Raw genomic sequence first — 46,936 nt, 5'->3', positions numbered from 1 at the left:
AGCCAGTTAAGGCTATAGCTGGTCAGCTACCTGAAAGGGGGGCACGAAGCCCCTGTGCTTCAGCCGGGGGTGCTGACCAAACATCATCTATACACCAGACAAATACAGGACAATCAATCAGGAAAGCGACAGACAGGCGTTCCTTGCGTCGCTTTCCTTAGCAACAGAAAACTATCCGTCTCTATGAATTGGTCCCCTAGGGGTAGATGGACGAGTTGGGCGGCTGGTACGTTTCGGAGACGGACGGTTTGCTGAAGCCCGAGGCGGACGACCTGGGGTAGGACTGTCTTCGTAAATATCTAAATACACCGATTCCCCCGCCACTCTAGCGATCGCAGATAGAACATTACGAATCGCCTGGATATTATGTCCCGAACGACCATAAACACGGCCCTTATCTTCCGCCTCAAAAGCCAATCTCACCCAAATTTTGCGGTGAGCTGGCGATCGCTCACAATCAACCCGCAGCGCCTCTGGCGACCCCAAAAACGGGCTAATTAAGAATCGTGCCAACTCCCCATAATTAGGATTGGCTGACAGGTTCTGGGATACTGGGTTCAGCGATGACTCCGGACTTGAGTTGTTCAAATACATTGGCTTTTTGCAGGATGTTACGCACAGTTCTAGTAGGTTGAGCCCCTTGTTTCAGCCGTCGAATAATAGCCGGGGTATCCAATCTAGTTTCATCCGTTCTGGGGTTATAAAAACCCAACTCTTCCAGAGGACGACCTTCACGACGCGACAGACTATCCATCGCCACAATCCGATAACTAGCTTCTCGTTTCTTACCGTAACGTTTCAATCTCAGTTTGATCATTTGGTTTTAATCAACTCTCCTTATGAATTTTAAGCTATTGTAGCAGTCTAGGACAGACTGACCAGCAAATCCGCCTCTCAATGGGGTAACTTAGTATTATAGCATTCCCAGAACCCGACAAAAGTCAACTCCCACAGTTAAAGCTGACCGAAACCCTTTTTCTTTTTGGCTTTCTTTTTCTTCTTCTTGCCGCCAGCCATACCCGGCATTCCCATACCCGGCATTCCCATACCCGGCATTCCCATACCCGGAAACTGACCCTTACCCATTTGTTGCATCAAGCTCCGCATCCGCTGAAAATCGCTCACCAAACGCATCACATCCTTTTCCGCATATCCAGCCCCTTTAGCCACCCGCTTACGTCTTGAGGGCGAATTTGACAGCAACTCAGGATTCTTCCGCTCCTCAATGGTCATAGAATTAATCATAGCCTCCGAGCGTTTAAGCTGGCTTTCCCCCGCGTCCAACTGCTCCTGAGAGATTTTATTCATCCCGGGAATGAGTTTAACCAACCCCCCCAAAGACCCCATATTTTTCATCAACCGGGTCTGCTTGAGAAAATCCGTGAAGTCAAACTTAGCCTCTAAAATCTTCTCCTGCATCTTCTCAGCATCGGCGATATCAAACTCTTCCTGAGCCTTTTCCACCAATGTGAGGATGTCACCCATACCCAAAATTCTGGATGCCATACGTTCCGGGTAAAAAGGTTGTAGGGCTTCTACCTTTTCCCCGACCCCGACAAACTTAATCGGAGCGCCGGAAACTCGCCGAATTGACAGAGCCGCGCCGCCGCGACTATCCCCGTCCATTTTAGTGAGGATAGCACCAGTAATGCCAATTCGGTCATTAAAGGTCTGAGTCAGGGTAGCTGCTTCCTGACCCGTCATGGCATCAACTACTAACAAGGTCTCGTGAGGTTGAACCGTCTCCTTTATTTGAGCCAGTTCCGCCATCATATTCTGGTCAATTTGTAACCGACCAGCCGTATCAATGATAATTGTATCAATACCCTGGGCTTTGCCGTACTCAATACCCTGGCGAGCAATTTCTACCGGGTCGGCATCTTTCCCTAACTCGAATACGGGAACATTTATCTGTTTCCCCAGAGTCATTAACTGGTCAATAGCTGCTGGTCGGTAAACGTCCGTAGCTACTAACAGGCTGCTGCGATTCTCTTTTTGTAGGTGCAAGGCTAACTTAGCGGAAGCTGTGGTTTTACCAGTACCCTGCAAACCTGCCATTAACACGATGGTTGGTGGTTGTTGGGCTTCAGCCAGGGGAACATTGCTTTCCCCCATGACTTTCACTAACTCATCGTGAACAATTTTGATAAACTGTTGACCGGGTTTCACGCCGGATACTACTTGCGAACCCTGGGCTTGAACGCCAACCTCTTTGATAAAATCTTTAACTACCATCAGGTTAACGTCGGCTTCCAATAGGGCGCGACGAACTTCTTTCAGAGCTTCCTGGATATTGGATTCTGTAATTTTGTCCTGACCCCGGAGTTTTTTCCAGGCGGACTCTAAACGTTCAGAAAGGGCATCGAACATAAATAATAATGCTTTAGTGAAAGGTTCTGGCTGCTATAATTTTGGCCATGGGGCGATCGCATTTTACCACAGCAACCTAACGAAAAATGTCTCCCTCCCCGAACGCACCTCCAATCAGGCGAGTAATTGGGCAGGATATCCGGTTAAGGCTATGGCGGGCGATCGCATTTAATGCCGTATTTTTGGCAAAAACTCCCCGGGTAGGATTCGAACCTACGACCAATCGGTTAACAGCCGACCGCTCTACCACTGAGCTACCGAGGAAAGTGGGTTGTGGTTGTCTTAGCCACAGTTAACTATAGTAACCCAGTGGTAAAATTTTGTCAAGCATTTTGCTCAAATTTATTTTAGCCCCATCCGTAACTGATCCAAACGCCTTTGAGACTCAGGATCTAGGGAACTGTCAAGAAAGCGACTCCTCGATCGCTTAGGAGTTTGGTGGCGACGTTGGCGCTGTCGATTAGAAGCCTCAACCGCTTCGGATAACTGCATTGCAGACATCCATTCTGCACCGTAGCCCATCACAGTTAACTGTTGTGCGCGGTCTGAGGTAGCCACCAGCAACCGTCGCCGTGATAGTCGCAACTTATGACACAGGGAGGCACACATTTTTTCTATATAAGTGTCAGCAGTTTGACCATAACCTGTATAGTGAATCAACAGATTACGACTGATCTTTTCACTGACACCGGGAGTATTCTGATAGTGAGCATCGAAGACAATGCGAGCATCGAGACCTTCAAAAGCACTGTAGTTAATCAGAGTTTCGATCAGATGTCGCCGGGCTGACTCCATGCTTTCCCCGTCGCGCTTTTGTTGTAAACGGGGCCAGATTCCGATGATGTTATAACCGTCTACAAACAGGACGGCATTGGTTAAAGGGCGTGACATGATTTATTACTGCAAAGCTCATATTGAACAGTGGACAATTTTTGCTTAGTTTCAATAATGGCATTTTTTTCGTTAGGTAGGATGAAAAAATCAAGGTCCAAAATCTAGGTTTGATGATTTTGCATCAATCGCCGTTTCAGGGGTTCAGGGTTTCCCTGAGCCACCACACGGCCGTTTTCCAACAAAAAAGCACCATCGCTGTAGTCAAGTTCATCGAGGCGGTGTGTCACCCAGAGGGCGGTAATGCCGCGATTTTTGACTAAATGGCGAACTTGAATAACCAGGTCTCGCTGACTGTCTGGGTCTAGTAGGGCGGTGGGTTCATCGAAAAGTAGGACTTCACAATGTCTAGCGATCGCACCGGCGATCGCAATCCGTTGTTTTTGTCCTCCGCTGAGGGCATAAATAGGGCGGCGCTGCAATTCCAGCAATTTCACCGCCGCCAAAGCATCCTCAACCCGTCGCCTAACTTCCACTAGGGGGAGGCGATCTTCCACCAAACCAAAGGCCACATCTGCCCCCACAGTAGGCATAACCAATTGGTGATCAGGATTTTGGAAGACAAACCCCACCCGTCCCTTAATGTTAATCTCACCGGACTGGGACTCCAGCAGTCCAGTTAGTAGCCGCAACAGGGTTGATTTCCCGCTGCCATTCGTACCAAGTAACATCCAAAATTCCCCGGCGGGGACGGCTAGGGAACAAGAAGTCAGGACTCTAGCACCTCCCGACCATTGAAAGTTCAGGTTTTTGACTTCAATAGCCGGTAGGGGTGTTTGGGGTTGGGCAGATTGGCTCATTGTGTTAAGGCTACAAATCCCGGAGATCTACCTGTAGCTGTGGTCCCCGATTTTTCGGAAATCTGCACAGCCGAAATTTCGCTGCTGAGGACAGCTACTTTTTTATCGGTCATTTTCTCGCAGGTTAACTCCAACAGTTGCCCATGGTCCGAACGCATCATGTCTAGTACCTGGTTATAGACCCCCATAGCGTCCTCTTGGGTCTTTCTTTGTACCGATAGGGGAACCGGGACATATTTCACGATGATGTCAATGGTGAACATAGAAAAGTCTTAAAAAAAGGTTAAGTTTAACACCGACTCTCACCAGTATGTCAGATATCGGCACTGTCTGGTTAACATCGCAGCCCTTAAATCCCAATCTCTGAGGCGATCGCATCACTTCTGGGGCTTCCGGCTGACCCCCACTAGGACCCTCGCGATTAATTTTATTCTGAGACTTGCCAATCTGAGAATTTATGTTTATACTGTTAAGATAGGTAAAGAAAAGTTAACGGCATCGATCATATCCCTAACTTTCTGTTAAGAACGGGAAGCTAGATTTTAAAATAGAGTGCAGTTGGCTGATTTACTGGAAATCATAATTTATTCGGAGATTTGGGTTTATGACAATAGCAGTCGAACGCCCTCAAGTCACCAGAGGATGGTTTGATGTCCTCGATGACTGGCTGAAGCGTGATCGCTTTGTATTCGTAGGATGGTCTGGTATCCTGCTTTTCCCCTGTGCCTATCTATCTATCGGCGGATGGCTCACCGGAACTACCTTTGTTACCTCTTGGTACACTCACGGACTCGCCAGTTCCTACCTCGAAGGCTGCAACTTCCTGACCGCTGCAGTCAGCACCCCCGCCAACAGTTTGGGTCACTCCCTGCTGTTCCTGTGGGGTCCCGAAGCTCAGTGGGACTTTACCCGCTGGTGTCAATTAGGGGGTTTATGGGCTTTTGTAGCTCTACACGGAGCTTTCGCGCTAATTGGGTTCTGCCTGCGTCAGTTAGAAATCGCCCGCTTAGTTGGCATTCGTCCTTATAATGCGATCGCTTTCACCGGTCCTATTGCCGTGTTCGTGAGCGTATTCTTAATGTACCCCTTGGGTCAATCTGGATGGTTCTTTGCTCCCAGCTTTGGTGTAGCAGGCATCTTCCGGTTTATCCTATTCTTCCAAGGATTCCACAACTGGACGCTCAACCCCTTCCACATGATGGGAGTTGCCGGCATCCTGGGTGGTGCGCTACTCTGTGCTATTCACGGTGCTACAGTAGAAAACACCCTGTTTGAAGACGGAGAAGGATCTAACACCTTCCGTGCTTTTGAACCCACCCAAGCCGAAGAAACCTACTCCATGGTGACAGCTAACCGCTTCTGGTCCCAGATTTTCGGTATTGCTTTTTCCAACAAACGCTGGTTACACTTCTTCATGCTGTTTGTTCCTGTAACAGGGCTGTGGATGTGTTCCATCGGTGTAGTAGGTCTAGCTTTGAACCTGCGTGCTTATGACTTCGTGTCACAAGAATTGCGCGCGGCAGAAGATCCTGAGTTTGAAACCTTCTATACTAAGAACATTCTACTTAACGAAGGTATTCGCGCTTGGATGGCTCCAGCCGATCAACCTCACCAAAACTTTGTATTCCCCGAAGAAGTTCTACCTCGCGGTAACGCTCTGTAATCTGGGACTACTCACATAACCACCAATTAACCCCCTTTCCTCAACGGATTGGGGGTTTTGGTTTGATTTTGATTTTATGGGTTCAAAAGGCTTCTGATGGTTTCGATCCGATCGCGATTAACTCCCAAATCTGACTCTCCGAGTCGGGATGCCGATCGCACTTGAATCACCCCCGCCTCATCATCCAAATAAAATTCTACATCATCCACAAAGCCCATAATCGCCGAGGTAAATTCGGCATTAAGATAATGGTCATCCGCCGTCACGATTTTGGCGTTGTCCATACTCTCCACCACTTGTTTGATTTGAGCGAATGCTTCCTCCCCAGAGGTGGAATAGGTGAAAGGTTCGATATAGTGAACCCCGTCCTGGCTTTGGGTGGAAACGCAGTTAGGGGAAGCAGGACAATCGGAAAGATAGCCGTCGTGTACTCCTAGGTTATCGGGTCGCTTTCCTGAGAAGGAAAACAGACTCCCTAGGACGCTGGGATGGGTAGGCGCAGCCACCGCCACGGTTTCCCCCCCAAAATATCCAACCAGTCCCAACCATAAGGCGATCGCCATCGGTAGTAATTTCTTGTGCAAGAATCTTAGGGGCGAAATCTGCATATATATAACTCTCCCGTTCAATTGATTGATATCGATACTTCCCCGATTCTATCCCAGGAGGCGATCGCCCTGTAGCGCGACGGGGGAGGAATAGGTAATCATAGAAGCCGGGAGTTTCAACCTCATCCTGCCGGAACTAACCGAGTCACTTTTAGGCGAAAATTTCCGCCTCTTCTTTCCCCAAAGGCGCGAACTCTCACAATATAATCCCCTCCCTCCATAATGCGAGCAAACAGGAGAGAGTTGGTTGTCCCGTCCGGGCCGTCGTCATTTTCTGCGATCGCTATACCATCATCCGATAACAACACCACCACAGTATCAAATTCATCCGACATCAGCTCAATCATCACTTGTTCATTGCTTGGGAGACGGACGCGATAATCCCGTAAAAAGCCGCCATCTCCTATGGGAATATCTCGTTCCGAGAGGATGTCCTCTACCACCTCACCCGGAACGATGGAAATGGGTTGATACATGACCTGTTGCGCTTGTAGCGGACCTGTTGCCAGTGCTAATGTACAAGCCGTGAGACTCGCCAGTAAACTTGAAGACCAAGAGGAAATAGACAGGTTTTTCATAGAGTTTAGAGTTACCGTGAAAATGAAACCCTTTTATGAGAATCTGTGCCTGGCGCGCTGAAAACCTTTCCCGTAGCGACAAACCTCGCCCTATGACTCCCTGACCGAAAACTAGAAACCAACCATTAACCCGGTTTTTGCCTCGCCCGGAATATATATATGGCGGCACACTTTCCCATGGTGTTATATTACGTCAAATTTCCCCGGAAGTCAAGCCCCCATCCCCAAAAATTTCCGCACCCGTCAACGCCATCTCTAGCCTGCATAAAAAACCCCTGCCAGAATCGATAGAACATTGTTAGCATAATTAGTGAGATAAGATATCTGGGAGGCATTGGGAAGATGGCAACAACCTTAGCACAGGTGGCGGGTTTTCTGGATAACCGCCGATGGCACTACCACAGCGACACCGACCGAAATCGCATCATTACTGGGGTACAGTCCGAACAGGTCGAGAATTTCACGATTGTCATTCAACTACAGGAAGACGGGGAATATTTAGCCCTGTTTGCGCCGCAACTCTTGAACCTGAAAAACCATGTATATAAAGGCGTGGCATTTCAGACAAGCCTTCCTGTTGAGCCATCTTCTCAAAATATTCGATGACCTCAATTCCCAGAGAAATAGTGACTTGTTTTTTTAAGGGTTCCGCAAAAGGATTGGGTCTCCTTTTCATTTGGGAAAGCGGATATTCCGGTTCCATGAGTTTATCTCCGATATTCTTGGCTATGCGGTGCGTCAGGTGACGCACCCTACGAGGGTGATAATTATTAATTATTAATTGTAGGGGCGGGTTCTGCGGTCAAATTTCCCTCCCAACGAGGATATTAATAAACCCGCCCCCAAACCCGTCGCCGTCAACGGTTGATAAACCGCGTTTTCAACAGGACTATGCGGTGCGTCAGATGACACACCCTACGGTTGCTGAGAAACCGGGTTTCTTGATTTCGGCGGTTAAACCCCGGTTTTTTGAACAGGACTATGCGGTGCGTCAGGTGACACACCCTACGGCTACTGAGAAACCGGGTTTCTTGATTTCGGCGGTTAAACCCCGGTTTTTAATTAGCCGTTTACCCGATGGGTTATCCCCCACAGGCATATATATGCGCCCACCTTTTCCCATGCTATTATGATATGTCAAGTCCTCCTCAAAGTCAACCCCTAATTAGGAGAAATTTTGGGGGGATTAAGAAGATTATGGAAAGTGCGATCGCACTGGGGGAAATGTGGGATAATCTCAGGAGGTCTACCGAGTTGATAAATCTGGCAATGACACGAGATTCTAAATGTCCCGATAAGGAAGTAAAAGAGATTTTGCGCCGATCGCTAAAAACCTAATCGGTGAAAGAACGTAAACGCCTACGACGGGAGGCGATGCGAATGATGATAGCTGCACCGGAACACTGTTTTTGGAAGGGAGAACCGCCACAATATCGCGATGATTTGATATATATTGAAGCGACGGCGGCGGCTTGGGATTATATCGATCGCAAAATTCATGGAAATGTCCGGGGTGGCGAAGTTTATGACCCCGATATTGACAACGCTGCTAGTCCCTTCACTCTCTGGAATATTCGCTGCAAATGGGCATATCAAGACATCCTGAAAAAACGCAGACAGTTAATCGATGATCATCCCCCCACACCAGACCCGGAAACACCTTACAATATTGAAAATGAACCGCAGCCGTCGGTAGATATTCCTCGGTTACAACGCATTCGCCGAGAAATTGAAAATGACCCAACGGGGGAGTTAAGGAGTTCTTTTGTACGCCAAACCCCACCGCCGCCGATTACGGTTCAAGATGCTTTATTGTTCATTTATGATTGCGTGTCTCGCGGGGAAAAATACACCCTAAAATTGGTGGCGGAACATTTTAAGATCCCGCCGGGTGTCGTCAACTCTGCTTGGAGTCGCACCATCAGTCCCCTGTTGAAAAAAATGGGCGATCGCCTATCTCAGGAACTAGATTTATATGATGGGGATATTTACCCTGAAACAAGCTGTTAACCAGAGGATTATTTAAGCATCATGAACACTCAAGAATTATTCGGTCAACTGATTCCGATACCCCCGCAAATCACCGATTATTTACAAAGGATTTCCGGTGACATTGAACCCTCCCAATTTCCAGAGATTGCGGAAAGAGCGATCGCTGTTTGGGTGGTGCATCGATATCTAAAAAGGTTCGATTATCAATCGGATTTCCGCAGCAGTAGCGCCTGGAATATCGCCGCCCAGGTTTTGACGGATTGGGGGGATTTGGAAATCTGGGAAGAAGGGGAAAGTTTGGGCATTGTGGAATGTATCCCCCTCCCAGCGAATGCCGAAAGTTTGGAGATTCCCGAAGGTGCCGTAATAAGCGATCGCATAGCCTATATTGCAGTAGAAATTAACCCGCCCCAAACCTGGGGAAAAATTGTCGGATTTACCCCCACCCTAGAAATAGAAGACCCGGAATTGAGTATCGATCGCGAAGACCTGTTAGAATGCGATCGACTGTTGGATTTATTGGAACTCGCCGAACCCCTCGCCGACCCGTCCCGATTTGCCGAATTAGAGTCCTATTGGTCGGGTTTGGGTGAATGGTCTGCGGAAGCACGCCAAGCAGTTGTCGCCCAACTGGAAAGAGCCTTATTATTGGAAACCATGGAACCCCTACAAGTGGAGTCCGCCGCCCAGGAAGTAGAAGCGTTAATCGCCCAATCTGTAGCCGAGTCAGCGCGAGAATTGGCAGTGCGAGAAAATGCCGAAGATGAGTCTCGCCAAGAACTGCGATCGATTTTGCGGCGGTTATTCGAGTCATTGCGGGGAGCAGAAGATTAATCACCAGCCCCCCTACCCCCAAGGGATGGCAAGGCTCTAGGAGCCTCCTGGGGCTTGTTGGTGGCGATCGCGGTTGAGGGTGCAACCTGCCCCTGCATAAAAAATCACGATTTCCCAGTTAGTTATCTAGGGGGGTTCTCCCCAAATATAACTATCGAATTGCAGGCACAATCATGGAACATATAGCCAACATTCTGCCCAACGTGATTCCCCATATCAACACCGCCCAAAACGGCTTATATCCCCTGGTAGAAAATGCGATCTTCACCTCTGCTATCAGCCTAGACCGCCTACCCTACGCCGTCCGCTGGCACATTCCGGCTAAGAAATATTCCCAGGCGAAAGGCTGGCTGGAAGAACTGACCCGACCCGCCGGAGGCCACAACGCCACCTTTTCCCATGGCAATTGGTGGAGTCCGGTCACCAAAACTTGGGTGAAAGAACCGATAGTTTTGGTAAAATCTTACATGACGGCTGCGGTTTTGGATCAACACCTAGGGGCAATGCTGCGGGGTTCTTATCGCATGGGTCGCACACTGGGAGAAGAAGCGATCGCTTTGGAAATTCTCAGCCATAACATCATGCTAGTCATTCCCACAGATACTCGGATCTCCCCTTGACTCCCGACGGCTGTCGCCCGTCATTCTCCCGTAGAGAAGCAGAAGCCCGCACCTATCCTAACGGGTGGGTGTCGGGAATATGTCATGGTATACCAATTTTGATAAAATGAGAACTATAGACCGACAGTGAAACCGGAACCAGATACCATGGCTAAAACCGTTGCCGATGTAATGACCCCTAATCCCCTTGTGATTAGTCCTGATGCGCCCCTGGCTGATGCGATCGCCCTACTAGCCCAGAACCGAATTGGAGGGCTTCCCGTGATGGATAACACGGGTAAATTGGTGGGCTTTATCTCAGAAACTGATATTATCTGGCAGCAAAGTGGCGTGACCCCACCAGCCTACATCACTATTCTCGACAGTGTGATTTATCTGGAAAATCCCTCTCGCTACGAAAAAGAACTACATAAAGCCCTAGGTCAAACCGTGGGAGACGTGATGAGTAACGGACCCATGATCACCATTAAACCAGATTGCTCTCTGTCAGAAGCAGCCCGGTTGATGAACCAAAAACAAGTGCATCGGCTGCCAGTTTTGGATGGATCCAAAAAATTAATCGGTATTTTGACCTGTGGGGATATTATCCGAGTCATGGCTATGGGTACTGATGACGACTAAAGCACATCGGTTTCCCCAGTTGTTGTGAGTTTTCTCTCATCGCCGAATAAGATGGGAATAGTCCTTAAAGGTTAGTTCTCCCCCTAGGGTGAGAGTCGCCCCGGACCTTAACCGACAGCAACTGCTTAACTGTTTAACCAAAATGACTATTACTCCAGAGTCCATTATGCAACAACTGAGTTCGGAAAATCTTGGCGATCGCTTACGGGCAGTTAACCAAATCCGTCAACTCGAAAAAAATATCGGCTTTCAACTCCTGCAAACGGCGATCGCTGACCGAGATACCCGAGTCCGATATGCAGCAGTGAGCCAAATGGCCAGCCTCGGACACCAAGATCGCGATCGGTCTTTAACCCTGTTGCGCGATTGTCTGCTTAATGACCCAGAAGCTGATGTCCAAGCCGCCGCAGCCGATTCCATTGGGGCTTTGAAACTCACAGAAGCCTTTGAAGACCTGCATCAGGTTTACCATAATACCTCTGAATGGTTGGTGCAATTGAGCATTATTGCCGCTTTAGGAGAATTGGGAGATCCGCGCGGCTTTGAACTCCTCCAAGATGGCTTGATTAATGGCAACGAATTGATCCAAACCGTTGCTATCAGCGCTTTGGGAGAATTGGGCGATCGTCAAGCCATACCCCTATTGATATCTCGTGCATCAGACCCAGATTGGCAGATCCGCCACCGCATCGCCCAAGCCTTATCTCGCCTGGGGGGTGAGGAAGTTCAAGAGGTTTTGCAACAATTGGCTACTGATGAAGTTTCCCAAGTCGCCCAAGAAGCACAATCAACACAAAATTCCTAAAATCTGGGTTTCTCAGACGGTGCAATTTCTGGTAGCGTAAATATAAAGTACGAGCCGAAAAGGCTGATCTCGGCTAATCTATCGTTATTTGTACTTACGCTTATCCTTTCTGCTTGGGAGAAAAAAATGTTAACACTTCTGTTTCAAGTGCTTTTGGCGGCTTTGGTGATTGTGTCCTTCCTCATGATTGTCGCAGTCCCTGTGGCTTATGCTTCTCCTCAAAATTGGAGTCAGTCTAAGCCCCTCATTTTTATCGGTTCTGGCCTGTGGGCGGTTCTGGTGATTTTAGTAGGAGTTTTTAACTACTTGGTTGTTTAGCCCCTAGGCTATTGACAACCAACTTAGAAGAGGTGAGAGGAATGGGGAAATCTTCCGCCCCAAACCTCTATCCTCACATCCTCGATAGATAATTTAGACTACTTATATTATGACGGTTTTTGAAGGTACTTTTACTCAGCTTGAGTCCGTAAAGTTGGCGATCGTAATTGGTCGGTTTAACGATTTGATTACTACTAAACTACTAGAAGGGTGTCAAGATTGTTTAAAACGACATGGGGTAAATCCCGAACCCCACGGGACTCAGGTTGATTATATTTGGGTTCCTGGTAGTTTTGAAATTCCCATGGTTGCTAATCAATTAGCCCTCAGCGGTCGCTATGATGCTATTATTTGTCTGGGTGCGGTCATTCGCGGACATACTCCCCATTTTGATTATGTGGCGGCGGAAGTGTCTAAGGGAATTGCCGCTTCTGCCTTCCAAACTGGCGTACCTGTGATATTTGGTATCTTAACTACTGACTCTATGCAGCAGGCCTTGGAACGCGCCGGAATTAAAAGCAACAAGGGCTGGGATTATGCTATGAATGCCCTGGAAATGGCAAGCCTAATGCGACAAATGCGCCATAAAGGACGCTCCGGGCCTTATTTGCCTAATACTATTGGTGCGACATCAACTCCGGTTTTATCCGCCGGTGTCGATACCGATGAACAGTCGGAATTGTCTACGGAATCAGGCGATCGCTCTAATCAATAACACGGTAAATAATTTACTTGGAGAACTGCCCAATATTTAAGCTGTTAATTATCGTAGTTTGCGGGATGATTGACCATGAAAATTAAACAGGCGATCGACCTCCATAAATTCTTGACTTTCCTGGTAGTCCTGGGGTTGATGGTCGCATATAATAACTTTACTATCGGCCCCTGGGTTTATCTCGCTCTCCACGGAACCTATGGGATTTTGTGGTTGCTAAAAAGCCGTATTTATCCAGATAAACAGTGGGAACAACAAATTCCTTGGTGGCAGGGAGTGGGCGTGTTTACGTTTTTAATCTTATATTGGGTGGCTCCATTTATATTAGTTAGTAGTCACTCCGAACCACCAACCCCATTAATTGCTGCCGCCATTTCTATTAACCTGTTCGGGGTATTTTTGCACTACAGCAGCGATGCTCAAAAATACTACACCTTAAAATATAAACCCGGATTAATTACTGAGGGATTTTTTGCCCGTTCTCGGAATATTAATTATGGGGGAGAACTTCTGATTTACCTATCTTTTGCTATGTTAGCACAGCATTGGCTACCGTTTTTGATTCTGGGCTTATTTGCGATCGCTATTTTTCTGCCCAATATGCTCAAAAAAGATGAATCCCTCTCCCGCTACCCAGAATTTGAACAATATCGCCAAAATTCGGGGCTACTCTTGCCCAAATTATGGGGCAAAATCCCCGACTCTAACCCTAGTGCGATCGCCCCAAATAATGATGGATGATTCCCTGAATTTAATCTTACTGTTAAAAATAGTAAAGATATAGAGATAAAATAGACATATTGCGAGACAATATGTTTAGGGAATACCGATAGGGTAGTCCCGGATACCGTTGAGTTTTAGTTATTTACCCAATTAACTGGGTAGGAGGTTGTGATATGGTACAAGCTGTGATTCCTAGTGCCGTCAAATATTCCATTCAAGTCATTCAAGACGAGGCGCGTAACCTCGTAGAAAAAGGATTAATCGATCGCCATCAACCAATTTACACCATGTGCCAGTATATCCCAGCCCGTGAGTGGGATTGGGTCGAGTGTGAATTAGAACAAAATGATTTTTTGCTCAGAGATCGAGTCATTGACCTTTTAGGTCGTGAGGACTGGAAGGAAGACTAGATTGATAGATAAGGATATTAGCATAAATCTTCGCGTCAGCTTGATTAGGGCGCTGGCTAATTGCGCCCTGGTAACTGCTATTTTAAGAATCCGTCGGAGAATCAATATTAGCCTTGAATGGGGACGGTGGGCGATCGCTACTCCAAGCCCACCAAGCACAACCACATTGACAGTGATAAAATTCTTGCCACTTGCGGCGGTTATTATCCCCATACACAGGCGATCGACGATTAATCCACACCTGTTGAGCTTCCAAACTGCTGGCCGAACATTGGGGACAGCAAAACTCAAAGGCGTGAACAGCATCACTGGTCCAGTTAGGGGGTGTTAGCTGAAAAGCATCCATTTTAATCAGACTTTTTGCCCTATTGTAGAGTGTATTTGGCTATGGCAACATACCCAATTCAAATATGCTTGCGTTTCAACCGGATCTGGTGCAAGATTCGTAGTAAGCAAAATCCTTAGCTACCCATTTATCATCGGGTGATGACTTAGCTCAAAGGTCTATATCCACCCCCGGATCAGTCAAAGCTATGGTTGCGGGTGCAGCTTCTCCATTATTCAGTTTCCGCACTTAGGGAAAGATTTATGAATCTACTGCTGAATTTAATTTCCCTACTGGGAATTGCTGGTTTGTGCTTTATTGCTTGGTTAGGTTCCGAAAACAAGCGCGTCATCCCCTGGAATGTGATCTTTTGGGGAATAGGCTTACAAATGGTTATTGGACTCATTGTATTTGTCTTAGGTAGCCAATTAGTCGAGGGACTCAGCACCCTGCTTAACTCAATTTTGGACGCTTCCGAAGCTGGGGCGCGATTCTTATTTGGTGGACCACAATCAATTTTGGTAGCTGACCCAGACTTTCGCGCTGGTCCGGGTCCCGCTGGACGTTGGATTGCTAGGGCTGTGGGAACTCCCTTTGTCGCAGTTCCGGGCGATCGCATTGGTCCCGATAATCTTAACCCCGGTTTTGCTTATGTTCTAGCATTTCGCGCCCTTCCCCAAGTCATTTTCTTTGCAGGTTTGGTCAGCTTATTATATAGACTGAATATCATTCAGCCTGTTGTACAAATATTCGCCAAAATCTTTCAGAAAACCATGGGAATTAGTGGCGCTGAATCCCTATCCGGTGCTGCTAATATTTTTGTGGGTATTGAATCTGCGATCGCGGTAAAACCCTATTTATTAGACATGACCCGCAGCGAACTCTGTGCCATTCTCGCCAGTTGTTTCGGGTCGATCGCTTCCTCCGTTTTAGCATTATATGCAGGATTTCTCAGACCGACTTTTCCCAACATCACCGGACACCTAGTTTCTGCCTCTTTAATGACAATTCCCGCCTGTTTTGTCATTGCCAAAATTCTAGTTCCAGAAACTGATCAACCCAAAACTCTGGGGAAAGTTCCCGAAGAACCAAAAGCCGATAAAGCCAGCCTCCCTAACCCTATGGATAGCTTAATCGGTGGTGCTTTAGATGGCGTGAAAATGGCAGTAGGAATAGCCGCCGCCTTGATTGCAATTTTGGGAATGGTCGCTTTAGTCAATTTGGTTTTTGCTACTTTGGCAGGATTTTCCGAAAGTGATTTTTTCCTCCTTAGTTGGATAGGTAATCTATTTCAGGTCATTACCCTACAAAACATTTTGGGAGCCTTATTTTTACCTCTGACTTTTTTAACTGGGGTTTCCCTCGAATGGCAAGAACTATGGCAGTCTTCCCTGTTAATTGGCAGAAGGCTTTTGGAAACTAATATCCCCCCCTATCAAGCCCTCGCTCAACTTAATGCTAACGGCGAAATTAGCAACCGCGCCATGTTAATTGTTAGCTATGTTTTGTGCGGATTTACTCATTTTGCCTCCTATGGAATTTTCGTCGGTGGTTTATCTTCCTTAATTCCTAGCCGACGTTCGGAAGTCGCATCTTTAGGCTTTACTGCCTTATGGGCAGGTACTTTAGCCACTTTAATGACAGGCTGTATGGCGGGATTCTTTGACTTTGGAAATCCTGCTATTTTTGGAAAATAATTAACTAGATTAATTCGGGCTTATTTTGAGGAGGAATTATGCAACCAAAACGCCTGAAAATTATAGGCTTGGGACTCATCACCGCTTTACTTTTATTGGTGTTCGGTAATATGGATCGCCTACCATTTACCAGCATATCAGGAGAATCGGCGATCGCTCAACAGACCACTCCGACACCCACTCCGACACCCACCCCAGAAGCTACCCCAGAAGCTACCCCAGAAGCCACCCCAGAACCCGCACCGCCGCCGGAACCGACAAATTCTGTGGAAGCATTACCCCTAAGTGGTAGCGCCTTCAAGGACCCCCAAGGTCGTTTTGAGGTGGGGATTATTCAAGATTTTAATGTCGGGTTTGCGGGCAATTTTCCCCTGTTTGAGTCACCAGATGGTAACTTGGCTTATACAGTGGTAGCTAGATATCGCGAAAGCGATCGCACTTTACCCGAATTAGCGATCGCGCAAATTGCGATCGAAATCTTTGAGCGCGGGGAAGGTTTTAGACCCGGAAATTTTGAAACTTTGGGGACTGGGGAAGTACAAATGCCTTGGACAGGAACCTTAAAAATCGGAGCCAGAAGCCAGCCTATGTCAGGAGTAATTTTTGCTCGTCAAGCTGGTAATCAAATCCTAGTTTTATTAGTGTCTGCCACAGCAGCAGGAGCCCCCAACATAGAGGGAGCAGTTGCAGCTTTATCCGACACACTACAACCTCTGTAAAAGTAATTAATAATTAATAATTAATAATTATTAATTATTAATTATTAATTGTAGGGGCGGGTTCTGCCGTCAATTTTCCATCCCCACCAGGATATTAATAAACCCGCCCCACCGTTTCCCCTGAGAAACCCGGTTTCTCAAAGAAACCGGGTTTCTGGACCACGATATGGGGGTGGTGTCGTGGTGCGTCAGATGAACCCAATTGGCCGTTGACCCGATAGGTTATCCATATAACGCACCCTACGGGGGTGATAATAATCAATTATTAATTATTAATTGTTAACTATGAATCCTGATACAGAAATCCGTCATCTATTAGATTTAATGCCAGCCTCCGGTCGCATGATGGCTAGACTAATTGCTAATCCTCGACAGTCTACTGTAATTCAATGTGAATTTCCCCTTCCGTGGAAAACTACTAGACCCATTTTGATTAATTTTGACTTGTGGAAACAGCTATCAAGACCTCAGCGAGATTTATTGTTGTTGCGGACTGTTAGTTGGGTTACTAATGTGCAATGGTTTAAACCTGACTGGAATCAAGGCATTGTGGTGGCGGGAATAGTCGGAGTTGGGGTACAATTTATGCAGCAGGATGCTGTTGGTGTTCTCCTGGCTGGAGGATTAGCTGCTATAGGTGTGCGTCGGGTATGGCAGGCTAATCAACGCTCTGAGATGGAGTTAGAAGCTGATGATATCGCCATTAGGGTAGCCACGCGACGGGGTTATGAGGAAGCGATCGCAGCAGCCGCTTTAGCAGAGGCGATCGAAGTTGTGGCTACAATTGAGGGTCGCCGGGGATTGAGTTTTATGGAATTAGTCCGCTGTCAGCATCTCAAAGCGATCGCCAACTCTTATAAGGGCCATAATTAATACGATCGCACCATTCGCCAAGTTTGAATAGCCTAACTTACCAGAGGGGAGAATCAGCTCCCCTGTGTTTTCAACGTCGCCAAAGGGTTTCGCCGCCGGGACGGTCAATTAGCGTCACACCATTAGCCTGTAGTTGGTCACGAATGCGATCGCCTTCCGCATAGTTTTTAGCCTTTCTAGCCGACTGTCGTTGTTTAACCAAATCCTCAATTTCAGCGTCGCTAATTCCCTGAGTCGCCGCTGGTGGTTGTGCTTGTGTTACAGCTTCCAACCCGAAAACTCCCGCTAACTCCACCAAAGTTTTCCAGGTCGCATAAATGCGATCGCTCGGGGTATCAGTCTTACCTTCATGAGCCAATAAATTCCCTTGGCGGCGCAACTCTTTAGCCAATTCAAACAACACAGCCAAACCCCCAGGAGTATTAAAATCATCATCCATAGCCACTCGGAAGCGTTGGAGTGCATCTTCTGTCGTGTCGTATTTACTGGGAGATGAATCAGCAGACCACCCCAAGCGCGCGCCGTATTGTTCCGCAAATAATAACCCATCTTTCAAGGTTTCCCAGCCATTTTTAGCTGAGGCGATCGCCTCATCAGTAAAATCGAGAGGTTTACGATAGTGACCCTGTAGAATAAATAAGCGCACCACCATAGGGTCTACAGGGCGATCGAGCAATTCACGAATCGTCGTAAAATTGCCCAAAGACTTAGACATTTTTTCCCCACCGACCGTCACCATACCATTGTGCATCCAATATCGAGCCAGAGTTTTACCAGTCGCCGCCTCAGACTGAGCGATTTCATTTTCATGGTGAGGAAACACCAAATCACCCCCGCCGCCGTGAATATCAATAGTTTCTCCCAGTAGTTGTCGGACCATAGCCGAACATTCAATGTGCCACCCCGGACGACCGGGACCCCAAGGAGAATCCCAGGCGGGTTCTCCCGGTTTAGCAGCTTTCCAGAGAGCAAAATCCGCCGGATTTTTTTTCTTGAGAGTTTCCGGGTCAGCCACAGCTACGCGACCACTAGCCCCCATTTGTAGGTCTTCGAGTTGTCGCCGGGAGAGTTTACCATAATCGGGAAAGTGACCGACATTGTAATAAACGTCTCCATCGACAGCATAAGCGTGTCCTGTAGCCGTGAGTTGCTCAATAAGTTGGTGAATTTCCTTGATATGATCTGTCACCCTAGGATAAGCCTTAGCATCCCGTACATTTAGCCGCCGCAGGTCTTCAAAGTAAGCGTCTATAAAGCGTTGGGATACCGCCTCCATAGTGCTTTCTTGTTCTTTAGCGCGGTTAAGGATTTTGTCGTCAATGTCGGTAAAATTCTGGACGTAGTTAACTTCATATCCTGACCATTCCAGATAGCGGCGTACCACGTCCCAGGTCGTGTAGGATCGTGCATGACCCAAATGGCAATAGTCATAAACTGTAACCCCGCAGCAGTACATTTTGACTTTTCCGGGTTCTAGGGTGGTAAAGGTTTCTTTTTGGCGGGTTTGGGTGTTATAGATTTTTAGAACCATGTTGAGTCTTAATAGTGTAAATGCTTAGGCTGGCTAGGGTTTAGCTAAGGATGGCTGATTTGATAGGGACGGCGTTAAAGAAACAGGATCTAGCCCCCGTGTGACAGGCTACGTCCCCAATTTGCTCGATTTTGAGCAGGAGGACATCAGCATCACAATCGTAGTATAGGGCTTTGAGCTTTTGAATGTGTCCTGATGTGGCTCCTTTGTGCCACAGTTGCGATCGCGATCGACTCCAATAGTGAACTTCACCCGTTGTTAGGGTTTGTTGCAACGATTGGCGATTCATCCAAGCCATCATTAATACTGTACCGTCTTTATGGTCTTGGGCGATCGCTGGAATTAAACCTTGTGGATTAAATTTTAGGCTATCGATCCATAATTGGTCTTGGTTCATGGTTAGGGATTTCGTGTAAACATTGTTGTAGGTCTTGGGTGAGGGTTTCGCGGTTCAGGTCTCGACCGATAAATACTAATTGATTTGGGGGTTCGCCGCGAGGATAATTAGGCGTAAGCTGATAGCGTTTTCCGCTGAGTTGGAATAGGTGAGAGGAGTTGTTACCTTGATACCAGATAAATCCTTTGGCGCGAAATACATTCGTTGGTAGGCGATCGCTTAAGAAGGTCTGGAATTTTTCCACACTCAGAGGGCGATCGCTGCTAAAGGATACAGCCACAAATCCATCATTAGCTAGATGTTCCGAATGGTGATCATGGTCTGGTTGCTCCCCAAAGTCTGGGTGGGAATATTCTATTCCCCAAATACTCGCTAAGGGAACCTCACCGTATTCGCTCGTCATTATACGAGCATCGGGTTTAAGCTGGCGGATCTGTTTTTGGATGCGATCGTATTTTTCTGGGGATACCAAATCGATTTTATTGAGCAAAATCAGATCACCCCAAGCAATTTGGTTAAGCGCAGCTTCACTGTTAGCCAATAGGTCTGGCGAAAACGTATCAGCATCTACCAGCGTAAAAATAGCATCAAGTCGAGTCAACTTTCGCAATTCCGTCCCCGCAAAAGTCATAATAATCGGTAACGGGTCCGCTATTCCTGTCGTTTCAATCAGTAGATAATCTATGGACGTATTTCGTTGTAAAACCTCCACAATTGTATCTGCTAGGCGGTCATTCAGGGTACAGCATATACAACCATTATTTAACTGCACCATATCATCTTCTACGTTGATCAGCAGTTGACCGTCAATACTAATCTCCCCAAATTCATTCACAAAAACCGCCACTTTCCGACCATTACGGTGACTCAGAATATAATTAACTAGGGTAGTTTTTCCACTTCCCAAAAATCCGGTAATTACAATTACAGGAACTTCCCGGTTTATGGTTAGTTTTTCCCTCGTAGTTTTCACGGCTTTTGTGACCTAATATACTTGACAAAATCCCTGTAATATGCTCCCTTCACTCCCCGCAAGCACTAGCCTGTTTTTGTAGGGTTTTAAAAATGTTATAAAACCCATTCGCACGGGAGGGAGTCAAACTAGCCTGTAGCCCAGTTTCTTCAATAAAATCGGGTTTTAATTGGCTAATTTGTTCAATAGTTAACCCATTCATTCCCTTAATTAACATAGCCAATAATCCTTTAGTTAATTGAGAGTCAGAATCACCCTGAAATTGAATACAGCCATTCGAGTCTAAACTCGCCGTCACATAAACCTGAGAAACACAACCAGGAACCTTGTTTTCTGGCAATTTTTGCTCCTCTGGAAATTCCGGCAATTTTTGAGCTAAAGTCAGTAGTTGCTCGTAACGCAGCTTATTAGAGGAGGCGCGTTTAAAGCGTTGAACAATGCGATCTAGTGCAGGGGGCCGTTGAGTCACAGGTGAAGCCATGATATTCTACGAGCATAAATATACAACAAGTCAATAAGCCGATTTTGTATTTTAACGCAAATTTTCCTATTCGTTGATGTAGACTTGATGGCGATCGCGATCGAGGGGAGGGTTCACCAGTCAAACCAGAGACCCCCCCAAAAGTCTAGCGAAGGATTAGAGCAACTTCCTTAGCGAAATAGGTAAGAATCAGATCCGCCCCGGCTCGTTTCATGCTGGTGAGCGTTTCTAGCATCACCTTTTTCTCATCAATCCAGCCCATACGTCCGGCTGCGCGAATCATCGCATACTCACCACTAACATTATAGGCCGCCACAGGTACATTTGTAGCTTGTCGAACCTGCGAAATAATATCAAGATAGGCCAGCGCTGGTTTCACCATCACCATATCCGCTCCCTCTTGCACATCTAACATAACTTCTTTGATCGCTTCGCGGCTATTAGCCGGATCCATTTGATAGGTTTTCTTATCGCCAAATTTCGGAGCCGAGTCTAACGCATCCCGGAAGGGGCCATAGTAAGCCGAAGCGTATTTAGCCGAGTAAGCCAGGATACCAACGTTTGTATAACCTGCTGCATCGAGTCCTTCACGAATTGCGCCGATCCGTCCATCCATCATGTCCGAGGGTGCTACTATATCCGCTCCCGCTTCCGCGTGGGATATCGATTGTTTAACTAGAACTTCCACCGTTTCATCGTTGAGGATTTCACCGCTATCGCTGACGATACCATCATGACCTTTGCTGGAAAACGGGTCTAGGGCTACATCCGTGATAATCATGATGTCGGGAACAGCTTGTTTGATGGCTCTGACTGTCCGCTGTACCAGTCCTTCCGGATTATAGCTTTCCGTACCCGCGTTGTCTTTTTTTTCTTCCGCTACTAGGGGAAATAACGCAATAGCCCGAATCCCTAATTCCGATGCTTCTGCTACTTCTTTCAGTAATAGGTCTAGGGTGTAGCGGTAGCTTTCCGGCATTGAGGGGACTTCCACTTTCTGATTTTCCCCTTCCATCACGAATAGGGGATATATCAGGTCGTTAACTGTTAGTTGTGTTTCTTGCACCATCCGCCGCAGCGCATCGGTACGACGTAGACGACGGGGACGTTGGACAAGGTTTAATCTATGGTTTTCTGATGACATGAGATAACAGTTGTTTTCTTTTATACAGCCAAATTGACTGTTTATTATCCCACCGATCGCTATCGTTTTGGCCTGTTGATACAAATCAATACAATCCCCAAAAAGTTGATTTTTTATTCAATTTTAAAAAAAATGTTCGGCCAGATTACTGTGGGGGTTGACATCTACCGGAACTCATGGCATAGTATTGACATACTCTTTCATAATGGAAATATTACTCACCATAAAAAAATTGCCAACATTTCCATTATCTAAAATGGTATCACAAGCCCAGCCAAAAAGCAAGCAACCCCCCCAGAAAAAAATTTTTCGCAACATTTATTAACATTTTGTTACAAAACTTAACACAATTCCGCTAGTGATTGATTAAGTGATTAAGCGATCGCCTGATGAGAAGAATTAACTAGAACCGAATTTGGGGTATTTTAAGGTTAACTGGGTTATTGTCGCCAGGTGCGAAACCTTCAAGGGGGGGAAGGGAATGGCGATCAATCTGAATCGGCTCGAATAATGATTCGAGGTATTCTTGAGTATACTGAAAGTCCTGATCCAAATCCGTGCCACCCATAGGCATAGCCAACCGAGAGGGGTCGCGACCAATACTCAAGTCATCGCCGCCCAGGTCATCGAGGGAACCGGTAGCAACTGGGGGGGTAATTCCGATGATAGGTGGCAACATTTGGGTTTGTTGTAAATTCGCCCCAGCGAAAGTTGCTCCTGTTAGTCGAGCCTTAATCAGGTTAGCACCACTGAGGTCAGCTAAATCAAGAACTGCGTCATTCAATTCGGCTTGATTTAGAAATGCACCGCTCAAATTAGCGCCAGTTAGATTTGCACCTTTAAGGTCTGCACCTTCGAGGTTAGCATTAGCTAAGTTAGCATTTTCCAGGTTAGCATTTCGGAGGTCTACCCCAATAAGATGGGCTCCTGATAGATCAGCCCCTCTAAGATCGCAACCTTGACAAAATCTGGTTTCTAGTAGTTGTCTCAGGTCTGCTGGATTTTCAGCTCGAATTGGAGAGGCGAAGCCTAGGGATACTATGGTTGTGGCTGCCCCTAGAATCATGACTGTTGATAAAGTCTTCATCTTTTTGTCCTCCTGAATGGACAGATAGGAATTATGTTTTATTCCTCATGTACTCTAGGATATAGCATAACGGAATTATATGGGCGATCGCTTCTCCCCTGAGACATAAATTTTAACGTTGATGAAATCCGGTAATCGGCGAGTATATCAGCAATTATCTCTATGATTTAGGGGATCATATCTGATTTGATAGGGGTTAGTGAGATCTTCAGGCGATCGCCCCATGGCGGGTGGATATTGAGTCAGGGCGAAGAATATTGTGGATTTCAGCGAGGTAGGTGGTCGTGGGTAAAATAAATATGACCGAGGGTGCGATCGTTGTAGGTTCGTTTAGTGAAGCGCCAACCCGGTTCTAAAAAGATTTTGGTAAAGCCACTAGACCGACCAAAGCTGCGACCGATGATAATGGGTGGTGCGTAGACATCAGCGCGAGAGTTAGCGACCAGTAAAATCTCTCCTGGAGTAGCTTGGACGGTGAGACTATGGCTGAGGGCGAGGTCTTGTCCTCCCATGCGAACCGAATAGCCGTTACTGTCGGTGGCGCGTCCACAAATTCCGCTAAAGTCGAAGTTGAGAAGTAGGGGTTCAACTTGAACGGGACGGCTGCCATTTTCACTCCAACAGGGTCGGGAATCAGAAATTTGTTCAACGACTACTAGGGAGTAACCAAAGGCGCGGGGAACAGCCATAGCTACGAATCGCTCCTGATCAACTTCCTGTTGACCAAATTGGACTGCATTGGCACCAGAAAATCCAGTGATAATGGAGAAGGTAGCTGCTGCTAGGGTGGTAATGGTTTGTGTTAGTGAGATCTTCATCTTCAAAATCTGTTCAACTGTTGAGTGTTAGAACTGCGGACTGTGCGATCGCATCTGTAGGTCTGTAGGTAAGAAGTTTATGCTCCGAGGTTTAGTTTAGCGCTTTAGGGGGAACCTAGTGTTTTGTGGCTAAAAAATTGTAATCCGGTACTCCAGACTAAATAGCCACGATCATTGAGATGTAGACCATCGGTGCTGAGTTCCGGGCGCAGGTTTCCTTTTTCGTCGGTGAATAGAGGATGTAGGTCTAGGAAATAAGCACCATTGGCGATCGCGATCGCTTCTAATTCTCTATTAAGTCGGCGTATACGACGATTAGGAATTTTAAGTAGGCGATCGCGTCCTTCCCAACTAGCATTTTGATCGCTGTGGGGTAAAATCGACTGAACGACCACTTGAGCGCTGGGATGAACCCATTGCACATCTCTAATAATTTCCCGCCAGTTGGCTAAAACCGTTTGATCGTCAATTCCCCGTAACAGGTCATTGATACCGATCATGATAAATACAGTTTCTGGTTGGGTCAGGTCAAACACCTTGAGTCGTCGTAGTAATCCCGCCGAGGTTTCCCCGGATATACCTTGATTTAACCAGGTTCTCCCTGGGGGTAATAGTTCAGGGGGAAACCATAAACTTAATGAATCTCCGGCTAAAATGGTTAGGCGCGCGGGGCGATTCTGAGCCGCGAGAAGTGCTTTTTCTTTTAGCTGTTCTACCGAATCTTCGTAGGTCAAGCGATATGGTGGCTGAAATGAGGAGTTAGTGCCGTTAGGCTGAACTTCATGGGTCTGTTGGGTTTGTACTGCTGCACCAACTTGTTTTTCTTCTGAGGGTTGCGCTTGGGCTTGGGAAGTGTCGGATAATGATTGTCCCCTTAGCAATAGTAGGACAATCACCAGAGTTAGTATCCCGTTACCGATGAGGGATAACATCACCCAAGCTGGAATAGTTTTTAACGGAATCAACACGAGAATCTGAGAAACGCCCTAAAGTTGTCTACTTCTATGTTGACACTCTACCTTTGATTTTAGGGAAGGGTAGATTCTGGGTTCGCGCTACTCGCCGACCTGCCGCAGGTTTACACCAACAGTAATCGCCTCTACAATTGGCCACTCTGTGATGTAGAAGTTTAAAACGGCTGTTGTGCTACATCCTCCCTAGAAAAAGAGGAGGTTTGGCATTGTCTCATCATCAGACTCTGGATATATGGGGCGATCGCCCTAGCAATGTCTAGCAATGTGTGGAAAGAAAAAATCGCCTCCTGTAGGGGCTATGTGCCAGTTAGGAGACGATTTTTTAGCAGATAAGATGGCAGATGAGATTAGAGTTTAATAGCTTCTGCCAATTCCACCTTCGCGGCTAGGAATACCGGGGTCAATACCTCCGACACTTGCTGGGCCTACTTCTTTGAGGAATCCGTTATAGGCTTCCATACCATGTTCGGCGATGTCGAGTCCTTCATATTCATGTTCAGGATTGACGCGGATACCGACCATCGCTCTGATGGCTAACCAGAAAATAGTCGTCATGACTACTGTAAATCCGCCGATGGACAGGACACCGAGGATTTGAACGCCGAGATTAGCGCCGCCAAAGATACCGACGGCTAGGGTTCCCCAAATTCCACAAACTAAGTGAACGGAAGTAGCACCCACCGGGTCGTCAATCTGAATGCGATCGAAGAAGGCGACTGAGTAGACGACGATAACTCCGGCGATCGCACCAATTACAACTGCAGCCCACAAGGGTACAGCATCACAACCGGCGGTAATTCCCACTAAACCGGCGAGAATGCCGTTGATAATCATGGATAGGTCTGGTTTACCATCCTTAATCCAGGAGGTGAGGGTAGCAGTTACACCGCCTGCAGAGGCTGCTAAGTTCGTGGTCAAGGCGATATAGGGAACATTCTCATTAGCAGCCAATTCGGAACCGGGGTTAAATCCAAACCAGCCGATCCACAGAATTAAACATCCCAGGGTAGCAATACTCATGTTATGACCAGGAATCGCCCTAGGTTCACCGGATGGACCGTATTTGCCCATGCGCGGTCCGAGGAATGCTGCCCCCATGAGGGCGGCCCATCCTCCCACGGAGTGAACTACGGTTGATCCGGCAAAATCATGGAAGTCCATACTTGCTAACCAGCCGTTATCAGTCCAGACCCAGTGTCCGGTAATGGGGTAGGATATTCCCACCAGCAATAGGCTAAATATTAGGAAGGCGACAAATTCGATCCGTTCGGCTACTGCGCCGGATACAATAGTGGCGGCGGTACCTGCGAAGGCGACCTGGAACAGAAAGAAAACTTCTTTGGGTAATCCTTCGGGGAATGGGTCAAGTCCGTAAACGCTGGGCTCTCCAGTCAGGAAGAAGCCACCACCACCAATAAAGGGGTTTTCCCCTCCGAACATGACTGAGAATCCAAAGAACCAGTAAATTAGGGTGGCGATCGCAAATACGATTAGGTTTTTGGAGAGAATGTTAACGGCGTTTTTGTGACGACAAAATCCGGTTTCTAACATCCCGAAACCAGCGTTCATAAAGATTACCAAAATACTGGCAATCACAATCCAAATGGTATTTAAAACACCCTGCACATATTCGGGAGTTATGGGTTGTGCGTCGTCTTGGGCGACTGCTGCTAAACTCCAAAATATAATAATCAGGGCCGTGAGAGGAATGCACCCTAGTAGGCTAGGAGAAAGCCATCTGGGTCTTTTGGGCTGCAAAATTGACGGAGTAGGCTGAGGCGCAGATCCAACTACCTCAGCAAATTGCCGATAACTTCTGGTTCTCGACTTTTGGCGTTTCAACATTTGCTTACAGTTGTTCAATTTACGTTAATGTGGAAAGAATGAGGCGGCAAATGATAGCCGTCTGGTTAGAGAGATGCTTAATCTTTATGCCTACCTTACTTAATAGGTAGGTGTTAACTAGCCGGACTTTAACAGGTGTGGGTTAACCGATAAAACTCCCACATCTGTACTCAACTGAGTTCATTTGCTAACAGGTGGACTTACCATTTAACCATAAAAAGTACGGATAAACTACGAGAAGTTTCGAGGGATAATCAGATTCTTTCTAGTCCAGGGCTATGACTTGAAGCTACGATTTTTATCTACTTTGTTAACATTATCTTAATCAGATTTCTGTATACTGCAATACAGAAATATATAGCAAATTGCTATAAAGGGACTGATAGATTATGGGCCCGGTATGGTTATATACAAACTGGTGTAATAATGGGGTTTTTCCACTACATTTGTTTAAGGTATTCTTGATATCCAAACTGTGCAAGGATTGTTTGTTTTTCGAGTACAGATTCGGTTAACTCTTGTCGATAGGCTTGGACTTTTGCCATGAGTTCAGGTTGGTGAGAAGCCAAAATCTGAACAGCGAGTAGACCGGCATTTTTAGCGTTTCCGATCGCCACTGTAGCCACAGGAATACCGGCTGGCATTTGAACGATAGAATAGAGAGAATCTAGTCCCATTAGGTGACGGCTGGGGACGGGAACCCCGATCACAGGTAAAGGGGTGAGAGATGCAACCATTCCGGGTAAGTGAGCCGCGCCGCCTGCACCAGCTATAATAACTTTTAATCCGCGTCCTAGGGCAGTTTTGGCATACTCAAACATCCGGTCTGGGGTACGGTGTGCCGATACGATCGCTACTTCCCAACTAATACCAAAATCTTGACATACGGCGATCGCTGCTGACATGGTAGGTAGGTCAGAATCACTGCCCATAATAATACCAATTTGAGCAGGGGAGGAGTTAGGGTCCTGAGAGATTGAGTCCATAGCAGTTGTTAATAACGAAGTGAAACTACAGACCCGGATTATAGCATTAGGGGTGGAGATAGTTGGGAGTAACTACGTCTGTTGAGGAATTGTCCCCCCAAATTGAGCTACAATGTTTATAATCATGAGAGAGGCGAAATACGAGGGTTGACATGGCGCCAGTCTGGTTGGACTACAAGCCAGCAGCAGAGAGACCCGGAATCATCCACTATTATTGAGAGGTAACAGTAAATCATGCTAAAAAGTTACGAAGCGATCTACGAAAACGGTGAGTTTAAATGGTTGTCAGACCAGCCAGACCTGAACAAAGCACGAGTGATTATCACTGTATTACCGGAGCCAGATCTATCTAATCGAGAGGGAAATAAGAAACGGCGATTTCCGCCAGATTCAATTGCCGGAAAAGGCCAAACCATTGGGGATATAATTAGTCCAATTGTAGATGAGGATGACTGGGAATGTCTAAAGTGATTGTCCTAGATACCCATATATGGATTTGGCTGATTACACAAGAGTTTGAAAGATTTCCGGCTCATTGGTGTGACCAAATTTATGCTGCTGACGAAGTTGGTATTTCCCCAGTATCTTGTTATGAAGTCGCAGTAGCTTACAAAAAAGGAAGGTTAGAGTTACCCTGTCCAGTAAATGAGTGGCTACATGAAGCCCTAACGCCCACAGGTATTAGTCTGATGCCTTTGAATGCGGAAGTCGCTTGTCAAGCGGTGAATTTATCTGCGATTCATAAAGACCCTTTTGATAGGATAATCATAGCAACGGCGTTAGTTTATCAAGGTCAATTAGCAAGTGTCGATCGCCAGTTTACTAGATATCCCGAATTAACAGATTATTTAATGAGATAAATTTGGGTAAAGCGAGAGTTTTTTTAACCCAGTTATAAATCAATGATTATGTAAGATGATGAATGAAAGCCTCCCGCCTAATGATGTGTCAGTAGATTTAATTAACAGTCAGATTCTAGGTAAACCTGGATTACATACCCTACAAATTCGTGATGGTGTAGTTAAGGCGATCGCCACGAAACCAGACCCCGCCGCCGCAGTGGTTGATGTAGGTGGAGATTGGATTTCCCTAGGGGGGATAGATTTACAGATTAATGGTGGGTTAGGGTTAGCTTTCCCGGAGTTAACGGGGGAGAATTATCAACAACTGCAAGGTATTTGTGAGTATTTATGGGATCAGGGGGTTGATGGATTTTTGCCTACCATAGTGACAACCACCGTAGAGAAATTTAGGCGATCGCTGGCTACCCTAGGGGAATTTCAACCAGACGGGAAGGACGGGAAGCACTCGGCGGCGGAGATTTTAGGAGTTCATCTTGAGGGACCATTTCTGAATGTGCAAAAACGGGGCGCACATCCTCAAAATTGTCTATTACCCCCAACCACAGATAATGTCAAACGGGTTCTAGGGGATTATGGGAAGGTGGTTAAGGTGATGACTCTAGCGCCAGAATTAGACCCCACCGGGACAGTTATCCCCTATTTGAGGAGTTTAGGCATTATCGTCAGTCTCGGTCACTCTCAGGCTAATTTAACTGTGGCTGATGAAGCATTTAACCAGGGGGCGACAATGGTAACTCATGCTTTTAATGCCATGCCTCCCCTACACCACCGGGAACCAGGACTATTGGGGGCGGCTTTATGTCGCTCAGAGGTATTTTGTGGGGCGATCGCTGATGGACATCATGTTTGTCCAACCATGCTGGAGGTACTGTTACGGGGGAGTAAGGGTGAGATTTTTGTGGTTAGTGATGCTTTAGCGCCTTTGGGATTGGCGGATGGTGTTTATCCGTGGGATGACCGGCGCATTGAGGTGACAGGGGGGGTGGCTCGGCTGGAGGATGGAACTTTGGCGGGAACTACTTTATCGCTGTTGAGGGGAGCGGAAAATTTAGTCAGGTGGGGGATCTGTTCTGCTGCTGAGGCGATCGCTTTAGTAACAGAAACTCCACGTCGAGCGATCAGATTATCAACGGAAATCATCGGTCAACCAATAACCCGATTATTGCGATGGACAGAGGAGCAGGGATGTCTGAGGGGACAAAGGTTGAGAATTGGATCTAAAATAGACAACTATCTCCCCTCCCTAAACTGTTAGGAATGGTGGGGGATAGTTAGTACATTTGTTGGAAGCGCCAAAATTATGGGTGAAGCTAAACGTCGCAAAGAGATGATGGGGGAAAAGTACGGTAAGGAGGAATAGTGCGATTCGTTTGGTAGAAACCAGCCTAAAGCCTACTGGTTATAGGTTTGGGGGATTACCAGCGGGGACAGATAAAAACAGAAAAACCTGTTCCCTGACAACTGAATTACCTTGAGGGTGAAAGTCCCTCCCGTCTGGTGTAGACGTGACAGCATCATCCCCACTGAGGCGATCGGACTATCGCGACTTGGTGAAGCGGGATGAAAAGGCAGCTCTGCTGGTAGCCTAAACTGGCACTCTGTCGAGCAAGTACCCATGGATAAGGAAATCTGAAGATGTGATCAAAACGTCGTCACCTTAAACCAGCGAAAAGGCTGACACGCTGGAGCCAAAAGGCTAAGGATAAATGGGGTTGGCTGATTGTTCACAGACCAACATACACTCCCTATAAACCCGGCGTAAAGCATCGTCCTAAAGGTACAACCAAAGGTAATTCGGAACGAAGTAACCCATGTATATGCTCTCAGGTATTGGTCGATAACTGAGTAGGTAGCCAGCCGCAAGCTGTATGTGGTCAGGATTGGGACAGAAGCGAAGGTCTAGGGTAATGCCTAGAATAGGCTGACAGTTCCACGATGTTACGGAATATAGAGTTGCCAGTAACAGGAAATGAAATCTGAAACGAGTGTAAAGACTACGGAAAGACTGGAATGGGGTGACATCAACTGGAAAAAGGTTGAACGTCGCTTATTCCGCCTGCAAAAACGAATCTATAAAGCCTCAAAGCGTGGTGATTTCAAAGCAGTTCGCTATCTCCAAAAGTTGTTATTAAAGTCCTGGTCAGCAAAGGTATTAGCGGTTAGATCGGTAACTCAAGATAATCAAGGTAAAAATACGGCGGGTGTGGACGGGGTAAAATCCCTATGCTCACAAGCACGAATCAACCTTGTCGGACAACTGACGCTAGGTGCTAAACCCAAGCCTACCCACAGAGTAGACTCGACAGAAACGGTCGTAAATGCTCCAAGTCGGAATGGAGAACAGACTATATTTTGTCGCGCGGGTCAAGGTTTGGTGAGACTAGCATTAGAACCGGAATGGGAAGCCAAATTTGAATCTAACTGTTATGGATTTAGACCAGGACGCTCATGCCATGATGCCATAAAAGCAATATCCAATCATCTGGAGTCAGAGCCTAAATGGGTGTTAGATACCCAGATCACTAAATGCTTGAGCGATCGCATTAATGGCGATCGCCTGTTGGATAAATTAGGAACATTCCCTAAATTACGCCGACAAATACGAGCATGGCTCAAATCCGGTGTAATGGATGGAAAACAGCTATTTCCGACCAAGGAAGGCACTCCCCCAGGAGGCTTAATCCAGCCATTACTGGCACATATTGCCCTCCACGGCATCGAAGAAGATATCCTAAAGATGGCTGATCAGCTATCTGGAAGAGAGCCAGTTAACCGCCATCAACTATGTTTAATTAGATACGCGGATAAGTTGGTTATACTTCACCAAGATGCTGCTGTAATCCATCACTCCCAACAGGTAATCAGGGAGTGGTTAAAGCCATGGGGTCTTGAATTAAAACCAGAACAAACGAGGATAGCCCATACTCTTGATGGGGAGGATGCGGGTTTCGACTTCCTCGGTTTCCATATTCAACAATACCGAGTCGGAAAATATCACTCTGGAAAGGATAGAAAGGGAAAATCTCTGGGTTTCAAGACTATCATCAAGCCATCCCGAAATGCAGTCACAGAACACTATAAGCTACTGGCGAGGGTAATTGATGCTCATCAAGCTGCCCCTCAAGCGGCACTAATCAGGAGATTGAATCGAATCATTCTCCGATGGAGTAACTATTACTCAACAGTAGTCTCTAAAGAAGTGTTGAATAAATTGGATTACCTGCTATTCGGAAAGCTGAGAAGATGGGCAAATCGCCGTCATCCCCATCAGAGCGAAAAATGGGTGGCTAACAAATACTGGCAGAGTATTGATAACAGAAATTGGGCTTTTGCTGTACGAGGACATGAGGAAATAGCCTTATTCAAACATTCCCAGATACATATATTTAGGTATGTTAAAGGAAAAGAGGCAGCCTCTGCTGAGGATGGCAATTTAAGCTATGGGAGTACAGCCAATTGTGGAAATTATCAGTGATTAGAGCTGAGGTGCTAATGACAGGAGCTGTAACATTGAGGAGCCGGATGAAGGGAAACTTTCACGTCCGGTTTTGAAGACGAGTTAGGATGGCGACATCTTGGCTTAGTTTAACTATCTTGCCTTGGGTACCGATTACTAAAACCCAAAGTGAACAGTTTATGCAATGGACTACTAAGGGGGCTTGGTTTGGGATTAGCTTTTTAGTGATTTTTTGGCTAACTATTCGGTTGGTTGGTCCGGCTTTGGGCTGGTGGACGGTTGATTAGCTAATTGGGGTAATTTGCACCCTTAGAATCAGTTAATCATCTTAACCTGTAGGGTTAATTGATAAATTAGCCTTACAGGTTCCCTGGCTAGGACTGCTCAAAAAGATTGAGTTTTGTTAAATTTAGTTATGTTTATCATAAGGATTTGTTTTAGCTATGGCAAAACTCGAATCACTATGCTAGATCTGAGAAGGCTATCTCTAAGCCTAATGCCATCAAGGATTTGGGAATAACGCGATCGCTTTGTTTTCAAGTTGTTTTCAGTTGATTCAGGCTCTGGTTGGACTGAAATATTCAACGGATCATGGTGAATTAGGTTAGTAGAAGTGATACTTTACCAACATCGAGATACCCAGTCCTGAGATTATGTTAAATTTTGAAGATAATCTAAAGATTGTGGTGACAGGAGAAAAACTATGTTTATCAGACTTGCGGAGCAACATCGAAAATTCGTTCAGGATTTGGTGATGAATCTCCAAGCCCTAGCTATTGTGCTGGAACGACGGGGCTACCTGGCTTCCTGCTATACTTGTGGGGGTCAAATGAACAGCGCCTCATTTATGGTCAGCCTGAGTGAAAATCATCTGATCCGGTTTTTGGTGTCGGATTATGGGATTACCTGGACGGAGATGCGCGACGATCGCGAATTGATGAAGTTGGAAGGCGCAGAGGCGATCGCTCAATTAGAGGAACTCGCGAGTCTGGTCAAGCATGATATACTCGGACCGGCGGCTGTACCCCAAAGCATTCATCAGGGATAAGGGATAATTACCAATCCAACCGGGTCTTAAAATGCTAATGTAAATATATAGGTGCGAGACGTTTAGGAGTCAAATAAGGCTGCAATGGCTGAAATAACCTCCTAGTGAGACTTTCACCCCTTGGTGGAATAAAAGGGACTCGTACCCTGACCATCCCATAACTGTTTATATGTCCTCAAAGCGAAAGCTAGGCAAGGGACTCAAGGTCAATCCCATAAAAGAAATCGAATATCCAATCCAAGTATACCACAAGGAGGAGTATTAAAACCACTTGGGCGATTATGGGAAAGAGTAACGGCGATAGCCACCCCCAATTTCAGGAATCACAACCCTGGGACTGAAGCGGGGAACGGAAGGCGTGAAGTAGAACCTACTACCAAAAGCGACCACTGCCAACCATCCATGACTAAGGAAATCTGAATGTTCCGACTTGAACCATCGTTATTACTAAGCAGCGAAATAGGTTGATACGCTGCGCCCAAAAGGGTAAGGGGAAAAGTAGGGTTTTCTACATAACACCTACACAGACTTTTAAAAGTACCCCGGTGGAAAGGACAAGTCTAAAGATGGAATGCCCATATAAACGGAACGTTTTAAGTCCTCCTGGACTCTGAATATCTGGTCGAGATATCAGTAGTGACAAATGTAAGCGCAAGTCCTAGAGGATGTGAGATGTGACCAAAAGCCAACGCCCAGTTGTAATGGCTGGGATATGCTGACAGGTTACGGTTTGATTGCAAGGTTAGAGTCTAGTGGGAGTTACTATGACGAAAGCGAGTTCAAAGAAAGGCTTTGAGAAATCAAAGCCAATCAAGACGTGCGTTTGTATGGAAGGCTATCCCATGGGCTAAGGTCCAACGGAAAGTTTTCAAGCTCCAAAAGAGGATATACCAAGCAGCTAAATCCGGGCAGGATGCAAAGGCTAGAAGGTGGCAACGTCTACTGGTGAAGTCATATTATGCTCGACTCTTAGCAGTGCGGCTGTAGGGGCGGGTTCCACGGTCAGCCATGCTTCCCAACAGTCAGCTTAATGAACCCGCCCCCCAAGCGGGTCAAGACCAAAAGACAGCCGGAGTCGATGGAGTGATAGTAATATCGCCTAAACAAAGGTTAAAACTAGCTGAGAGCATTAAGGGAAACCTCAAAGCAAAACCCTACATGGTGCGTTACCAGAAAGTTTTTCGTTTCTCTGCCAAGTCTCTCAATGTAACGCACCCTACACGGGTGTGGATTGCAAAACCTGGGAGGGATGAAAAACGCCCTCTAGGAATTCCCACAATCCAAGACAGAGCTAGGCAAGCCGTGGTTAAATCAGCGCTCGAACCTGAATGGGAATCGAGATTTGAAGGCACAAGCTATGGGTTCCGTCCCGGACGGTCAGCCCAAGACGCAATAGGCTGAATAAATTCAGCCATAAATCAAGGAAATTACTATGTTCTTGATGCAGGTGCGAGACGTTCGGGTATGAAATAGGGCTGAAATGCCCGAAATAACTACCCGGTGAGGATTCCAGCTCCGAATCTGGATATAAGGAGACCTCTCCTGAGCATCCTCATAACTGGTTATATGTCCCGACGCTTAGGGAACTAAGCAAGGCAGGGAACTCAAGGTCATAAACGAACTGAGAAATCAGGGAGTAGAGAGTAACGGCGATAGCCACCCCCAGTTTTGGAAATCATAACTCCAGGATTGAAGCGGGGAACGGAAGGCGTAGGTCGGAACCTACCTCCTACTCGACCACTGCCAACCATCCATGATTAGGGAAACCGAATGTCCGGCTTGAATCATCGTTAATACGGAGTAGCGAAATAGGTTGAAACGCTGCGTTCAAAAGAACAAGGGGAAAAGTAGGGTATTTATGTCATCACCTACATAGACCTTTAAAAGTACCCCGGTTCTGAGGACAAATCTAAAGATGGAATGCCCGTCGAGACGGAACGTTTTAACCCCTCTAATGCTCTATTGCGAGTTGCACTCGTAGTAGTAGTGAAAAATTTAAGCGTATGCTTAGAGGGTGAAGGATGTGACCATAAGCCAATGCCCAACTGTAATGGTTGGGATATGCCCACAGGTCAGCAGGGTGTGGATATAGATACTGCGATTAGTAGGAGTATAATGGCGAGAGCGAGTTGAAAGACTACGCGCTGCATAAAGCTCAGAACATTGAAGTACGAAAGCGGGGGGTGGTAACTCTGTTCCTATAACAAAAAAGGGTATCCACATCAGGAGCCGTGTGCAGGGAAACTCGCCGGCACGGTTTTGAATGGGAGGTGATGGAGGTGACTTCATTATCGACCCCTACCAGAGCATGATGTTCAAGCTCTTTGGCAATCCCAAGCTGCTGCTAGTTCTCTAAGAATCGATGTGGTTTGGGGTAAGTTATTGTGGCAGGATATGACAGGTTTGGAGTCTGGGTGGGAACACCTATATGTTGAAACTAATAACATTCACCTTCATTCTGTGACCCAAGGACAAGGTGAATTAGTTGTTTTGTTACATGGTTTTCCTGAGTTTTGGTATGCTTGGCGTTACCAAATTCCGGCGCTTTCTCGTTATTTTAAAGTAGTTGTGCCTGATTTGCGGGGTTACAATGACTCAGATAAACCGGAAAGTGGTTATGATCTCGATACCCTCAGCCAAGATATCCGAGGGTTAATTCAGCGCTTGGGATATGCAAAAGCCCATATTGTGGGTCATGATTGTGGGGGTGCGATCGCCTGGAATTTAGCCCAAAAATTTCCAGAATCAGTTAACCGTTTAGCTATTTTAAACGCACCGCCTCCCCATAGGTTGGTTCAGGAACTTATGGGTAATTTTGATCAAATTCGTCGCAGTTGGTTGGTCTTAGCTTTTCAAGTTCCGGGGGTTCCTGAATGGCTAATTCAGCAAAATTTGAAAGAGTTTATCCGTGGTTTTCTGCGAGAACACGCTATCCGCAAGGGGGCTTTTAGTGCGGAGGAAACCGAAATTTATCAGGCGGCGTTAGAGAAGCCGGGAGTATTGCGATCGGCAATTAATTACTATCGTCAACTTCTGCAACCAGCCGGTTTATTTTCCAGTTGGATGCGTCCGCCCCAAATCAATGTACCCACATTGGTACTATGGGGAGAAGATGATTCATTTCTTAGCCAGAAACTGGTTGAGGGTTTAGATAAGTTAATTACCGCACCTTTTCGACTACAATTAGTTGCCGACTGTGGACACTGGATGCAGCAGGAAGTTCCGCAACTGGTTAACCGGGAATTATTGAGTTTTCTCAGGAACTAATGAACTCCTCCCCCTGATTATAGTTGGAGACAGGGGTGAGGAGTGCCAGACTCCACCAGGGGAGGCGATTACGTGCCTTTTTCCGCTGGTGAAAGGGGACTTGATTTAACTCAATGATTTATTCTTCATCAGTATTGTCGTCAACGTCTTCAAGATCATGATCATCTGTTTCGACATCATTATCATCGAGTTTAACAACGGAGGTGGCTGATACAACTGCACCCCCGGCTAAAGCGGCACGGACTTCATCATCAATCTTTTTGGTAAATTCTGGGTTTTCCTCCATATAGGTAATGGTGCGATCGCGTCCTTGACCGATGTTATCGTTGTTATAGCTATACCAGGAGCCCTTGCGTTTAATCACTCCCGTTTCTTCTGCGAGGTCAATCAAACAACCGATAGTTGAGATCCCCTGTCCAAAAATAATATCAAATTCAGCAATTCGGAAGGGTGGCGCGACCTTATTTTTAGCCACTTTAACTTTAGCGCGAATGCCATACTCGTCCGAGCCTTTTTTCAGAGTTTGGGTGCGGCGAATATCAAGACGGACCGAGGCGTAGAATTTAAGCGCATTCCCCCCCGTGGTAGTTTCTGGGTTGCCGTAGACAATACCAATTTTTTGGCGTAACTGATTCAGGAAAATGACCGTACAGCCCGATTTACCGATATTTCCGGTAATTTTCCGCAGGGCTTGACTCATTAACCGCGCCTGTAGTCCCATGTGAGAATCGCCCATATCCCCTTCAATTTCCGCGCGGGGAACTAAAGCAGCTACGGAGTCTACCACTACAATATCAACCGCCACCGATCGCACCAATTGATCTACTATTTCTAAAGCCATTTCCCCGGTGTCAGGTTGGGAAACTAGGAGGTTTTCAATATCTACTCCCAGCGCCGCTGCATAGGTAGGATCGAGGGCGTGTTCAGCGTCCACAAAAGCTGCTATTCCGCCAGTTTTTTGGATTTCCGCGATCGCATGAAGCGCCAGGGTAGTTTTACCGGAACTTTCCGGGCCATAAATTTCAATCACCCTTCCCCTGGGCAAACCACCACCTAGGGCTAAATCCAACGTGAGTGCGCCACTGGAGATAGTTTCCACCTTCATGCGGGCGGAGTCTCCTAGGCGGACAATAGACCCCTTACCAAAACTCTTTTCGATTTGGTTAAGGACTGAATTTAGGGCTTTCTGCTTTTCGGAGGTCTCGGTTTTGCTGGCCATTAGCTTTGAATCCTGCTCAGAGTAAAAATTGGAAAAATTGGGGCTAAAAAATAGATCTATGTGATCATCTGACCCTCTACCCAACCCTCTGCTCCCGGCGACAAGCTCAGGGAAGGGGTAGAGGGATTTCCATTTTATGTTAGCAGATGGCTTGTTGCCTATTTTCTGGTTAATAGGCGATCGCCCATTGCTATAGGTTAGAAGTTGCGAATGATAGCTTCGGCGAATTCTGAACACTTGAGGGGTTCAGCCGGGGGTTCCATGAGTCGGGCCAGATCATAAGTTACCTCACGGTTAGAAATCGCCGCCCCCAGACCTTTTTTAATCAGGTCTGCTGCTTCTTGCCAGCCCATATATTCTAACATCATCACTCCCGATAGGATTAACGAACCGGGGTTAACGCGATCGAGTCCAGCGTGTTTAGGTGCTGTACCGTGGGTAGCTTCAAATACCGCGCAGGTGTCACCAATGTTCGCACCGGGTCCCATACCCAACCCTCCTACCATAGCGGCGGCTGCGTCCGATAGGTAGTCTCCGTTAAGGTTCATGGTAGCCAGGATAGAGTATTCGCTAGGACGGGTTTGGATTTGTTGGAAGATGCTGTCAGCGATGCGATCGTTGACCATAATTTTATCTTTCCATTTACCATTACCGTGACTTTCCCATAGCGCCTCCAGAACCCCCTTCACCTCATCGCAGATTTCTTGGCGTTTTTCTGGGGTCAGCGCATCAAAACCCGGTTCTACCTGGCGCGCGTTATCTTCCAGGGAGATGTCGGGTTTATGTTCTTTGTTGCCGAGGATCCATGATTCTCGTTCAGTGATACATTCTTCGCGAAACTCCGTAGTTGCTAGTTCATAACCCCAGTCTCGGAAAGCCCCCTCCGTGTATTTCATGATATTGCCCTTATGCACCAGAGTCACCATTTGCTTATTTTTGGGGAGGCGCAGGGCGTGTTTAATGGCGCGACGGACTAGCCGTTGGGAACCAGTTTTACTGATCGGTTTAATACCGATACCCGAGTCTAGGCGGATCTGTTTTTTGCCATGTTCCGGGGTAGCCGGAATTAGCTCATTGTTGAGGGTGTCGATGAGTTTTTGGGCGATTTCCGTACCCTCGCGCCATTCAATCCCTAAGTATATGTCTTCTGTGTTTTCCCGATAGATGATCACATCGAGTTGTTCCGGGTGTTTGTGGGGGGAGGGAGTACCAGGATAGTAGCGACAGGGACGGACGCAGGTATATAGGTCATTAATTTGCCGTAGCGCCACGTTCAGGGATCTGATGCCGCCGCCTATGGGGGTGGTTAGGGGGCCTTTGATAGCGACACCATATTCTCGGATTGCCGTCAGCGTGTCTTCCGGTAAATATTGATAAGTGCCGTATTGTTCGCAGGCTTCGTCCCCGGCGTAAATTTTAAACCAACTGATCTGGCGATCGCCGCCGTAGGCTTTGGCCACTGCTGCGTCAATCACTCGTTCTGTCGCTGGCCAGAGGTCTACACCCGTGCCGTCGCCCCGAATGAAGGGAATAATTGGGTTATCGGGAACAATGGGTTCTCCGTCAGAGAAGGTGATTTTCTCGCCTGTATCGGGGGGGGTAATTTTTTCGTACATGATCTCTGTTCTTACTATAAACCTTCAGGTTTCCCTTATTCTGTCATGATTTTTGCCTGCACTCCGCAGCGATCGCCACAGAAATTTATCTTTTCTTTAGAATTACCCCTTCCCAAAGCTAGGGAACATAAACTATGATTGAGGAAATTTCGGTGCTCTATGATGCAAAATCTGCATTCAGAATTATAACTTAAACAAATGCAATAAAAGTACAATTAGCGCTTCCAAAAATTTCACTTCAGAATTAGGGCGATCGGTGTAGTATTTGTAAGTGGAGGTAGATCAAACCAAAAACATTACCAAGCACAACTACCTTCATGTAGACGAGAGCGGGCATTGAGAATAAACACCAGAATCAAAAAATATGGTTTCCGAACTTCAAGCTCAAACTTTCCATTGAGGATAACGCTTCTAGCTGAGTGTACATAATCTATATATCACCGGCTAAGTTCCGTGTAGGGGCTTGTTATTAAAGCCACAAGCGTTGGGGTTAAGGTTTTAGGTTACTTATTAATATTCCCCAGCCACTCCCAAAATAGTTGCCCGTAAATACTTCACTTCAAAACCACTAGAGGTTATCAATTATGGATAACGTAAGTACAGTCGATCGCAGTGATTATCAAAACGTTTCAATTCCCAGCCTAATCAATAAAAGGTTATCTGACCAAGAACAAGACTTCCCAGTAGCTAAAACCGGAAAATATGTCGAGCGTCCTCTACAGGGTGATCCTACCTATGAATTAGAAAGTCTGGGTTGAAGAAACCTAGGTCATGTTTATCACAACCTACCAGTTGCTATTCTGATTGAACACGCAGTAGCTAGGGGTGAAGGTGTATTAGCAGCCAATGGTTCCCTTTGCGTAAAAACCGGTAAATATACAGGTCGTTCTCCTCACGATAAATTCATTGTTCAAGAAGAGAATAATAAGGACGAAATCCATTGGAGAAAAATGAACGTCCCCATTGCCGAAGGCAACTTCGATCGCCTATTTCGGCGGGTACGTTCCTACGTCCAAGGTCGTGATTTATATATCTTTGATGGTTTTGTAGGAGCAGATACCAAGCGTCGTTTTGGTGTGCGGATCATCAACGATCTGGCATCTCAAAACCTGTTGGTTCATCAACTGTTTATTCGTCCAACAGACGAAGAACTGCAAACCCACAATCCTGACTTTACTGTAATTGCAGTTCCTGGACTCCATGCTGATCCCGAAGATGATGGCATCAATAGTGAAGCCTTTATCGTACTTAACCTGTCGAAACGGCTAGTAATTATTGGTGGTTCCAAGTACGCCGGAGAAATCAAAAAATCAGTTTTCTCCCTAATGAATTACTTTATGACCAAAGCTGATGTGCTACCTATGCACTGTGCAGCTAATGTGGATGACGCTGGTAATACGGCGTTATTTTTTGGTCTATCAGGGACCGGAAAAACCACCCTTTCGGCTGACCCGGAACGCTATCTAATTGGGGATGACGAACACGGCTGGTCAGAAGATGGTATCTTCAACTTTGAAGGTGGTTGTTATGGGAAAACGATCGCCTTATCTCGGGAAAATGAGCCACAAATTTGGGATGCGATCCGGTTTGGTTCAATGATGGAAAATGTAGTGCTTGATCACTACACTCGCATTCCCGACTACAATGATGGTAGCTTAACAGAAAATACCCGGGTGGCTTATCCCATTGACTACATTCCCAATGCAGTTATTCCTAGTATTGGTAGTCATCCCAAAACCATTCTATTTTTGGCAGCAGATGCTTTCGGAGTTCTCCCCCCCATCTCCAAACTAACCCGCGAACAAGCGATGTATCACTTCATGTCTGGTTACACCAGCAAGGTGGCGGGAACTGAACGGGGAATTAAAGAACCGGAAGCGACTTTCTCGGCTGGGTTTGGTAAGTGTTTCCTACCCTTAGAAGCAGCCGTTTATGCCAATCTGCTAGGTAAACGCCTTGGGGATCACCCAGAAACCAATGTATATTTGGTGAACACTGGCTGGTCTGGTGGTGTTTACGGAGTTGGCAGTCGTGTTTCCATCAAATACACTCGCGCCTTGGTGTCGGCGGCGGTGAATGGAGACTTGGATAATGTGGAATTCCATCAGCATCCGATCTTCAAGATTTGGGTTCCTAATGCTGTACCAGGAGTTCCGACGGAAATTCTTGATCCGGTGAAAACCTGGTCTGACTCCCAAGAGTATGAAAAACAAGCGAAATACTTGGCTAAATTGTTTGTGGAAAACTTCAGCAAATATGTGAACGTACCAGAGGAAGTAACCGCCGCTGGTCCGGTTGTCGATTAATCAAGGGTTGGGGGATAATTCCCCCAATACCTGAAGAAGGTCTAAAATTAGGTCGCGGCGTTTTCGTCGCGATTTTGATTATACTAAACCCGATCGCAAAGCGACGACAGCGACCATTACCCGGTCATCAACGGCTAATTTATTCATAATCCCCCGAACATGGGTTTTAATGGTGTTAGGACTTAAATAAAGCGCCTCAGCAATTTCTGGGTTGCTTTTACCTTCCACCATAAGTTTGAGAACTTCTAACTCCCGGGGGGATAAAGTACCCAAGTTACTTTGAGGTAGGGGTGGCTTGAGGTGTTCCATAACCAAACGAGCAACTTGAGGATCTAGATAGGTTGCTCCCTCATAGGCTGCCTGTATTGCTACAATCAAACTATCAACACTTCCTCCCTTCACACAATAAGCATCAGCACCACTGGAAAGGGAAGCAAGTACCTCCGTTTCTGCTGTGTGGGAGGTGAGCATAACGACTCTGATTTCTGGTAAGATTTCTTTAATCTGTTTGGTGGCTGCAATACCATCAAGGCGAGGTAACCCGATATCCATAATCACAACATCAGGTTTTTTCTCCTTAGCGGCTTCGACACCTAAATAACCATCTTCAGCAATACCAACCAGGGTAATACCTGGACAGTCAGATAAGACTTGCTCTAACCCTAGTTGCATCATAGGATCGTCTTCAACAATTAGAACGCGCATTATTGTTCACGGGAATGTTATAATAGCAGGGTTGCCAATGGTCACAAATGACGGCGGAAACTATAGTCAATATATTAGCTATTGTGGTTAATAATCCCCCGTTACATAGAGATGCAAGAGGAGTCCTGTGGAACCAAATGTATCCAAAATCTCAACGGACTTTGAGAATTTGGACAAATTCCCCGGCTTCAATGCAGGTCTGACCGACTGGAAGCATAGCCAGGGCGTTGGTTTGGGCGAGGTTAATCAGGTTTCCAGAATTTTGGCTTCCTGGGGCGAGGATAAATTGGGTTTCGCCATTGACCGATCGCAGATTTCCCCAAAGGTAGGTTTCTCGCTTACCCCCCGATCGCAATTCCATTGGCGATCGCACCCGCCACCATTCTGGTCCCCAAAACTCAGAAGTGAGTCCGCTTCGTTTTCTCAAGGCTGGTTGGACAAACCGCCAGCAGGTGACTAAGGCTGACACCGGGTTTCCCGGTAAACCAAAATACAAACAATGGGGAAAAGTCGCGAAGGTAAGGGGTTTTCCGGGTTTGACGGCTACTGAGTTGACCAGAATTTCTCCCCCAAGGTCAGCCAGAATTTGACCAACATAATCATAATCCCCGACGGACACTCCCCCAGTTGATAATACTATATCAGCGCTGAGTAGGGCTTTGGCGATCGCTGTTTTGAGGGCTTCGGGTTCATCAGGAATAATCCCTAAAATAACCGGTTCTGCGCCCATTTGCATCACCCAACTCGCTAAAGCATACTGATTAGAGTCTACTAGCTTTCCTGGGGCTATGGGATGCTCTGGGGGGATTAATTCGTTCCCGGTTGATATCAATCCTACCTTGAGTTTAGCATAAACTGGGACCTGCACACATTTGGCCGCGGCTAAAACTGCGATTTCTGCAACTCCTAAGCTAATTCCCGCAGGGAGTAGAGGGTCTCCGGCGCGACTATAGGACCCCTGATGACGCACAAAGGCTCTCAGTTCCGGGGTGGTTAGGATTTTGATGCGATCGCCATCGGGTTGGGTATCTTCTTGGATTACAATTGTATCAGCCCCAGCAGGTAAACAGGCTCCTGTAAAAATGCGCGCCGCTTGTCCGGGGGCGATAGTTTTTTGGGGGCAATATCCGGCGGGTATTTCTTCTATGACTGCCAAAGTTACAGGATTTTCGGCGCTACTTTGGGCGACATCAGCATAACGGACGGCATAACCATCCATGGCGGAGTTATCCCAGTGGGGAAAGTCTAATTCACTGGTAATCGGGGCGGCGAGAATGCGTCCGGTAGCCTCGGATAATTTGACCAGTTCTATATCTTGTTGGTGGGGTGGTCTTACTTGTTCTAGGATAATTGCCTCTGCGGCTTGGGCTGATAACATACAATCTCATTTCTGGGTTTTCGTCTCCATATTCTATAGCAGCTTTAGTCGCCTCTATGCTACAGTTGATCAGGTCCTACTCAGTGATGCGATCGCTATGGAAACTACGGGTTTGACAGCGGAACAACACCGCCAAAAAATGCAGCGCCGCAAGGAAATTCAAGACCAGCGGGTAGCTGAGAGACAGGTGGAAAAGGGTTTGATTATTGTCAATACTGGCAATGGGAAGGGTAAAACTACTGCCGCTTTGGGGATGGTTTTACGATCGCTTGGTCATGGCTATCGGGTGGCGATCGTCCAGTACATTAAGGGCGCATGGGAACCAGCAGAAAAGGCCGTTTTCAGTCTCTGGCCGGAACAATTACAGTTTCATGCTTTGGGGGAAGGTTTTACCTGGGAAACTCAAGACCGCGATCGCGATATCCAAAGGGTTAGTGAAGCCTGGAAACTTAGTCTATCTTTAATTGAAAATCCCGAGATTAAGTTGGTACTTTTAGATGAAATTAACATCGCCATTAAGTTGGGATATCTCACCGTAGAAACGGTTTTGGCGGGTTTGGAAAAGAAACCTCACGACTCCCATGTGATTTTGACCGGTCGTGGCGCTCCCCCTAGTTTGATAGAACGCGCGGATCTGGTTACCGAGATGACTTTGGTTAAGCATCCTTTCCGGGAACAAGGGGTTAAGGCTCAACCGGGTATCGAGTTTTAAGTTGTCTATAATCAGGGGAATTTCATGAGTCCTTTTCGAGTGGGAATTGCAGGTCCGGTGGGGTCGGGTAAGACCGCTTTACTTGATGCACTCTGTAAAGCTATGCGCGATCGCTTTCAAATGGCTGTGGTTACTAATGATATTTACACCCAAGAAGATGCTCAGTTTTTGATGCGATCGCAAGCCTTAGAAACTGATAGAATTATCGGTGTCGAAACCGGAGGCTGTCCCCATACCGCTATCCGAGAGGATGCTTCGATTAATCTTAGTGCTATTCAAGAGTTGGAGTCTACTTTCCCTAATTTGGATGTCGTGTTTTTAGAGAGTGGTGGCGATAATTTGGCGGCGACTTTTAGCCCGGAATTGGTCGATTTAACTATCTATGTTATTGATGTGGCGGCGGGTGATAAAATTCCCCGCAAAGGAGGACCCGGAATTACTAAGTCCGATTTATTGGTGATTAATAAAATTGACTTGGCTCCCTTTGTCGGCGCGGATTTAACCGTCATGGAAAGAGATGCTAAAAAGATGCGCGGAAATAAACCTTTTGTCTTTACTAACCTCAAGGAAAAGCAAGGATTAACTACTATCCTCGATTTTATTCAGTCTCATATCATTAACTGACCAAACCTTAATATCTATACCACATCACAGACACCTATAGGCGATCGCCTCCCCCCTATTATTGGCGCAAATAGTTAAGTTTTGCTAATACTTCCACCCAGATAATTTTGATGTTCCGAACGACATTAAGAATTAATAAGTTTTTATTGAAAATAGCTCGCAAAAGGTTGACGAAATAATAGGGGTTCTGGTATCCTAGAATAAATCGCACCCAAGGGGTTCCTGTGTCTACACGCAAAAAAAAGCGCTGAAACCCTCATTCTAGCGCCCATCTAAATATTTTCTGGCTAAAGAATATAATTCACGAATCACGAGTTTTGGGGAAGTAAGGGACGGCCAAAAATCGACCTCTTGACAAAAGCGACATTTTGTGCATAGCCCCAAACTGACCCACAATTGAAGTCGGTTAGCGAATAGAAGCGCGAATAGCAGGTTGAGGGAACATAGACTGGAAACTATACTGTCTTTGGGCGAGGGGTTCAGCGGCGTGGTCCCAGAGACTTTCATAGAAAAAGAAAGCGACACCGAATTGGCGATCGCGCGCGGCACGAACCTTAGACTGGATGAAATTGATAGGAACTGGTCTAGTTCTCAAACCGGTGAGAATACCAACCCCGGTAGAAATCTTGTTTTGTGCGGCTTTCATTTCCGGTCGGTTTAACTCAGCAATAAAAAAGTCCAATTCATCCCGATAAACCTGCACCACCAACTCATCAACAAGACCATCTCTAACCCAAGTAACCCAATCTTGTAAATGACCGTTATAGGCGATATGATAAGGATTCGGACTAACGGAAATAATGCTATGAGGTTTTTTGGCTTTAATAGCTTGGTGCAATTGTCTCATAAAAGCCGTGATTTTATGAGCACGCCAACGCACCCAAGCGGGGTCTTGGGGGTTACTAGGTGGGGTGCGATTAGTCTCTCTTTGATAAAGAGAAATGGTATAAGGGTCATATCCAAATGTACTAGGTAAACTGGTATGGTCGTCAAACTGTACGCCATCAATATCGTAGTCGGTAACCACCTCTACAATTAAATCAGTCATAAACTTCTGGACTTGCGGGTGAAAGGGATTTAACCAAACGACTTCCCCAGCGGCGCTTATGGAAGTTTTAGTTCCGTCTCGCTGTTGAGTCAGCCAGTTGGGATGTTTTAAAGCCAACTCGGAACTAGGGGGAGCCATAAAACCGAACTCAAACCAGGGAAGCACTAACAAGTTATGACGATGAGCGCGTTCAATGATATCAGCCAGCATATCTTGTCCTTGGAAACCCCGGCGGACAAAAGGCTGAATTCCGGCTTCTTTAACTACAGAACTTTTATAGGTGACATAACCAGAGTTCCAAACCACTGGATAAATTGTGTTAAAATTGAATTGGGCGAGTTTGCTGACTGCTTCTTCGAGTCTCGGTTGATTCATTAACACATCTGTATCATTGGTGGTCATCCAAACGCCACGAATTTCGGTTTTGGGAATTTGGGGAATGGGTGGAGGTGCGATCGGCGGCTGAGGAACTGGTGGGGGTATATCAGGAACTGGTGGGGGTGTAATGGTTTCCTCGATAGCTGGTGCGGGAGGAGGTGTAATGGTTTCCTCGGTGGCTGGTGCGGGAGGAGGTGTAATGGTAGGCTGTGGTGGCTCTAGGGGTAGAGGTTCATCAAAAACTTCTGGGGGAAACAGGGGTAAGTCGGGGGAAGTCGGTGGTGTACGGAAAGCTGGGGGGAGTGCGATCGCTGGAATTTGTATGACAGCAATTAGGCTGACAAAAAATAAGGCAATGAGGAAACTGGCTTTTTTGACCAAGGTTGATTTCATAGTTGTAGTTAGGAGCATGATTTAATCTCCAATTAGGTTAACATTTGACGGCAATACGGTATAATACCAAGTATGGTGCGAGACCTTCGGGTATGAAATAGAGCTGAAATGGGCGAAATAACTA

At 46.5% G+C, this 46,936-nt stretch carries 52 protein-coding genes, 1 tRNA gene and 2 pseudogenes; 30 read left to right on the top strand and 25 right to left on the bottom strand.

Annotation, left to right across the window (positions count from 1 at the left end):
- Positions 1–171: 171 nt before the first annotated feature.
- The 3 genes from ACTIE0_RS06040 to ffh form a co-directional block, all read right to left on the bottom strand.
- Entirely contained in the window at positions 172–513 is a 342-nt protein-coding gene (locus ACTIE0_RS06040) for a KH domain-containing protein (protein WP_006620986.1), read from the bottom strand.
- 10 nt (positions 514–523) lie between these two features.
- The gene (gene rpsP / locus ACTIE0_RS06035; protein ID WP_008055729.1) at positions 524–817 is read right to left on the bottom strand and encodes a 30S ribosomal protein S16; all 294 of its coding nucleotides are present in this window, start codon (positions 815–817) and stop codon (positions 524–526) included.
- A gap of 137 nt (positions 818–954) precedes the next feature.
- Positions 955–2,370, bottom strand: a complete 1,416-nt coding sequence (ffh, locus tag ACTIE0_RS06030; RefSeq protein WP_006620988.1) for a signal recognition particle protein — start codon at positions 2,368–2,370, stop codon at positions 955–957.
- Positions 2,371–2,386: 16 nt separating this feature from the next.
- Between ffh and ACTIE0_RS06025 the strand changes: the two genes are divergently transcribed.
- Positions 2,387–2,542 carry a hypothetical protein gene (locus ACTIE0_RS06025; protein ID WP_006620989.1) on the top strand — a complete coding sequence of 52 codons (156 nt, stop codon included), beginning with the start codon at positions 2,387–2,389 and terminating at the stop codon, positions 2,540–2,542.
- A 20-nt stretch (positions 2,543–2,562) separates the two neighbouring features.
- On the opposite strand, the gene ACTIE0_RS06020 is transcribed toward ACTIE0_RS06025, so the two are convergent.
- From ACTIE0_RS06020 to ACTIE0_RS06005, 4 genes are all read right to left on the bottom strand, one after another.
- A tRNA-Asn gene (locus tag ACTIE0_RS06020) sits at positions 2,563–2,634 on the bottom strand.
- Positions 2,635–2,712: 78 nt separating this feature from the next.
- Positions 2,713–3,261 carry an NYN domain-containing protein gene (locus tag ACTIE0_RS06015; protein ID WP_006620990.1) on the bottom strand — a complete coding sequence of 183 codons (549 nt, stop codon included), beginning with the start codon at positions 3,259–3,261 and terminating at the stop codon, positions 2,713–2,715.
- Between the two features lie 104 nt (positions 3,262–3,365).
- The gene (locus ACTIE0_RS06010; protein ID WP_006620991.1) at positions 3,366–4,061 is read right to left on the bottom strand and encodes an energy-coupling factor ABC transporter ATP-binding protein; all 696 of its coding nucleotides are present in this window, start codon (positions 4,059–4,061) and stop codon (positions 3,366–3,368) included.
- A complete protein-coding gene (locus ACTIE0_RS06005) occupies positions 4,058–4,324 on the bottom strand; it encodes a UPF0367 protein family (protein WP_193520332.1) in 267 nt (88 codons plus the stop codon). Before ACTIE0_RS06005 ends, ACTIE0_RS06010 begins: the two co-directional genes overlap by 4 nt.
- A gap of 341 nt (positions 4,325–4,665) precedes the next feature.
- Between ACTIE0_RS06005 and psbD the strand changes: the two genes are divergently transcribed.
- Entirely contained in the window at positions 4,666–5,724 is a 1,059-nt protein-coding gene (psbD, locus tag ACTIE0_RS06000) for a photosystem II D2 protein (photosystem q(a) protein) (RefSeq protein ID WP_006617906.1), read from the top strand.
- A gap of 74 nt (positions 5,725–5,798) precedes the next feature.
- Here the strand turns inward: psbD and ACTIE0_RS05995 are convergent, their stop codons facing one another.
- Positions 5,799–6,332 carry a DUF1499 domain-containing protein gene (locus tag ACTIE0_RS05995; protein WP_006670297.1) on the bottom strand — a complete coding sequence of 178 codons (534 nt, stop codon included), beginning with the start codon at positions 6,330–6,332 and terminating at the stop codon, positions 5,799–5,801.
- A gap of 122 nt (positions 6,333–6,454) precedes the next feature.
- Entirely contained in the window at positions 6,455–6,910 is a 456-nt protein-coding gene (locus ACTIE0_RS05990) for a hypothetical protein (RefSeq protein ID WP_006670298.1), read from the bottom strand.
- Between the two features lie 342 nt (positions 6,911–7,252).
- Here ACTIE0_RS05990 and ACTIE0_RS05985 point away from each other — a divergent pair, with 342 nt between their 5' ends.
- The 12 genes from ACTIE0_RS05985 (at position 7,253) to ACTIE0_RS05930 (ending at position 13,948) form a co-directional block, all read left to right on the top strand.
- Entirely contained in the window at positions 7,253–7,516 is a 264-nt protein-coding gene (locus ACTIE0_RS05985) for a hypothetical protein (RefSeq protein WP_006620995.1), read from the top strand.
- Positions 7,517–7,815: 299 nt separating this feature from the next.
- Positions 7,816–8,043 carry a hypothetical protein gene (locus tag ACTIE0_RS05980; protein ID WP_006670299.1) on the top strand — a complete coding sequence of 76 codons (228 nt, stop codon included), beginning with the start codon at positions 7,816–7,818 and terminating at the stop codon, positions 8,041–8,043.
- A gap of 1 nt (position 8,044) precedes the next feature.
- The gene (locus ACTIE0_RS05975) at positions 8,045–8,248 is read left to right on the top strand and encodes a hypothetical protein (protein ID WP_006620999.1); all 204 of its coding nucleotides are present in this window, start codon (positions 8,045–8,047) and stop codon (positions 8,246–8,248) included.
- Between the two features lie 3 nt (positions 8,249–8,251).
- A complete protein-coding gene (locus ACTIE0_RS05970) occupies positions 8,252–8,920 on the top strand; it encodes a hypothetical protein (protein WP_006621000.1) in 669 nt (222 codons plus the stop codon).
- A gap of 21 nt (positions 8,921–8,941) precedes the next feature.
- Positions 8,942–9,736, top strand: a complete 795-nt coding sequence (locus ACTIE0_RS05965; protein WP_006670301.1) for a DUF1822 family protein — start codon at positions 8,942–8,944, stop codon at positions 9,734–9,736.
- 173 nt (positions 9,737–9,909) lie between these two features.
- On the top strand, positions 9,910–10,356 hold the full coding sequence (locus ACTIE0_RS05960) for a hypothetical protein (RefSeq protein ID WP_006621002.1): 447 nt from the start codon (positions 9,910–9,912) through the stop codon (positions 10,354–10,356).
- Between the two features lie 147 nt (positions 10,357–10,503).
- A complete protein-coding gene (locus ACTIE0_RS05955) occupies positions 10,504–10,977 on the top strand; it encodes a CBS domain-containing protein (protein ID WP_006670302.1) in 474 nt (157 codons plus the stop codon).
- Positions 10,978–11,119: 142 nt separating this feature from the next.
- Entirely contained in the window at positions 11,120–11,782 is a 663-nt protein-coding gene (nblB, locus tag ACTIE0_RS05950; protein ID WP_006670303.1) for a phycobilisome degradation protein NblB, read from the top strand.
- Between the two features lie 126 nt (positions 11,783–11,908).
- Complete coding sequence (gene psbZ / locus ACTIE0_RS05945) at positions 11,909–12,100, top strand: photosystem II reaction center protein PsbZ (protein ID WP_006617715.1); 192 nt, start codon at positions 11,909–11,911, stop codon at positions 12,098–12,100.
- Positions 12,101–12,209: 109 nt separating this feature from the next.
- Positions 12,210–12,815: a 6,7-dimethyl-8-ribityllumazine synthase gene (ribH, locus tag ACTIE0_RS05940; protein ID WP_006621007.1), complete on the top strand. Its 606-nt coding sequence runs from the start codon at positions 12,210–12,212 to the stop codon at positions 12,813–12,815.
- A 75-nt stretch (positions 12,816–12,890) separates the two neighbouring features.
- Positions 12,891–13,556, top strand: coding sequence for a methyltransferase family protein (locus ACTIE0_RS05935; RefSeq protein WP_006670304.1), 666 nt, complete (start codon positions 12,891–12,893; stop codon positions 13,554–13,556).
- A 155-nt stretch (positions 13,557–13,711) separates the two neighbouring features.
- Positions 13,712–13,948 (top strand): DUF4327 family protein, encoded by a 237-nt coding sequence (locus tag ACTIE0_RS05930; RefSeq protein ID WP_006621009.1) that lies wholly within the window; start codon positions 13,712–13,714, stop codon positions 13,946–13,948.
- An 82-nt stretch (positions 13,949–14,030) separates the two neighbouring features.
- Here ACTIE0_RS05930 and ACTIE0_RS05925 read toward each other — a convergent pair whose 3' ends face one another.
- Positions 14,031–14,294, bottom strand: coding sequence for a hypothetical protein (locus tag ACTIE0_RS05925; RefSeq protein ID WP_006621010.1), 264 nt, complete (start codon positions 14,292–14,294; stop codon positions 14,031–14,033).
- 242 nt (positions 14,295–14,536) lie between these two features.
- Here ACTIE0_RS05925 and ACTIE0_RS05920 point away from each other — a divergent pair, with 242 nt between their 5' ends.
- The 3 genes from ACTIE0_RS05920 (at position 14,537) to ACTIE0_RS05910 (ending at position 17,562) form a co-directional block, all read left to right on the top strand.
- Positions 14,537–15,970, top strand: a complete 1,434-nt coding sequence (locus ACTIE0_RS05920; protein WP_006621011.1) for a NupC/NupG family nucleoside CNT transporter — start codon at positions 14,537–14,539, stop codon at positions 15,968–15,970.
- 38 nt (positions 15,971–16,008) lie between these two features.
- Entirely contained in the window at positions 16,009–16,689 is a 681-nt protein-coding gene (locus ACTIE0_RS05915; protein ID WP_006621012.1) for a hypothetical protein, read from the top strand.
- A 285-nt stretch (positions 16,690–16,974) separates the two neighbouring features.
- The gene (locus tag ACTIE0_RS05910; protein ID WP_006670305.1) at positions 16,975–17,562 is read left to right on the top strand and encodes a DUF3318 domain-containing protein; all 588 of its coding nucleotides are present in this window, start codon (positions 16,975–16,977) and stop codon (positions 17,560–17,562) included.
- Between the two features lie 70 nt (positions 17,563–17,632).
- On the opposite strand, the gene cysS is transcribed toward ACTIE0_RS05910, so the two are convergent.
- The 10 genes from cysS to purE form a co-directional block, all read right to left on the bottom strand.
- Complete coding sequence (gene cysS, locus ACTIE0_RS05905) at positions 17,633–19,093, bottom strand: cysteine--tRNA ligase (RefSeq protein WP_006670306.1); 1,461 nt, start codon at positions 19,091–19,093, stop codon at positions 17,633–17,635.
- A gap of 40 nt (positions 19,094–19,133) precedes the next feature.
- Positions 19,134–19,490 (bottom strand): phosphoribosyl-AMP cyclohydrolase, encoded by a 357-nt coding sequence (hisI, locus tag ACTIE0_RS05900; protein WP_006621016.1) that lies wholly within the window; start codon positions 19,488–19,490, stop codon positions 19,134–19,136.
- On the bottom strand, positions 19,462–20,463 hold the full coding sequence (locus tag ACTIE0_RS05895) for a CobW family GTP-binding protein (protein WP_006621017.1): 1,002 nt from the start codon (positions 20,461–20,463) through the stop codon (positions 19,462–19,464). The genes hisI and ACTIE0_RS05895 overlap by 29 nt, the downstream gene beginning before the upstream one ends.
- Before the next feature lie 49 nt (positions 20,464–20,512).
- Complete coding sequence (locus ACTIE0_RS05890) at positions 20,513–20,944, bottom strand: SufE family protein (RefSeq protein WP_006621018.1); 432 nt, start codon at positions 20,942–20,944, stop codon at positions 20,513–20,515.
- A gap of 145 nt (positions 20,945–21,089) precedes the next feature.
- Positions 21,090–22,088, bottom strand: a complete 999-nt coding sequence (gene hemB, locus ACTIE0_RS05885) for a porphobilinogen synthase (protein ID WP_006621019.1) — start codon at positions 22,086–22,088, stop codon at positions 21,090–21,092.
- Between the two features lie 403 nt (positions 22,089–22,491).
- Entirely contained in the window at positions 22,492–23,175 is a 684-nt protein-coding gene (locus ACTIE0_RS05880; protein WP_006670308.1) for a pentapeptide repeat-containing protein, read from the bottom strand.
- Positions 23,176–23,441: 266 nt separating this feature from the next.
- The gene (locus tag ACTIE0_RS05875; protein WP_006621023.1) at positions 23,442–23,993 is read right to left on the bottom strand and encodes a DUF3747 domain-containing protein; all 552 of its coding nucleotides are present in this window, start codon (positions 23,991–23,993) and stop codon (positions 23,442–23,444) included.
- A 104-nt stretch (positions 23,994–24,097) separates the two neighbouring features.
- Positions 24,098–24,961, bottom strand: coding sequence for an SGNH/GDSL hydrolase family protein (locus ACTIE0_RS05870; protein ID WP_006621024.1), 864 nt, complete (start codon positions 24,959–24,961; stop codon positions 24,098–24,100).
- Between the two features lie 360 nt (positions 24,962–25,321).
- Entirely contained in the window at positions 25,322–26,812 is a 1,491-nt protein-coding gene (locus tag ACTIE0_RS05865; protein ID WP_006621025.1) for an ammonium transporter, read from the bottom strand.
- 440 nt (positions 26,813–27,252) lie between these two features.
- Entirely contained in the window at positions 27,253–27,798 is a 546-nt protein-coding gene (purE, locus tag ACTIE0_RS05860; protein ID WP_006621026.1) for a 5-(carboxyamino)imidazole ribonucleotide mutase, read from the bottom strand.
- Positions 27,799–28,032: 234 nt separating this feature from the next.
- Here purE and ACTIE0_RS05855 point away from each other — a divergent pair, with 234 nt between their 5' ends.
- From ACTIE0_RS05855 to ACTIE0_RS05810, 9 genes and pseudogenes are all read left to right on the top strand, one after another.
- Positions 28,033–28,269, top strand: a complete 237-nt coding sequence (locus ACTIE0_RS05855; RefSeq protein WP_006621027.1) for a hypothetical protein — start codon at positions 28,033–28,035, stop codon at positions 28,267–28,269.
- Entirely contained in the window at positions 28,257–28,658 is a 402-nt protein-coding gene (locus ACTIE0_RS05850) for a type II toxin-antitoxin system VapC family toxin (RefSeq protein WP_006621028.1), read from the top strand. Before ACTIE0_RS05855 ends, ACTIE0_RS05850 begins: the two co-directional genes overlap by 13 nt.
- Before the next feature lie 55 nt (positions 28,659–28,713).
- Positions 28,714–29,916, top strand: a complete 1,203-nt coding sequence (gene nagA, locus ACTIE0_RS05845; protein WP_006670310.1) for an N-acetylglucosamine-6-phosphate deacetylase — start codon at positions 28,714–28,716, stop codon at positions 29,914–29,916.
- A 45-nt stretch (positions 29,917–29,961) separates the two neighbouring features.
- On the top strand, positions 29,962–30,021 hold the full coding sequence (locus tag ACTIE0_RS05840; RefSeq protein WP_368664009.1) for a DUF2839 family protein: 60 nt from the start codon (positions 29,962–29,964) through the stop codon (positions 30,019–30,021).
- 609 nt (positions 30,022–30,630) lie between these two features.
- Complete coding sequence (locus ACTIE0_RS05835; protein ID WP_006670311.1) at positions 30,631–32,136, top strand: reverse transcriptase N-terminal domain-containing protein; 1,506 nt, start codon at positions 30,631–30,633, stop codon at positions 32,134–32,136.
- Between the two features lie 89 nt (positions 32,137–32,225).
- Positions 32,226–32,405 (top strand): DUF2839 domain-containing protein, encoded by a 180-nt coding sequence (locus tag ACTIE0_RS05830; RefSeq protein ID WP_006670312.1) that lies wholly within the window; start codon positions 32,226–32,228, stop codon positions 32,403–32,405.
- Between the two features lie 416 nt (positions 32,406–32,821).
- Positions 32,822–33,166, top strand: coding sequence for a DUF1815 family protein (locus ACTIE0_RS05825; protein WP_006618255.1), 345 nt, complete (start codon positions 32,822–32,824; stop codon positions 33,164–33,166).
- 764 nt (positions 33,167–33,930) lie between these two features.
- Positions 33,931–34,564: pseudogene (locus ACTIE0_RS25015) on the top strand (reverse transcriptase N-terminal domain-containing protein); the annotation flags it as partial.
- Positions 34,565–35,560: 996 nt separating this feature from the next.
- The gene (locus ACTIE0_RS05810) at positions 35,561–36,433 is read left to right on the top strand and encodes an alpha/beta fold hydrolase (protein ID WP_006670314.1); all 873 of its coding nucleotides are present in this window, start codon (positions 35,561–35,563) and stop codon (positions 36,431–36,433) included.
- A gap of 118 nt (positions 36,434–36,551) precedes the next feature.
- Here ACTIE0_RS05810 and recA read toward each other — a convergent pair whose 3' ends face one another.
- Positions 36,552–37,652 carry a recombinase RecA gene (recA, locus tag ACTIE0_RS05805; protein WP_006621036.1) on the bottom strand — a complete coding sequence of 367 codons (1,101 nt, stop codon included), beginning with the start codon at positions 37,650–37,652 and terminating at the stop codon, positions 36,552–36,554.
- Positions 37,653–37,849: 197 nt separating this feature from the next.
- Positions 37,850–39,268, bottom strand: coding sequence for an NADP-dependent isocitrate dehydrogenase (locus ACTIE0_RS05800; RefSeq protein ID WP_006621037.1), 1,419 nt, complete (start codon positions 39,266–39,268; stop codon positions 37,850–37,852).
- A gap of 584 nt (positions 39,269–39,852) precedes the next feature.
- Here ACTIE0_RS05800 and ACTIE0_RS05795 point away from each other — a divergent pair.
- Positions 39,853–40,026 (top strand): hypothetical protein, encoded by a 174-nt coding sequence (locus ACTIE0_RS05795; RefSeq protein WP_006621038.1) that lies wholly within the window; start codon positions 39,853–39,855, stop codon positions 40,024–40,026.
- A gap of 18 nt (positions 40,027–40,044) precedes the next feature.
- Positions 40,045–41,574: pseudogene (gene pckA / locus ACTIE0_RS05790) on the top strand (phosphoenolpyruvate carboxykinase (ATP)); the annotation flags it as partial.
- 78 nt (positions 41,575–41,652) lie between these two features.
- Here pckA and ACTIE0_RS05785 read toward each other — a convergent pair.
- Together ACTIE0_RS05785 and ACTIE0_RS05780 are read right to left on the bottom strand one after the other, a co-directional pair.
- A complete protein-coding gene (locus ACTIE0_RS05785) occupies positions 41,653–42,279 on the bottom strand; it encodes a response regulator transcription factor (RefSeq protein ID WP_006621040.1) in 627 nt (208 codons plus the stop codon).
- Positions 42,280–42,430: 151 nt separating this feature from the next.
- Positions 42,431–43,657, bottom strand: coding sequence for a molybdopterin molybdotransferase MoeA (locus tag ACTIE0_RS05780; protein ID WP_006670316.1), 1,227 nt, complete (start codon positions 43,655–43,657; stop codon positions 42,431–42,433).
- Positions 43,658–43,754: 97 nt separating this feature from the next.
- Here ACTIE0_RS05780 and cobO point away from each other — a divergent pair, with 97 nt between their 5' ends.
- A complete protein-coding gene (gene cobO, locus ACTIE0_RS05775) occupies positions 43,755–44,369 on the top strand; it encodes a cob(I)yrinic acid a,c-diamide adenosyltransferase (protein WP_008049097.1) in 615 nt (204 codons plus the stop codon).
- A 24-nt stretch (positions 44,370–44,393) separates the two neighbouring features.
- The gene (gene ureG, locus ACTIE0_RS05770) at positions 44,394–44,993 is read left to right on the top strand and encodes an urease accessory protein UreG (RefSeq protein WP_008049095.1); all 600 of its coding nucleotides are present in this window, start codon (positions 44,394–44,396) and stop codon (positions 44,991–44,993) included.
- A gap of 406 nt (positions 44,994–45,399) precedes the next feature.
- On the opposite strand, the gene ACTIE0_RS05765 is transcribed toward ureG, so the two are convergent.
- A complete protein-coding gene (locus tag ACTIE0_RS05765; RefSeq protein WP_006670960.1) occupies positions 45,400–46,830 on the bottom strand; it encodes a family 10 glycosylhydrolase in 1,431 nt (476 codons plus the stop codon).
- Positions 46,831–46,936: the final 106 nt, after the last annotated feature.

Source organism: Limnospira sp., assembly GCF_051859755.1.
Classification (GTDB): domain Bacteria; phylum Cyanobacteriota; class Cyanobacteriia; order Cyanobacteriales; family Microcoleaceae; genus Limnospira; species Limnospira fusiformis.
This window is presented reverse-complemented; position numbering and strand designations above follow the sequence as displayed.

Excerpts from the sequence above, each read along its gene's own strand:
- ACTIE0_RS05995 (WP_006670297.1), bottom strand. The coding sequence starts at position 6,332 with ATGCAGATTTCGCCCCTAAGATTCTTGCACAAGAAATTACTACCGATG.
- ACTIE0_RS05965 (WP_006670301.1), top strand. The coding sequence starts at position 8,942 with ATGAACACTCAAGAATTATTCGGTCAACTGATTCCGATACCCCCGCAA.
- psbZ (WP_006617715.1), top strand. The coding sequence starts at position 11,909 with ATGTTAACACTTCTGTTTCAAGTGCTTTTGGCGGCTTTGGTGATTGTG.
- ACTIE0_RS05830 (WP_006670312.1), top strand. The coding sequence starts at position 32,226 with ATGGCGACATCTTGGCTTAGTTTAACTATCTTGCCTTGGGTACCGATT.
- purE (WP_006621026.1), bottom strand. The coding sequence starts at position 27,798 with ATGGACTCAATCTCTCAGGACCCTAACTCCTCCCCTGCTCAAATTGGT.
- ACTIE0_RS06015 (WP_006620990.1), bottom strand. The coding sequence starts at position 3,261 with ATGTCACGCCCTTTAACCAATGCCGTCCTGTTTGTAGACGGTTATAAC.
- ACTIE0_RS05875 (WP_006621023.1), bottom strand. The coding sequence starts at position 23,993 with ATGAAGATCTCACTAACACAAACCATTACCACCCTAGCAGCAGCTACC.
- ACTIE0_RS05890 (WP_006621018.1), bottom strand. The coding sequence starts at position 20,944 with ATGGCTTCACCTGTGACTCAACGGCCCCCTGCACTAGATCGCATTGTT.
- ACTIE0_RS05920 (WP_006621011.1), top strand. The coding sequence starts at position 14,537 with ATGAATCTACTGCTGAATTTAATTTCCCTACTGGGAATTGCTGGTTTG.
- ACTIE0_RS05810 (WP_006670314.1), top strand. The coding sequence starts at position 35,561 with ATGACAGGTTTGGAGTCTGGGTGGGAACACCTATATGTTGAAACTAAT.
- ACTIE0_RS05785 (WP_006621040.1), bottom strand. The coding sequence starts at position 42,279 with ATGCGCGTTCTAATTGTTGAAGACGATCCTATGATGCAACTAGGGTTA.
- ACTIE0_RS05990 (WP_006670298.1), bottom strand. The coding sequence starts at position 6,910 with ATGAAAAACCTGTCTATTTCCTCTTGGTCTTCAAGTTTACTGGCGAGT.
- ACTIE0_RS05910 (WP_006670305.1), top strand. The coding sequence starts at position 16,975 with ATGAATCCTGATACAGAAATCCGTCATCTATTAGATTTAATGCCAGCC.
- ACTIE0_RS05855 (WP_006621027.1), top strand. The coding sequence starts at position 28,033 with ATGCTAAAAAGTTACGAAGCGATCTACGAAAACGGTGAGTTTAAATGG.
- ureG (WP_008049095.1), top strand. The coding sequence starts at position 44,394 with ATGAGTCCTTTTCGAGTGGGAATTGCAGGTCCGGTGGGGTCGGGTAAG.
- ACTIE0_RS05835 (WP_006670311.1), top strand. The coding sequence starts at position 30,631 with ATGAAATCTGAAACGAGTGTAAAGACTACGGAAAGACTGGAATGGGGT.
- ACTIE0_RS06010 (WP_006620991.1), bottom strand. The coding sequence starts at position 4,061 with ATGAGCCAATCTGCCCAACCCCAAACACCCCTACCGGCTATTGAAGTC.
- ACTIE0_RS05935 (WP_006670304.1), top strand. The coding sequence starts at position 12,891 with ATGAAAATTAAACAGGCGATCGACCTCCATAAATTCTTGACTTTCCTG.
- ACTIE0_RS05930 (WP_006621009.1), top strand. The coding sequence starts at position 13,712 with ATGGTACAAGCTGTGATTCCTAGTGCCGTCAAATATTCCATTCAAGTC.
- hemB (WP_006621019.1), bottom strand. The coding sequence starts at position 22,088 with ATGTCATCAGAAAACCATAGATTAAACCTTGTCCAACGTCCCCGTCGT.
- ACTIE0_RS05780 (WP_006670316.1), bottom strand. The coding sequence starts at position 43,657 with ATGTTATCAGCCCAAGCCGCAGAGGCAATTATCCTAGAACAAGTAAGA.
- ACTIE0_RS05800 (WP_006621037.1), bottom strand. The coding sequence starts at position 39,268 with ATGTACGAAAAAATTACCCCCCCCGATACAGGCGAGAAAATCACCTTC.
- psbD (WP_006617906.1), top strand. The coding sequence starts at position 4,666 with ATGACAATAGCAGTCGAACGCCCTCAAGTCACCAGAGGATGGTTTGAT.
- recA (WP_006621036.1), bottom strand. The coding sequence starts at position 37,652 with ATGGCCAGCAAAACCGAGACCTCCGAAAAGCAGAAAGCCCTAAATTCA.
- ACTIE0_RS05985 (WP_006620995.1), top strand. The coding sequence starts at position 7,253 with ATGGCAACAACCTTAGCACAGGTGGCGGGTTTTCTGGATAACCGCCGA.
- ffh (WP_006620988.1), bottom strand. The coding sequence starts at position 2,370 with ATGTTCGATGCCCTTTCTGAACGTTTAGAGTCCGCCTGGAAAAAACTC.
- rpsP (WP_008055729.1), bottom strand. The coding sequence starts at position 817 with ATGATCAAACTGAGATTGAAACGTTACGGTAAGAAACGAGAAGCTAGT.
- cobO (WP_008049097.1), top strand. The coding sequence starts at position 43,755 with ATGGAAACTACGGGTTTGACAGCGGAACAACACCGCCAAAAAATGCAG.
- ACTIE0_RS05865 (WP_006621025.1), bottom strand. The coding sequence starts at position 26,812 with ATGTTGAAACGCCAAAAGTCGAGAACCAGAAGTTATCGGCAATTTGCT.
- ACTIE0_RS05955 (WP_006670302.1), top strand. The coding sequence starts at position 10,504 with ATGGCTAAAACCGTTGCCGATGTAATGACCCCTAATCCCCTTGTGATT.
- hisI (WP_006621016.1), bottom strand. The coding sequence starts at position 19,490 with ATGAACCAAGACCAATTATGGATCGATAGCCTAAAATTTAATCCACAA.
- ribH (WP_006621007.1), top strand. The coding sequence starts at position 12,210 with ATGACGGTTTTTGAAGGTACTTTTACTCAGCTTGAGTCCGTAAAGTTG.
- ACTIE0_RS05825 (WP_006618255.1), top strand. The coding sequence starts at position 32,822 with ATGTTTATCAGACTTGCGGAGCAACATCGAAAATTCGTTCAGGATTTG.
- ACTIE0_RS06005 (WP_193520332.1), bottom strand. The coding sequence starts at position 4,324 with ATGTTCACCATTGACATCATCGTGAAATATGTCCCGGTTCCCCTATCG.
- ACTIE0_RS05915 (WP_006621012.1), top strand. The coding sequence starts at position 16,009 with ATGCAACCAAAACGCCTGAAAATTATAGGCTTGGGACTCATCACCGCT.
- ACTIE0_RS05795 (WP_006621038.1), top strand. The coding sequence starts at position 39,853 with ATGGATAACGTAAGTACAGTCGATCGCAGTGATTATCAAAACGTTTCA.
- ACTIE0_RS05925 (WP_006621010.1), bottom strand. The coding sequence starts at position 14,294 with ATGGATGCTTTTCAGCTAACACCCCCTAACTGGACCAGTGATGCTGTT.
- ACTIE0_RS05960 (WP_006621002.1), top strand. The coding sequence starts at position 9,910 with ATGGAACATATAGCCAACATTCTGCCCAACGTGATTCCCCATATCAAC.
- ACTIE0_RS05850 (WP_006621028.1), top strand. The coding sequence starts at position 28,257 with ATGTCTAAAGTGATTGTCCTAGATACCCATATATGGATTTGGCTGATT.
- nblB (WP_006670303.1), top strand. The coding sequence starts at position 11,120 with ATGACTATTACTCCAGAGTCCATTATGCAACAACTGAGTTCGGAAAAT.
- ACTIE0_RS05980 (WP_006670299.1), top strand. The coding sequence starts at position 7,816 with ATGACACACCCTACGGTTGCTGAGAAACCGGGTTTCTTGATTTCGGCG.
- cysS (WP_006670306.1), bottom strand. The coding sequence starts at position 19,093 with ATGGTTCTAAAAATCTATAACACCCAAACCCGCCAAAAAGAAACCTTT.
- ACTIE0_RS05765 (WP_006670960.1), bottom strand. The coding sequence starts at position 46,830 with ATGCTCCTAACTACAACTATGAAATCAACCTTGGTCAAAAAAGCCAGT.
- ACTIE0_RS05975 (WP_006620999.1), top strand. The coding sequence starts at position 8,045 with ATGTCAAGTCCTCCTCAAAGTCAACCCCTAATTAGGAGAAATTTTGGG.
- ACTIE0_RS05880 (WP_006670308.1), bottom strand. The coding sequence starts at position 23,175 with ATGAAGACTTTATCAACAGTCATGATTCTAGGGGCAGCCACAACCATA.
- nagA (WP_006670310.1), top strand. The coding sequence starts at position 28,714 with ATGATGAATGAAAGCCTCCCGCCTAATGATGTGTCAGTAGATTTAATT.